At 66.3% G+C, this 56,592-nt stretch carries 47 protein-coding genes, 3 tRNA genes and 1 pseudogene (2 of these 51 cut by a window edge); 24 read left to right on the forward strand and 27 right to left on the reverse strand.

The genetic code is table 11. The annotated features are described in order from the left end of the window. The 4 genes in view from ACOEQ1_RS04020 to ACOEQ1_RS04035 are tightly spaced (at most 16 nt apart) and all read right to left on the reverse strand, a layout consistent with a single transcriptional unit that may run on beyond the window. Positions 1 to 400, reverse strand: partial view of an ABC transporter ATP-binding protein gene (locus ACOEQ1_RS04020; RefSeq protein WP_419757935.1) — the start only. 1,640 nt of this gene lie to the left of the window's left edge; the window shows 400 of its 2,040 coding nt (coding positions 1–400); it begins with the start codon at positions 398 to 400; its stop codon lies beyond the left edge, outside the window. After that, on the reverse strand, positions 393 to 1,313 hold the full coding sequence (locus tag ACOEQ1_RS04025; RefSeq protein WP_419757936.1) for an ABC transporter permease: 921 nt from the start codon (positions 1,311 to 1,313) through the stop codon (positions 393 to 395). The genes ACOEQ1_RS04020 and ACOEQ1_RS04025 overlap by 8 nt, the downstream gene beginning before the upstream one ends. Next, entirely contained in the window at positions 1,310 to 2,269 is a 960-nt protein-coding gene (locus tag ACOEQ1_RS04030; RefSeq protein WP_419757937.1) for an ABC transporter permease, read from the reverse strand. The genes ACOEQ1_RS04025 and ACOEQ1_RS04030 overlap by 4 nt, the downstream gene beginning before the upstream one ends. Before the next feature lie 16 nt (positions 2,270 to 2,285). Further along, positions 2,286 to 3,950 (reverse strand): ABC transporter substrate-binding protein, encoded by a 1,665-nt coding sequence (locus tag ACOEQ1_RS04035; protein WP_419757938.1) that lies wholly within the window; start codon positions 3,948 to 3,950, stop codon positions 2,286 to 2,288. A 391-nt stretch (positions 3,951 to 4,341) separates the two neighbouring features. On the opposite strand from ACOEQ1_RS04035, the gene ACOEQ1_RS04040 reads away from it, so the two are divergent. Together ACOEQ1_RS04040 and ACOEQ1_RS04045 are read left to right on the forward strand one after the other, a co-directional pair. Continuing rightward, positions 4,342 to 5,262, forward strand: a complete 921-nt coding sequence (locus tag ACOEQ1_RS04040) for a LysR substrate-binding domain-containing protein (protein WP_419757939.1) — start codon at positions 4,342 to 4,344, stop codon at positions 5,260 to 5,262. 139 nt (positions 5,263 to 5,401) lie between these two features. After that, complete coding sequence (locus ACOEQ1_RS04045) at positions 5,402 to 6,232, forward strand: sulfotransferase domain-containing protein (protein WP_419757940.1); 831 nt, start codon at positions 5,402 to 5,404, stop codon at positions 6,230 to 6,232. A 9-nt stretch (positions 6,233 to 6,241) separates the two neighbouring features. On the opposite strand, the gene ACOEQ1_RS04050 is transcribed toward ACOEQ1_RS04045, so the two are convergent. Then, the gene (locus ACOEQ1_RS04050; RefSeq protein WP_419757941.1) at positions 6,242 to 6,907 is read right to left on the reverse strand and encodes an alpha/beta hydrolase; all 666 of its coding nucleotides are present in this window, start codon (positions 6,905 to 6,907) and stop codon (positions 6,242 to 6,244) included. A gap of 362 nt (positions 6,908 to 7,269) precedes the next feature. Here ACOEQ1_RS04050 and cysE point away from each other — a divergent pair, with 362 nt between their 5' ends. Genes cysE through ACOEQ1_RS04070 form a run of 4 tightly spaced genes read left to right on the forward strand, consistent with a single transcriptional unit; the run spans position 7,270 to position 10,613 of the window. After that, entirely contained in the window at positions 7,270 to 7,965 is a 696-nt protein-coding gene (gene cysE, locus ACOEQ1_RS04055) for a serine O-acetyltransferase (protein WP_419757942.1), read from the forward strand. Further along, complete coding sequence (locus ACOEQ1_RS04060) at positions 7,965 to 9,077, forward strand: cysteine desulfurase family protein (protein WP_419757943.1); 1,113 nt, start codon at positions 7,965 to 7,967, stop codon at positions 9,075 to 9,077. Before cysE ends, ACOEQ1_RS04060 begins: the two co-directional genes overlap by 1 nt. Beyond that, a complete protein-coding gene (locus ACOEQ1_RS04065; RefSeq protein WP_419757944.1) occupies positions 9,074 to 10,252 on the forward strand; it encodes a cysteine desulfurase family protein in 1,179 nt (392 codons plus the stop codon). Before ACOEQ1_RS04060 ends, ACOEQ1_RS04065 begins: the two co-directional genes overlap by 4 nt. Before the next feature lie 31 nt (positions 10,253 to 10,283). After that, positions 10,284 to 10,613 (forward strand): ferredoxin family 2Fe-2S iron-sulfur cluster binding protein, encoded by a 330-nt coding sequence (locus tag ACOEQ1_RS04070; protein ID WP_419757945.1) that lies wholly within the window; start codon positions 10,284 to 10,286, stop codon positions 10,611 to 10,613. 19 nt (positions 10,614 to 10,632) lie between these two features. Here ACOEQ1_RS04070 and ACOEQ1_RS04075 read toward each other — a convergent pair whose 3' ends face one another. Beyond that, positions 10,633 to 13,371, reverse strand: coding sequence for a phosphoenolpyruvate carboxylase (locus ACOEQ1_RS04075; RefSeq protein WP_419758635.1), 2,739 nt, complete (start codon positions 13,369 to 13,371; stop codon positions 10,633 to 10,635). A 251-nt stretch (positions 13,372 to 13,622) separates the two neighbouring features. Here ACOEQ1_RS04075 and ACOEQ1_RS04080 point away from each other — a divergent pair. After that, positions 13,623 to 13,698: transfer RNA gene (locus tag ACOEQ1_RS04080), tRNA-Glu, on the forward strand. A gap of 34 nt (positions 13,699 to 13,732) precedes the next feature. On the opposite strand, the gene ACOEQ1_RS04085 is transcribed toward ACOEQ1_RS04080, so the two are convergent. Further along, on the reverse strand, positions 13,733 to 14,473 hold the full coding sequence (locus ACOEQ1_RS04085; RefSeq protein WP_419757946.1) for an SOS response-associated peptidase: 741 nt from the start codon (positions 14,471 to 14,473) through the stop codon (positions 13,733 to 13,735). Between the two features lie 124 nt (positions 14,474 to 14,597). Next, positions 14,598 to 15,278, reverse strand: coding sequence for a PAS domain-containing protein (locus ACOEQ1_RS04090; RefSeq protein WP_419757947.1), 681 nt, complete (start codon positions 15,276 to 15,278; stop codon positions 14,598 to 14,600). Between the two features lie 608 nt (positions 15,279 to 15,886). Between ACOEQ1_RS04090 and ACOEQ1_RS04095 the strand changes: the two genes are divergently transcribed. Further along, positions 15,887 to 17,230 (forward strand): ammonium transporter, encoded by a 1,344-nt coding sequence (locus ACOEQ1_RS04095; RefSeq protein ID WP_419757948.1) that lies wholly within the window; start codon positions 15,887 to 15,889, stop codon positions 17,228 to 17,230. Positions 17,231 to 17,347: 117 nt separating this feature from the next. Here the strand turns inward: ACOEQ1_RS04095 and ACOEQ1_RS04100 are convergent, their stop codons facing one another. Together ACOEQ1_RS04100 and ACOEQ1_RS04105 are read right to left on the reverse strand one after the other, a co-directional pair. Next, the gene (locus tag ACOEQ1_RS04100; RefSeq protein ID WP_419757949.1) at positions 17,348 to 19,456 is read right to left on the reverse strand and encodes a beta strand repeat-containing protein; all 2,109 of its coding nucleotides are present in this window, start codon (positions 19,454 to 19,456) and stop codon (positions 17,348 to 17,350) included. A 138-nt stretch (positions 19,457 to 19,594) separates the two neighbouring features. Continuing rightward, positions 19,595 to 21,304, reverse strand: a complete 1,710-nt coding sequence (locus ACOEQ1_RS04105) for a bifunctional protein-serine/threonine kinase/phosphatase (protein ID WP_419758636.1) — start codon at positions 21,302 to 21,304, stop codon at positions 19,595 to 19,597. Positions 21,305 to 21,461: 157 nt separating this feature from the next. On the opposite strand from ACOEQ1_RS04105, the gene ACOEQ1_RS04110 reads away from it, so the two are divergent. After that, the gene (locus ACOEQ1_RS04110; RefSeq protein WP_419757950.1) at positions 21,462 to 21,803 is read left to right on the forward strand and encodes a hypothetical protein; all 342 of its coding nucleotides are present in this window, start codon (positions 21,462 to 21,464) and stop codon (positions 21,801 to 21,803) included. Further along, positions 21,804 to 22,334: a transcription elongation factor GreB gene (gene greB, locus ACOEQ1_RS04115; protein ID WP_419757951.1), complete on the forward strand. Its 531-nt coding sequence runs from the start codon at positions 21,804 to 21,806 to the stop codon at positions 22,332 to 22,334. Here greB and ACOEQ1_RS04120 read toward each other — a convergent pair. Next, the gene (locus ACOEQ1_RS04120) at positions 22,316 to 23,266 is read right to left on the reverse strand and encodes an isoaspartyl peptidase/L-asparaginase family protein (RefSeq protein ID WP_419757952.1); all 951 of its coding nucleotides are present in this window, start codon (positions 23,264 to 23,266) and stop codon (positions 22,316 to 22,318) included. The two genes, greB and ACOEQ1_RS04120, sit on opposite strands and share 19 nt — an antisense overlap. Before the next feature lie 91 nt (positions 23,267 to 23,357). Here ACOEQ1_RS04120 and ACOEQ1_RS04125 point away from each other — a divergent pair, with 91 nt between their 5' ends. Beyond that, positions 23,358 to 23,738: a VOC family protein gene (locus tag ACOEQ1_RS04125; RefSeq protein ID WP_419757953.1), complete on the forward strand. Its 381-nt coding sequence runs from the start codon at positions 23,358 to 23,360 to the stop codon at positions 23,736 to 23,738. A 2-nt stretch (positions 23,739 to 23,740) separates the two neighbouring features. On the opposite strand, the gene ACOEQ1_RS04130 is transcribed toward ACOEQ1_RS04125, so the two are convergent. Further along, positions 23,741 to 24,817 (reverse strand): acyltransferase family protein, encoded by a 1,077-nt coding sequence (locus tag ACOEQ1_RS04130; RefSeq protein WP_419757954.1) that lies wholly within the window; start codon positions 24,815 to 24,817, stop codon positions 23,741 to 23,743. Positions 24,818 to 25,265: 448 nt separating this feature from the next. On the opposite strand from ACOEQ1_RS04130, the gene ACOEQ1_RS04135 reads away from it, so the two are divergent. Further along, complete coding sequence (locus ACOEQ1_RS04135; protein ID WP_419757955.1) at positions 25,266 to 26,600, forward strand: hypothetical protein; 1,335 nt, start codon at positions 25,266 to 25,268, stop codon at positions 26,598 to 26,600. A 121-nt stretch (positions 26,601 to 26,721) separates the two neighbouring features. Here the strand turns inward: ACOEQ1_RS04135 and ACOEQ1_RS04140 are convergent. Next, positions 26,722 to 26,796, reverse strand: a tRNA-Thr gene (locus ACOEQ1_RS04140). A gap of 284 nt (positions 26,797 to 27,080) precedes the next feature. Here ACOEQ1_RS04140 and ACOEQ1_RS04145 point away from each other — a divergent pair. Both ACOEQ1_RS04145 and ACOEQ1_RS04150 read left to right on the forward strand, forming a co-directional pair. Then, positions 27,081 to 28,052, forward strand: coding sequence for a S1C family serine protease (locus tag ACOEQ1_RS04145; RefSeq protein ID WP_419757956.1), 972 nt, complete (start codon positions 27,081 to 27,083; stop codon positions 28,050 to 28,052). Between the two features lie 99 nt (positions 28,053 to 28,151). Further along, positions 28,152 to 28,319 (forward strand): hypothetical protein, encoded by a 168-nt coding sequence (locus ACOEQ1_RS04150; RefSeq protein WP_419757957.1) that lies wholly within the window; start codon positions 28,152 to 28,154, stop codon positions 28,317 to 28,319. Between the two features lie 61 nt (positions 28,320 to 28,380). On the opposite strand, the gene glnA is transcribed toward ACOEQ1_RS04150, so the two are convergent. After that, entirely contained in the window at positions 28,381 to 29,805 is a 1,425-nt protein-coding gene (gene glnA / locus ACOEQ1_RS04155) for a type I glutamate--ammonia ligase (RefSeq protein WP_419757958.1), read from the reverse strand. 143 nt (positions 29,806 to 29,948) lie between these two features. After that, positions 29,949 to 30,287, reverse strand: coding sequence for a P-II family nitrogen regulator (locus ACOEQ1_RS04160; RefSeq protein WP_227306787.1), 339 nt, complete (start codon positions 30,285 to 30,287; stop codon positions 29,949 to 29,951). 321 nt (positions 30,288 to 30,608) lie between these two features. Here ACOEQ1_RS04160 and ACOEQ1_RS04165 point away from each other — a divergent pair, with 321 nt between their 5' ends. Further along, positions 30,609 to 31,808, forward strand: coding sequence for an aminotransferase (locus ACOEQ1_RS04165; RefSeq protein WP_419757959.1), 1,200 nt, complete (start codon positions 30,609 to 30,611; stop codon positions 31,806 to 31,808). Positions 31,809 to 31,848: 40 nt separating this feature from the next. Then, positions 31,849 to 31,924: transfer RNA gene (locus ACOEQ1_RS04170), tRNA-His, on the forward strand. A gap of 60 nt (positions 31,925 to 31,984) precedes the next feature. On the opposite strand, the gene ACOEQ1_RS04175 is transcribed toward ACOEQ1_RS04170, so the two are convergent. Beyond that, positions 31,985 to 32,551, reverse strand: coding sequence for a biotin transporter BioY (locus tag ACOEQ1_RS04175; protein WP_419757960.1), 567 nt, complete (start codon positions 32,549 to 32,551; stop codon positions 31,985 to 31,987). A gap of 248 nt (positions 32,552 to 32,799) precedes the next feature. On the opposite strand from ACOEQ1_RS04175, the gene hemA reads away from it, so the two are divergent. The 3 genes from hemA (at position 32,800) to ACOEQ1_RS04190 (ending at position 37,721) form a co-directional block, all read left to right on the forward strand. Further along, positions 32,800 to 34,011 (forward strand): 5-aminolevulinate synthase, encoded by a 1,212-nt coding sequence (hemA, locus tag ACOEQ1_RS04180; protein WP_419757961.1) that lies wholly within the window; start codon positions 32,800 to 32,802, stop codon positions 34,009 to 34,011. 85 nt (positions 34,012 to 34,096) lie between these two features. Further along, positions 34,097 to 34,561, forward strand: coding sequence for a CHRD domain-containing protein (locus ACOEQ1_RS04185; RefSeq protein ID WP_419757962.1), 465 nt, complete (start codon positions 34,097 to 34,099; stop codon positions 34,559 to 34,561). Between the two features lie 226 nt (positions 34,562 to 34,787). Next, positions 34,788 to 37,721, forward strand: a complete 2,934-nt coding sequence (locus ACOEQ1_RS04190) for a Hint domain-containing protein (RefSeq protein WP_419757963.1) — start codon at positions 34,788 to 34,790, stop codon at positions 37,719 to 37,721. A gap of 47 nt (positions 37,722 to 37,768) precedes the next feature. Here ACOEQ1_RS04190 and ACOEQ1_RS04195 read toward each other — a convergent pair whose 3' ends face one another. The 6 genes from ACOEQ1_RS04195 to ACOEQ1_RS04220 form a co-directional block, all read right to left on the reverse strand. Next, positions 37,769 to 38,728, reverse strand: a complete 960-nt coding sequence (locus ACOEQ1_RS04195; protein ID WP_419757964.1) for an ABC transporter permease — start codon at positions 38,726 to 38,728, stop codon at positions 37,769 to 37,771. Then, a complete protein-coding gene (locus ACOEQ1_RS04200; protein ID WP_419757965.1) occupies positions 38,725 to 39,729 on the reverse strand; it encodes an ABC transporter permease in 1,005 nt (334 codons plus the stop codon). The genes ACOEQ1_RS04195 and ACOEQ1_RS04200 overlap by 4 nt, the downstream gene beginning before the upstream one ends. A gap of 9 nt (positions 39,730 to 39,738) precedes the next feature. Next, complete coding sequence (locus ACOEQ1_RS04205; protein WP_419757966.1) at positions 39,739 to 41,238, reverse strand: sugar ABC transporter ATP-binding protein; 1,500 nt, start codon at positions 41,236 to 41,238, stop codon at positions 39,739 to 39,741. Between the two features lie 8 nt (positions 41,239 to 41,246). Then, entirely contained in the window at positions 41,247 to 42,341 is a 1,095-nt protein-coding gene (locus ACOEQ1_RS04210; protein WP_419757967.1) for a sugar ABC transporter substrate-binding protein, read from the reverse strand. 146 nt (positions 42,342 to 42,487) lie between these two features. Further along, positions 42,488 to 46,147 carry a glycoside hydrolase family 99-like domain-containing protein gene (locus tag ACOEQ1_RS04215; protein ID WP_419757968.1) on the reverse strand — a complete coding sequence of 1,220 codons (3,660 nt, stop codon included), beginning with the start codon at positions 46,145 to 46,147 and terminating at the stop codon, positions 42,488 to 42,490. Positions 46,148 to 46,558: 411 nt separating this feature from the next. Further along, positions 46,559 to 47,530 carry an L-threonylcarbamoyladenylate synthase gene (locus ACOEQ1_RS04220; RefSeq protein ID WP_419757969.1) on the reverse strand — a complete coding sequence of 324 codons (972 nt, stop codon included), beginning with the start codon at positions 47,528 to 47,530 and terminating at the stop codon, positions 46,559 to 46,561. Positions 47,531 to 47,783: 253 nt separating this feature from the next. Here ACOEQ1_RS04220 and ACOEQ1_RS04225 point away from each other — a divergent pair, with 253 nt between their 5' ends. Genes ACOEQ1_RS04225 through ACOEQ1_RS04240 form a run of 4 tightly spaced genes read left to right on the forward strand, consistent with a single transcriptional unit; the run spans position 47,784 to position 52,051 of the window. Continuing rightward, entirely contained in the window at positions 47,784 to 49,256 is a 1,473-nt protein-coding gene (locus tag ACOEQ1_RS04225; RefSeq protein WP_419757970.1) for a leucyl aminopeptidase, read from the forward strand. A 51-nt stretch (positions 49,257 to 49,307) separates the two neighbouring features. Continuing rightward, positions 49,308 to 50,768: a leucyl aminopeptidase family protein gene (locus tag ACOEQ1_RS04230; RefSeq protein ID WP_419757971.1), complete on the forward strand. Its 1,461-nt coding sequence runs from the start codon at positions 49,308 to 49,310 to the stop codon at positions 50,766 to 50,768. Between the two features lie 12 nt (positions 50,769 to 50,780). Further along, entirely contained in the window at positions 50,781 to 51,227 is a 447-nt protein-coding gene (locus ACOEQ1_RS04235) for a DNA polymerase III subunit chi (RefSeq protein ID WP_419757972.1), read from the forward strand. Next, a complete protein-coding gene (locus tag ACOEQ1_RS04240) occupies positions 51,224 to 52,051 on the forward strand; it encodes a YgfZ/GcvT domain-containing protein (protein WP_419757973.1) in 828 nt (275 codons plus the stop codon). Before ACOEQ1_RS04235 ends, ACOEQ1_RS04240 begins: the two co-directional genes overlap by 4 nt. A gap of 10 nt (positions 52,052 to 52,061) precedes the next feature. Here the strand turns inward: ACOEQ1_RS04240 and ACOEQ1_RS04245 are convergent, their stop codons facing one another. Next, the gene (locus tag ACOEQ1_RS04245; RefSeq protein WP_419757974.1) at positions 52,062 to 52,658 is read right to left on the reverse strand and encodes a hypothetical protein; all 597 of its coding nucleotides are present in this window, start codon (positions 52,656 to 52,658) and stop codon (positions 52,062 to 52,064) included. A gap of 105 nt (positions 52,659 to 52,763) precedes the next feature. On the opposite strand from ACOEQ1_RS04245, the gene ACOEQ1_RS04250 reads away from it, so the two are divergent. Continuing rightward, the gene (locus ACOEQ1_RS04250) at positions 52,764 to 53,087 is read left to right on the forward strand and encodes a hypothetical protein (protein WP_419757975.1); all 324 of its coding nucleotides are present in this window, start codon (positions 52,764 to 52,766) and stop codon (positions 53,085 to 53,087) included. Positions 53,088 to 53,161: 74 nt separating this feature from the next. Here the strand turns inward: ACOEQ1_RS04250 and lpdA are convergent, their stop codons facing one another. From lpdA to ACOEQ1_RS04270, 4 genes and pseudogenes are all read right to left on the reverse strand, one after another. Beyond that, a complete protein-coding gene (gene lpdA / locus ACOEQ1_RS04255) occupies positions 53,162 to 54,553 on the reverse strand; it encodes a dihydrolipoyl dehydrogenase (RefSeq protein ID WP_419757976.1) in 1,392 nt (463 codons plus the stop codon). A gap of 2 nt (positions 54,554 to 54,555) precedes the next feature. Then, on the reverse strand, positions 54,556 to 55,794 hold the full coding sequence (odhB, locus tag ACOEQ1_RS04260) for a 2-oxoglutarate dehydrogenase complex dihydrolipoyllysine-residue succinyltransferase (RefSeq protein ID WP_419758637.1): 1,239 nt from the start codon (positions 55,792 to 55,794) through the stop codon (positions 54,556 to 54,558). A 156-nt stretch (positions 55,795 to 55,950) separates the two neighbouring features. Then, positions 55,951 to 56,166: pseudogene (locus tag ACOEQ1_RS04265) on the reverse strand (biotin/lipoyl-containing protein); the annotation flags it as partial. Positions 56,167 to 56,203: 37 nt separating this feature from the next. After that, positions 56,204 to 56,592, reverse strand: the final stretch of a protein-coding gene (locus ACOEQ1_RS04270; RefSeq protein ID WP_419757977.1) for a 2-oxoglutarate dehydrogenase E1 component. It continues 2,545 nt past the right edge of the window; the window shows 389 of its 2,934 coding nt (coding positions 2,546–2,934); its start codon lies beyond the right edge, outside the window; its stop codon occupies positions 56,204 to 56,206.

Consider the following 56,592-nt stretch of genomic DNA (forward strand, 5'->3'; position numbering starts at 1 on the left):
GGACGCCGGCGATCTCGAAGACCTCGGCGACCTGCTGGCCGACGCGGATTGAGGGGTTCAGGGCGCGGCCGGGGTCCTGGTAGACCATCGAGATGCTGCGCGTGCGGAGGCGTCGGAGTGCGGCCGCATCCATGGCGAGCGCATCCTCGCCCGCGATGCGGATGCCGCCCGCGCGGACGCGTCCGTTGGCGGGCAGGTAGCGGGTGACGGCGAGTGCGACCGTGGATTTGCCGCAACCGGATTCGCCGACGAGGCCGAAGGTCTCGCCGCGGCCGATGCGGAAGGAGACGCCGCGGATGACCTGCCGGTCGCGCCCGCGGACGCGATAGGCGATGTCGAGGTCGTGGACGTCCAACGCGGCGGCGGTGGAGTTCTGCATCGGGCTGAGGGAATCAAGCATCGATCACCGATTGCACGCCTTCCGCGGTGAGGTTGACGCCGACGACGAGGGAGCCGATGGCGATGGCGTAAAACAGCACCGTCCACCAGAAGCCGCCGCCGATCAGCCCGTAATTCTGCGAGATCGACAGCCCCCAGTCGGGCGAGGGCGGCTGGATGCCGAGGCCCAGGAAGCTCAGGGAGGCGACGGTGAAGATCGCGTAGCCGAGCCGCACCGTGGTCTCCACCAGGATCGGCGGCATGACGTTGGGGAGGATCTCGACGAACATGATGTAGAGCGGCTTCTCGCCGCGCAGATTGGCCGCCGCGATGTAGTCGAGGTCGCGTTCGCCGAGCACGGCCGCACGCACGGTGCGGCCGACGACAAGGCCGAAGGAGAGGCCGATCACCACGATCACCGTCGTGTTCGAGATGCCGAGCGCGGTGATCACCAGCATGGCGATGATGAGCAGCGGAAGTGCCAGGAAGGCGTCGACGATGCGGCTGACGATGTCGTCGGTGAGGCCGCGCGCGTAGCCGGTGATGAGGCCGAGGATGGTGCCGACCACGGTGCCGAGCAGGGTCGCGAGCGGTGCGACGATCAGGATGTCGCGCGAGCCGACGATGACGCGGGAGAAGACGTCGCGGCCGAACTGGTCGGTGCCGAACCAATGATCGCCGGAGGGTGGCGTCAGCGTGTTGAGCAGGTCGGTGTCGTCGGCGTTGTAGGGCACGATGAGCGGCCCGAAGATCGCCATGACGACCCAGAACAGCAGGATCACCATCCCGAACATGAAGGGCGGCGATCGGAGCAGCAACCGGAGCCGGTCGCGCTGTATGCTTTTCGGCGTTTCGAGCGCTGGACGGGCGGCGGCGACTTGCTCGCTCGCCGCCGGCATGGGCGTCTCGGTTCCGGGCGTGACGCTGGCGCTCATTCCCGGCCTCCGAAAGAGATGCGTGGGTTAAGGGCCGAGTAGAGGAGATCGGCGATCAGGTTGGCGCCGACATAGACGACGCCGATGACCAGGATGCCGGCAGCCAGCATCGGGAAGTCCTTGGCCTTGGCGGACGCAAAGATCAGGCTGCCGATGCCGTGATAGTTGAACAGCGTCTCCACCACGACGAGGCCGCCGATGAGGTAGCCGCACTGCGTCGCGATGACGGTGATCGTCGGCAGCAGCGCGTTGCGCAGCACGTGTCGCCAGATCACCTGACGGTAGGAGAGACCCTTGAGCACGGCGGTGCGCGTGTAGTCCGATGTCAACGCCTCGATCATGCCGGCGCGCGCCATGCGGGCGATGTAGCCGAACAGGATCATGAACAGCGGCACCGATGGCATCAGCAGAAAGTAGATCTGCGTCAGCGCGCCAGCGTTGTGAGGCGGCGTCGCCGTCAGTGGAAACACCCTCAGCCAGATGCTGAAGACCATGATGAAGACGATGCCGGACACGAATTCCGGCACGACGGTCGCCGACAAGCCGGCGATGACGATGGTGCGGTCGATCCAGGTGTTGACCTTCAGCGCGGCCACCACGCCGCCGAGGATGCCGAGCGGCACCACAAGAATGAAGGCGATGCCCGCGAGCTTCAGCGACGCCACAAGAGCGTGGCCGATGAAGGGTCCGACCGGCGCGCGGTAGGTGTAGGACATACCCATGTCGCCCCGGAGCATGCCGGTGATCCAGCTCCAGTATTGCGCGAGAAGAGGCCGATCGACGCCGAGCTGATGGTTCAACGCCGCGACCGCGCGCGCGTCGGCGAAAGGCCCGAGGATGGCGCGCCCGACATCCCCGGGAAGGATCTGGCAACCCGCGAAGACGATCACGCTCAGCAGCCAGAGCGTGATGACCGCCAGCATGAGCCGGTAGAGAATGGCGCGGTAGAGGCCCATGCTGCGTCTCCTTCGTTCAGCTTTGGGTGACGCTCACGGTCTGCAGGAAGGGCCGGTCGCCGATCGCCGGCAGGCCCGAGACCGCCTTCGAGGTGGCGTAGATGTAGTTGTAGAAATAGCCGAAGATCACGGGCGTCTCGTCCAGCAGCAGTTCCTCGATCTTGCCGGAGACGGAGCGCTGGCCGGTGAGGTCGAGTGCCTTCACGTAGTCGGCGACCAGCCCGTCATAGGTCGGGTTGTGGAAGCGGGCGGCGTTCCAGGTGCCCTTGCTGGTGAGGGGCGCGTTGAGGAATACATTGGGCACGCCGCGGTTGCCGTAGTCGGTGATGCCGAGCGGTACGTCCAGCCAATCGGATTGTCCCGGCACCGCCTTGCCGTAATAGGCGGCCTGGCTCTCGATGTGCAGGTTGATCTTGATGCCGATCTTCTTGGCGAAGCTCTGGATGAGCACGGCGTAGTCCGGGATTTCGAGGAACTGCTCGGTGGTCAGGGTGACGGAGAAACCGCTGCCGACGCCCGCCTGCTCGAGCAGGTCGCGGGCCTTCTTGAGATCCTGCTCGCGCTGCGGAACGGCGGCATCGGTCGATGGGAAGGCGCGGCAGAAGGGGCTGTCGTTGCCGACATCGGCATGGCCCTGGAACAGGCCGCGCACGAGCGCCTTCCGGTTGATGGAAAGGGCCAGCGCCTGGCGGACGCGCTTGTCCTTGAACGGACCGGCGTCGCACTGCATGTGCACCTGCTCGTGCGCGCTCGACTTGCAGCTGATGATGTTGAACTGCGGGTTGTCGATGATGGCGCGGCCTTCGAAGATCGGCATCTGCGCGAGCATGTCGACCTGGCCGCCTTGAAGCGCCAGCACCTGTGGCTGCATGTCGGCGTAGAAGGTGAACTCCGTCCGGTCGAGCAGCGCCTTCGGGCCCCAGTAGTCGTCGTTCCGCACGAAGGAGGCGCCCGTCTTGGGGATGTATTTCTCGAGCTTGAACGGGCCGGTGCCGATGAAGCTCTGCTCGAACCCGCCGGTGTAGTTCGCCGGCAGGATGACGATGTTGTAGTTGTCCGACGACAGAACGTAGGGAAAGTTGCCGTTCGGAGCATCGAGGTGGAAGGCGACGGTGTAGTCGTCGACCTTCTGGGAGTGGCCGGGAGACAGCACGCCGGCGAAGGCGGACAAGGCGTTCGAGCCGTTCTTCGGGTTGACGAGCCGCTCGACGCTCGCGACGACGGCATCCGCGTTCAGGGGCTGGCCGTTGGTGAACTTCACGCCCTGCCGGATCTTGAAGGTCCAGACCGAGCCGTCCGTGTTCGGAGACCAGCTGGTGGCGAGAACGGGCTTCAGCGTGAAATCAGGGTTGAGCGTGCAGAGATATTCCGCCGTCTGCATGGCCATCATCAGGCCGCCGTCATCGGCGATGGTGACAGGGTCGATGGCGCCCGCGGGCATCGTCATGGCGATGCGGAGCGTGCCACCGGACGCTCCGGCGGCGCGGGCGGGCCGAACGCCTCCCATCCCCATCGCGCCTGCCAGCGTGCCGAGTAGCGGCAAGGAGAGGCCGAGGCGCGTGCCATGCGCCAGAAAACCACGGCGGTCGATGCGGCCAGCCAGCGCATTGTCCATGAGGTCGTTCTCGACCTCCGACAGGTTGCGGCGGATTTCGGAGATCAGTTGATCGCGCTTGGACATTGTATCCTCTGGGTTGGCCGTCACCGGTATCGGCTCTGGAACACGTCGCGGCATTGGCAATCGCGCCTCGGCTATGCGCCGCGCGAATGGGATCACGGCTTGAAATCGCGCCTTTGTCAAATGCCTGCGGTGGTGCTTATCGTTGCGGTGGTTCGTCCGACCTCATGGTTGTCGGGGCGGAACCGAGCAAGGATGATGCCAAGGATGCGGCGGAGCATTCCACGGCATTTTGCTCGGGCACCAAGGCGCGCCCGGCGCTGCTTGCACGCGGCCGAGGCAGATGCCTAGACAATCGAGCGCCATTCGGCGACGCATCCGCCCGGCATGACGGCCGGTCTGCCGATAGGGGGCGGCCTATGTTCGTGGCGATCGTGAAAGGATCCCGATGCCGGTGATCGACCGCAGATGGCTTCCGCTGAATGCATTGCGGGCTTTCGAAGCCGTCGGACGCCACCTGAGCTTCACGGGCGGCGCGCAGGCGCTGCACGTGTCGCAAAGCGCGTTGAGCCGGCATGTCGCGAGCCTCGAGGATCTGCTCGGTCGTCCCCTGCTTGAGCGCCGCCCCAACGGGCTTGCCCTGACACCGGCGGGTGCCGCCCTTTTGCCGGTGGTGCGGACTGCCTTCGACCGCATGGAAGTCGTGATGAACGGCATCCTGCGCGAGGAGGCGGGGCATCAGCGCCGCCTCAGGGTGCATGTGCCGCCATCGTTCCTGCAGCAGGTGGCGCTGCCGATCCTCGGCGACTTCCGCCGCGAATTCCCCGATATCCTCGTCGACGTGTCGAGCAGCTTCGGCACCGGCCTGCCGCCGACCGAGGTCGATGTGGCAATCGTCTACGATCGTCCGCAGGCTGGCGACACGGTGCGCGATCTGCTTTGGCTCGTGCGGGTGACGCCGCTCTGCGCGCCGTCGGTGGCGGCGAGAAGCGCCGGGCTCGACCTGCCGGACTTCCTGGCAGGCCAGGAACTTCTCCATGTGAAGCTGCAGGGCGAGGCGATCGGCGCCCACTGGTCGCACTTCGCGCGGGCACGGGGCGTGGCGCTGAACACTCAGCGCGGCACCGCCTTCGATACGGTCGCGGTCGCGGTGCAGTATGCGATGGCGGGACAGGGCGTCGTGCTCGCGGATATCGACATGTTCGCCGAGGAGATCGCCAAGGGGCGGCTCGTCGCACCCTATGACGCGGTCATCGAGGACGGCTTCGGCTATTACCTGGCTTTCCATCCGGAGGATCTCGGTGACCCCGCAATCAGTCTTTTCCGCAGCTGGATGATCTCACGTCTTGGCCGCACAGTGAGAACTGCGGCTTGAACTTGAAATGCGCCAGTAAGGAAGTAAGTCAATCGGATGATGCGTGGTCCAAGACTACGTCTTTTTGTGGTGTCTTCATTCTCCAGGAGCGCCAAATCGACATGTGGTTTTGTTGTCTCGCACAGCCCGGAACCTGACCATGGGCCAAATCATCTGGATCGCCTCCTATCCCAAGTCGGGCAGCACCTGGCTGCGCGCCTTCCTGCATAACTATGCGCGGAACACCGAGGCGCCGCACGACATCAACAGCCTGATGGACCTGACCACAGGCGAAAGCAGCGCCGCCCGCTACCGCCGGCATGATCCTCGTCCGCCAGTGGAATACAGCATCGCCGACGTGCAGCGGATGCGCCCGCTGGTCCACCACGCGCTCGCCGACGCGCATCCCGGCCTCGTCTTCGTCAAGACCCATAGCGCGCTGCTGGTGGTGGCCGGTGTGCAGACCATCACCAAGGCGGTCACCTCAGGCGCCATCTACATCCTGCGCGACCCGCGCGACGTGGCGATCTCCTACAGTCGTCACCTCGACCGCTCGATCGACGACACCATCGCCGTCATGGCCGATGTGGAGGCGGCGACCGGCGGCACGAACGAGAAGGTCTACGAGCGGCTGAGTTCCTGGTCCGCTCATGTCCATTTCTGGACGCGCCGTCCCCATGCGGACCTTCACGTGATGCGATACGAGGACATGGTGGAAGCGCCGGTCCAAGCGTTCGGCAGCCTGATCCGGTTCCTCGGGGATGATCCGCCGCAGGACCGCCTCGAGCGAGCCGTCGCCTTCAGCGACTTCTCGGTCCTGGCAGAACAGGAGCGTTCGCGAGGGTTTATCGAGCAGCCTGCCCGGTCGGCCGGCCGGTTCTTCCGCTCAGGCAAGGTTGGTCAGTGGCGGGAAGTTCTCACCCGGGCGCAAGCGGCCCGGATCGAGCAACATCACGGCGAGGTCATGCGCCGCTTCGGCTATCTCCCGTAGCCGGGTCGATCAGTCCGCCGCCAGCGGCATCTGCCGGCGCGCCATCGTCTTGCGCACGTAATCCTCGGTTTCCTGGCCGATGCGGTCCGCGAAGTTGGCCATGACATGGTCCGCGCCCTCATAGACGCGGTAGTCGATCGTCACGCCCTTCTGCGTGTTGAGCTTGTCGACAAGCTTACGCACGCCGGGCTCGGCCACCATCTCGTCGGCATCGCCGTGGATGAGAAGCCCGCCGGTGGGGCAGGGCGCCAGGAAGCCGAAATCATAATGGGTGGCGGGCGGCGATACGCTGATCCAGCCTGAGATCTCAGGACGGCGCATCAGGAGTTGCATGCCGACGAAGGCGCCGAACGAATAGCCCGCGATCCAGAGGCCGCCGGAGTTCGGGTTCACCGACTGCATCCAGTCGAGCGCGCCCGCCGCATCGCTGATCTCGCCAATCCCACCGTCATACCGGCCCTGGCTGCGGCCGACGCCGCGGAAGTTGAACCGCATGACCGAGAACCCCAGGCGCTGAAACGCCTGAAACATCACGTAGGTGATCCGGTTGTTCATCGTCCCCCCGTGCAGCGGGTGGGGATGGAGCACGAGCGCGAGCGGCGCCCCCGTCTCCTTGCTGTGGTGGTAGCGGCCTTCCAAACGACCATCGGGGCCGGCGAACATCACTTCAGGCATGGCGCGATAAACCTATTTTTGATAGCGATTGGGCCGCTCGGCAAGCCGGGCGACCGTCCGAGGCGAAGTCCCTTCGTTAACCCTCGCCGTGCGAAACTGCATCCGCTTTCGCTCAATCAACATTCAACTCCTAGGGACCGGTGCCGCGAGGCTACCCCGCGGGCAAGGGTCCGGAGGTGGCGTCGACAACTGGCAATCAGTGGCCTGCCTGGCACGGGATGATCGGGAGCCGCGCTGGCATGAGGGAGCGGAGAGGCGAAAGGCGGATCATGGGATAGCAGCCGACCGGCAAAGCCGTTCTTGAGTCCAGGACCGATGTGATATTAGGGCGGTAAGCGGTCAGTTTCATACGGAAATGTCGCATGGCCTTCATGTTTCTACGCGAAAGCATCCAAGCCTACCGGGAGCGGGATCCCGCCGCCCGTTCCTCGGCTGAGGTGTTCTTCTGCTATCCGGGACTGCATGCGGTGTTGTGGCACAGGATCACGAGCCGCCTCTGGCATGCCGGGGCGCCGTCGTTCGGCCGCTTCGTGGCGCACATCGGGCGGTGGCTGACCGGGATTGAGATCCATCCCGCCGCCAAGCTTGGGCGCCGCCTGGTCATCGACCACGGAATGGGTGTCGTCATCGGCGAGACCGCGGAAGTCGGGGACGATGTAACCCTCTACCATCAGGTGACGCTGGGCGGCACCAGCCTCGCCCACGGCAAGCGCCATCCCACGATCGGAGACGGCGTCATCATCGGCGCGGGCGCGAAAATCCTGGGTGCCATCACCATCGGCGCTGGCGCACGAATCGGGGCCAACGCCCTCATCGTCCGCTCGGTGCCACCGGGCACGACCATGGTCGGCGCCCCGGCCCGGCCGCTCGACCGGCAGCGGCGCGAGCCCTGCTTCGACGCCTATGGCACGCCATGCGCCGAAATGTCGGTCGATCCGCTGCTGCGCGAGATCGAGAGCCTGCGGCTCACGCTGGCACAGCTGGAGGCGCGGGTCGCGCTGTTGGGGGAGGCGCAAGGGACGGAGGCGCCCCACCTGCGACGGGCCGCCGCCGAGTGATGGCGGGCGAGGCACGGTTCTACCTCGACGCGAACGCGACCGAGCCCCTGCGGCCGGAAGCCACGGCGGCCGCAATGGCGGCCTTCGCCGTCGTAGGTAATCCGTCCTCGATCCATGGCGAGGGGCGGGCGGCGCGCCGCTTGCTGGAGGATGCGCGGGAAGCAATCGCCGGCCGCTTCGGCGCCATGGCGCGCGAGGTGATCTTCACCTCGGGTGGGACCGAGGCGAACGCCCTCGCGATCCATGGATTGTCCGCAGGCGGAACTATGCTGAGGGGAGCGACGGAGCACGCAGCGGTCATCGCGGCGGCCGGAGAGGGTGCCGGCGTCGTTCCTGTGGCACCCGATGGTCGCCTCCGGCTCGATGCGCTGGAGGAGATGCTGGCCGCGGCACGGCCGGCGCTCGTCTGCCTGATGCTTGCCAACAACGAGACGGGCACCATTCAGCCTGTCTCGGAGGCTGCGGTGCTGTGCCATGCGGCGGGCGCGCTGCTCCATGTGGATGCGGTGCAGGCGGCCGGGCGCATCCCGCTCGATCTGGCCGCACTCGGCGCGGACAGCCTCGCGATTTCAGCACACAAGCTCGGCGGACTGACCGGTGCCGGCGCCCTGATGCTGTCTCCGGCTGCCGCCACCCGGCTGATGCCCCTTCACCTCGGCGGCGGGCAGGAGCGTGGCCGGCGCGGAGGCACCCCTGCACTGCCGGCCATCACCGCTTTCGCGGCGGCCGCTGTCGCTGCGACCCCGGGGGATGCTTCGCACCTCGCCCCGTTGCGCGACGCGATCGAGGCAGCGGCGGTCGCCGCGGGCGGCCTCGTCATCGGTCTTGGCGCTGCACGCCTGCCCAACACCACATGCCTCGCGCTTCCGGGTGTGCGTTCGGAAAGCCAGGTGATGGCGCTGGACCTCGCAGGGCTGGCGGTGTCGGCGGGCGCCGCCTGCTCATCCGGCAAGATCGCCCGTAGCCATGTGCTGGAGGCGATGGGTCTGGGCGCGCTCGCGGGCGAGGCTATTCGCGTCTCGCTGCCCTGGAACGCCGGACCGGACCATGTCTCGGCCTTCGCCGACGCCTATCTCGCGATGGCACAGCGGATGAGGCGGCGCGCGGCATGATCTACCTCGACAACCATGCGACGACACCCTGCGATCCCCGGGTCGTGCAGGCGATGCTGCCCTGGTTCACCACCCGGTTCGGCAATGCCGGCAGCGTGGAGCATGCGTTGGGCAGGGAAGCCGCCGAGGCGGTGGACGAGGCGCGCGGCCATGTCGCCCGGCTGATCGGTGCGGCGGAATCGGAGATCATCTTCACCTCGGGCGCCACGGAATCCAACAATCTGGCCATCAAGGGCGCGGCTCGTTTCGCGCAAGCGCTTGGCAACGGTCGCCGGCGGATCGTGGCGCTCGCCACCGAACATCACGCGGTGCTCGACTGCGTGACCGATCTCGCAGGTGAAGGCTTCGAGCCGGTGATCCTGCCGGTGGGGCGCGATGGGCTACTCGATCCCGCCACGCTCGCCGAGGCGCTGCAAGTGCCGACGCTGCTCGTCAGCGTCATGGCGGTGAACAACGAAATCGGCGTCATCCAGGACCTGCCGGCGCTCGGCGCGCTGGTGAAGGAGGCCGGCGCGGTCTTCCACGTCGATGCCGCTCAGGCGGCGGGGCGCGTCCCGCTCGACGTGGCTGCCGCGCGGGCCGATCTGGTCTCGCTTTCCGCACATAAGATGTACGGGCCGAAGGGGATCGGAGCACTCTATGTGCGGCGGCGGCCGCGCACGCGCCTTCTACCCCTGATGTCGGGCGGCGGGCAGGAGCGGGGCCTGCGTCCCGGCACGCTGCCCGTGCCGATGATCGTCGCCATGGGTGAGGCGGCCCGTCTGGCCGCCTCCGACGGCGCCGCGGACGCCGAACGGCTGCGACGGCTGGCTGGGCAACTGCTGGAGCGGCTGCGGGCGGCGGTTCCCGGCCTCGTCCTCAACGGACACGCCGACCTGCGGGTAGCGGGCAACCTCAACCTGACCTTCCCGGACCGGGCCGCTGCCGACATCCTGCTGGCGGCGCCGGAACTGTGCCTTTCGACCAGTTCCGCCTGCACCACCGCGGCTGACGGCGCTGTGGGGCCGAGCCATGTGCTGACCGCCATCGGGCTCTCGCCCGCTGAGGCGCGCCGTAGCTTGCGCATTGGAATGGGACGTTTTACCTCCGATCAGGACGTGGAGGCTGCGGCTGCGTTGCTAGCGACCGCGGCCCAGCCGCTGGCCGGCATGGCGGCGCGGTCGGCCGCGGAGTGATGACCAGAGACACCGAGGGATACGAGAGCCGATGCCCAAGATGACCTTCGTCGAGCGCGACGGAACGCACCGCGAAGTGGACGCGCCCCTCGGGCTCTCCGTGCTGGAGGTCGCGCATAAGCATGGCGTCGACCTGGAAGGTGCGTGCGAAGGCTCGCTGGCCTGCTCGACCTGCCACGTCGTGATCGACCCTGAATGGTTCGACAAGCTTACTCCACCCACCGAGGACGAGGAGGATATGCTCGATCTGGCATTCGGCCTGGAACAGACCTCGCGGCTGGGCTGCCAGATCGTGATCGACGAGGCGCTGGACGGGCTCGTGGTCAAGCTGCCCGCCGGAACCCGTAACGCCCAGGGCTGAGGGCAGGAACCTTCATCGGCTAGCCGAAGGCGCCCACCTCATGCGACACGGCGGCGCTGATCTCTCTCACTAAAGCGAAGTAGCGCCCGAGAGGCGTGAAAATCTCCGCGTGCTCACGTCCGTAACCGAGCACGTTGGGTGAGGTGCCGGGCTCGCCGAAGTCGGTGCCCGACGTGTCGTCCGGCGCGCTCGGGAAGATGCGGCCGAGGGTCGTCAGCGCCGCCGGCACGTCGAGCCGCAACAGACGCTGCTGAAGCCCCGTGCGCATGACGCCGAGGCGAGGCGCGAAATCCGGGATCATCGCCGTCAGGATCCAGATGCGGTGGATGCAGGCGAGCCGCAGCGCGTGCAGCAGCAGTTCCCGCTCCGGCATCGTCGGCGCATCCGGCCAGGCCGCCCGCAGCGCCAGATGATCCGCATGAACCCGGCGGAACATCGCCAGCACCTCCGACCAGATGCCGAGCTGCTCCAGCCCGGTGGCGACCGCCGTCAGCGCCTCTCGCCGGCCAGGAATGCGGCTGTGCCCGGCGCGATCCAGCCAGGTGCCCGGGTCGAGCGTCTCCACCACCGCGCGCAGCACGTCGAGGTGCGAATGCCGCAGCGCGTGGGAGGCAAAATCCATCGAGCGCCGGAAACGAGGGCTGGTGCGGCGAAGTTCCGACACCGCGTCGGGGTTGCGGCTGGCGGCGAGGCCCAGCCCCTGCAGCGTGTTGGCGCACCAGCCGAGTTGCTGGAGGATCGCGTTGTTCGGAATTGCCCTCAACTCGCGCGGGTGGCCGATGATGGCAGGGCCGCCCGAGCTGTCGCTTTGGCGCGCGGCGGGGCGAGAGCCGGTGCGGTCGATCAGCGCCGGGCCGAACGTCCCGAGCATGGCGGCGTAGCCCGGATCCTCGACCAGCTCCTCCATGCTCGACCGGATGGTGGCGAAGAAGTCCGCCGCGAAATCCGGGTCCTGGTAGATCGGATCGTCGGCCTCGTCGGTCCCGGTGAGGGCGAACTCGGCTATCCGCAGGATCACGGCCGAAGCGAGCGCCGGCGTCCCGAACAGAAGATACCCGTCGCCGCCCTGGAAGGCAGACTCCTCGCGATAGGCGATGCCCGCGGCATCGAAGGCCCGGCGGCCGGCGGCGGGGGAGAGATAGGCCAGACGGTCCTGCAGCGAGCCCGGATGCGCGCCGCGCCCGATGCTCTCGCCATGGGTGTCGAAGAGGACGATCTCCACGTCGCGGAGACCGTGCTTGACCATGGCCTCGCAGAGCTTCATCCGCAGCCGCTCGATGAGGTAGGTGGCGGCGATCTGGCCGACATAGCGACCGGAATCCGAGTAGCCGAACTGGACGCAGAGCTTGCCCGTCCGTTTCAGATAGGCGCGGTAATGCGGGCTGCGCAGCGCCTCCTCGATGATGCGGCCGCCCTGGCTAAGCGCCTCCGCCGTTTCGAAGAGCGGGCTGATCTCGATCCTGTCCTCGATCCCGAAGAGCTTCGCGAAATAGAGGGCCGTGAGCAGAGTGTAGCCGGTCTCGGTCTCGGCGATGAGGAAGCGCACGGGGCTCGCCGCGTCGATGTGCTTGACCATCTGGGCGACGGTCATCATCAGCCGCGCGGCCGAGGCCTGCTCGGCCATCAGCGTGCCGAAGTTGACGGGCTCGGGCTTCACCTCGTCGAGCGCGGTGTTGATCGCGCCGAGCAGCACGCGGCGGCGGGAGGGATCGGCCGGCGGGTCGGCCAGCCCCAGGCGCTGGCGGACGCCGTTGTGCAACTGGGACGAGTTCAGCCGGACATGGGTATGGGCGAGGCCGAGATTGTGCGAGACGAGCCCAGCCTTGACCACCAGCAGGGCGCGCTTTTCGGTGTCGGAGGCCGCGGCGAGAGCCGCCGGGAACAATGCGAGAAGAGGTTCCGGCGTGACGAGCGATTCCTCGCGCCGCCCGACCAGCGCCTGCGCAAACAGGCCGACCGCTGCGGCATCGACCCCGTTTGGGCTTACGGCGATCTGGTCGCGCACCGCGGCGATCGCGGCCTGCGTGAGGGCAAGGATCGGCGCGCCGCTCGGCAGGCAGGCCAGCTGCGCCTCGACCCGCTCCAGCTGGTAGAGCTTCATGCGCAGCCGCAGCCGCAGCGTGTCCCACCAGCCGATGTCTGTGCGTCCGTCGGTATCGTAGCCGACCCAGGTGGTCAGCGTGACCGGACGCGGCGCAAGGTCGAGCCAGCGCCCCGCCCAGGTCTCGCGTGCAGCATCCAGGATGGCGCCGGTCAGCAGGTCGATCGCGTCGCGCCCGCGGGCGATAGCGGCGTGCGCCTGGTCGAACTCGTCCTCGAGGGTCACCGGCAGCGGGCGATGGGATGTGAAGCACTCCGCGCCGCTTTCACCCGAAGCGGCGCGGGCAAGCGCATCCCCGACTGGATAGGGTAGTGAGAAGGTCGGGTGGGCGGTGAACACCGCCGAGAAGCGGGTTCGGTCCACGGCTCGGCGGAACTGGGCGAAGGGGATCGCGCTGTCATTCGGGTCCGGCCGCACGAGACGCCGGGCGAGTTCCGCCATGCCCGCCTCCAGCGTCTGGCTGCTATCGAGCCCGACATAGGCGGCGATACGCTCGGCACGTGCCTGGAAGGCTTCGTCCCGCAGCCAGCAGACGAGACCGTTGAGGTCGCCATCCGTCAGTGTGCCCTGGTCGATCCGGCGGGAGATGGTCAAAGCCATCGTCATGACCGGGTTGCTGAACGGATCATCCGCGGCACGCTCGAGAGCCGCACCCATGTGACCGAGCAGGTCCGCCGCAAGCGCCGCGATTTGCTCCGGCTGATCCGGTGGCTCGGACCCGTCGAAGGCCGCACTGTCGCTGGACGTGTTCTGCTGATCGGCCATGAGGCCATTGTGCATTGCAGCGCCTCCGGAGCAATCGTTCCGTGTCGGTGGCGGTCGCTTTTTTTCAGAGTGCGCCCGGACCCTTGATCCGGCGTAGAGGCTGCACTAATAGAACCGCACCGCGCGATTGGCGCGGACGCGCGGTCCCGTTCGTCTAGAGGCCTAGGACGCTGCCCTCTCACGGCGGCAACACCGGTTCGAATCCGGTACGGGATACCAGCGACTTCAATCCATCGCCCGATCGTTTTGGCAGCTAGGCGGGGTTTGGTCCTCCGCCCTCGGTCGCCAGTATCATCGGTTCGAGCAGCCCGGCATCGTTGTTCCGAGGACTGTTGACACGGGGCGAAACCGGCCAAGCCTGTAGCGTGCCGTCCGGCGCGGGCCGCAACAGCGCTCCCGCATCACCGGCGTCCTCGCCCAGCCATAGCCGCCAGTCGGCTTCCTCAAGCACCAGTGGCATCCTGTCGTGAAGCACGCTCATCTCCCGGTTGGCGCCGGTGGTGATGATCGCGAAGCTGCGGACAACCTCGCCTTCGGGCGATCGCCAGCCTTCCCAGATGCCGCCGAAGGCCAGCGGAGCCTGATCGACGCGTGCAATCGCGTAGGGCTGCTTGCCAGAGCCGACCTTCCGCCATTCATAAAACAGGCCAGCCGGCACGATGCAGCGCCGGGCGAAGAAAGCGCTGCGGAACATGCCGGAAGAGGCGACGGACTCGGCGCGCGCATTGATCGGCTTGCGCGCCTCTTTCAGGTCCTTCGTGAAATGAGGCACGAGGCCCCACTTCAGCGCATCGATCCGCCGGACGCCCGTTTCCGGATGGCGCCGGACCACAAGGGCGTCCTGGGATGGTGCAAGGTTCCAGGAAGGGCCGAGATTAGGCACGTCTCCCTCCGTGCCGAACAGCCGCCGGATGAACTCTGCTGAAAGGGTGGAGGAGAAGCGGCCACACATGAAGGACAAGGTCTCTTTGAGCGAGAAGCACGCAGCGCTCATCGGCAGAAACTGGCCCTTCGGACATATGGCGCCACCCGGCCCGGCTCCGCGATGAACTCACTTTCCTGCGAACAAAGGTGAAGCGACGGCTTTCATCCCGCCCGTGATCCGCAACCCCGGCGTCTCAATACCAGAGCGCCGCCAGCTGATCATCGAGCCGTCCACGCTCGGAGACGAGCCTGATGGTGAGGACTGCCGCGCCGGGGCTGGCCGTGCCGTCTGCCTCGGCAGGCCTGCAGGTCATGTCCACTGGTGCGACGACGGCCTCGTCGATGAGGATGCCGAGGGTGACCGCTGAGGCGCGGGCCCGGTCAGAAAACGCCGACGCTACGAGCGCGTCGAGCTTCGGAAGGTCGCCGGGCGAAAGGAAAAGCTCGAGCGAGTTGCCCAGCATGTCCTGCGGCGTCAGGCCGAACAGCCGCGCCGTGAGCGGCGTGATGTGCTCGATACGCCGCTCCGCGCTCACCACGCAGAGGTCACCGGTTGTCTCAATCGCCGGTATCTCCGGTTCGTCAGCTTCGACGCTCTGCCCACCCGGCGCATGCGTCGGCAGACGCTGCTGTTCAGTGGGATGCCGCTGCCCGAGAACGCGCGACAGCTTGCCCAAGCCATAGAAGACGGCAGCCACAGGGTAGGCGATCGCTGCCGCCCGCACGGCATCCCAGAACTCAGGCGCGTCATACCACATCGGATAGACGAGTTGCGCGCCCGTGAAGGGTGCGACGCCGCCTGTCGGCTCGCCCTGGGCGCTGAGGGCAATGACGAGTTCCAGCAGCACATAGCCAGAGGTCGCTATGCCAATCACAAGGGCGGTCGTCCAAAGCGCGCCCCGTACCCGGCGAGGCGCAACACCATCTATCGCTTCCACTTCACCCGACCTTCCAGACGCACCCAGGTTAGGACGACCGAAGACGTTTCACAAACGATAAGAAAAATGAAGTTGAAGCAGCGCCGGACCGTGAGCCTCTCCAGAACCTGCGAGCAACGTCACGCCGGATCAGCCTGACGCCGTTTTGAGTTATTTTTAGCCCGTCTGTTCATTTGTTGGGCGGAAATGTTTCGGTAATTCGTGCGTAACCTTTGCCTCTTTGGGCAGCGACGCTCCTCCGTTCCACGAACGGGCGATCATCAGCAGGTGCGCCGGGCGTTTCAATCCAAAGGCACGCCAGAAAAATGATCCGAGTCATTTCCGCAAGCCAAGCTTGGCACCGATCTTGCTCGGTCGTCTGTCAAGTCATGGGTCCGATCCCTATGGAAAGCGTTAGGTGACTGAGGGGAAAGAATATTCCCCATCGTTCACTGAAACGTGCGGGCGAAGTCGAGGACTTGGCCGCAGGTCCATCGGGGTGACCGTTTCGCCCGTCAGGGACCAGAGATGGTGTTTAGCTGGCTAACCAACCGGGGGGTATCGACGTGCTTATTCCTTCACCAAAATGGCTCGACTCAGGCGACAACGCCTGGCAGTTGGCGGCGGCAACGTTCGTCGCCCTGCAGAGCGTGCCTGGCCTCGTTATCTTCTATGGCGGTGTCGTCAAGAAGAAGTGGGCCATCAACTCGGCCTTCATGGCGATGTATGCGTTTGCGGCGGTGATGGTCGTCTGGGCTCTGTGGGGCTACAGCATGGCCTTCGGCCCGCAATGGTTCCCGTTTCTCGGCATCCCCAAATCAATCCTCTCCGCGGCCTTCGAGCAAGGCGAGGCCATCATACCGGCCGCTGCCGGGGGCATGCCGCCGCTCGCCTTCGGCATGTCGACGATGGTCTACTTCCAGTTCGTCTTCGCCGCGATCACCGTCATCATCCTTGCCGGCGCCGTCCTCGGGCGCATGAGCTTCAAGGCCTGGATGATCTTCGTGCCGCTGTGGATGACCTTCATCTACACCATCGGCGCGTTCAGCCTCTGGGGCGGCGGCTGGCTCGCCGTCCGCGGCGTGGTGGACTTCTCCGGTGGCTACGTCATCCATCTCTCGGCCGCGACCTCGGGCTTCGTGGCGGCCGCGCTTGTCGGGCCCCGGCTCGCGCGCGACCGTGACAGCTTCGAGCCGAACAGCCTGCTGATCACCCTCGCGGGCGCCGGCATCCTGTGGCTGGGCTGGAACGGCTTCAACGGCGGCGACCCCTACTTCGCGAACGCCGACGCCGGCGCCGCCATCCTCAACACCAACATCGCCTCCTGCGTCTGCCTGCTCGTCTGGACGATGATGGACTACTTCCGTTACGGCAAACCCTCCGTCATCGGCGCGGTCAACGGCCTGATCGCCGGCCTGGTCGGCATCACGCCCGCCGCCGGTTACGTGAACGGCTGGGGCGCCATCATCATCGGCATCGCCGCCGCCATCCTGCCCTGGTTCAGCATGAACATCTTCGCCAAGACGCGCCTGATGCGGCGGGTCGACGACACCCTGGGCGTGTTCCATACCCATGGCGTCGCCGCCGTGGTCGGTGGCTTGCTGACGGGCCTGCTCGCCGACCCGGCGATGATCGAATATGTCGGCACCGACAAGGACGCGCCGGGCATCAGCGTGACCGGCAGCCTCCACCAGTTCATCCTGCAGATCGAAGGCGCGCTGTTCATCATCGTGCTGAACGTGATCGGCACCTTCATCATCCTGAAGATCATATCCTTCATCACGCCGCTGCGGATGCCGGACGCGATGCTCCGGATCGGTGACGACGCCGTACATGGCGAAGAGGCCTATGCGCTCTACGGCGACGGTTCCCGCGTGCCGGTTCCTGAATCCGAAACGACGACGGTCTGAGGTCAGTCTCGTGACAGAGGGGGCGGCCGGTTGGCCGCCCCTTTCCGTTGATGGGTGTTTCCGTTTCTTCCAGCCATGACCTCCAGTAAATCAAGGCGATGCACCGTCCGCTGGCGCCTAGAAGACCTTGTGTCCGAAGCCGACCAACGTGATCGAGGTGCCGTCCGTGAGCGTAATGGTGTCGGAGCCGTTGATTACGCCCTCATCCGCGATCGGGTAGCTCGTGTAGCCGCCGAAAACGAGTATGTCGTTCGCCTTTATCCCCTCGATCGCTTCCGTGCCGCCGGCGTGCCCGTTGAGGAACCCATATACGTCCGGACCCGCACCGCCGATGACCGTGGAATGGCCGGTGCCGCCGACAACCGTGTCCGCCGCCCCGTTGAGCGCCATGAGCGCCGTTGTTGCAGGGGCCGTGAAGAAGGTCTCGACGCCTGTGCCAAACTGGCCCGCCATCGTTGTGTTGCCGTTCGCGCCCGCCACGAACTCCACCGGACCGCTGCCCTTGCCGAATTCGGTCGTGGTGCCGGAACCGCCGATGAGGGTCGAGGCTCCGCTGCCTGACCCCGCCACCAGGATGTTGGTGCCGGAGCCGCCGGTGAGGACGCTGTTGGCGTCGCCTGTGGAGCCGAACAGTGTGGTGTTACCGGCGCCGCCCATGACCGTCGCCGCGCCGGTGCCCCCGATAAAGTTGAGCGAGCCCGTGCTGCCGGCAACGGTGACGTTGCCCGATGCCCCCGTGACCGTAGCAGGTGGTGTCGCCGTGTCGACGGTCGTCCCGCTTCCCGCACCGGACACGGTGGGAGCGGCTGTGACTGGCGGCAGAGTGACCACGATGCTGAGGCTGGGCGGCGAGGTGGAGAGCGCCTGCGGACCCGCGGCCAGGGCGAAGCTTGCCAGGGTCAGGTTGCTGCCCGTGAAGTTTAAGACCTGCTGCGCGGCACCTTCCTGGATCGTCAGAGCGCCCCCGGTCGCCGAAGCGGTGAAGCTGGTCGCGGTCACCGACGGGAAAGCGATGCCGGTCAGGATCACCGTGTCGTTGTAGGACGCCGTCGTACTGTGAAAAGGGGCTATCCCTTCGGTAACGGTGGTTGTGGGCATTACCGCGATGGTTCCATCGAACGCCCCAGGGTTGTTGAGAACGAGCGTGCCTGTGCCGTCGCTAAAGCTAACGTCCTCGGTATCCGGCCCGGCCAGTTCGAGCGTCGACTGGGCGTTGGTGGCAAAGACATAGAGGTCGCTCGCATAGGGAGCGACGACGAGGGTCCCAGTCCCGGTTACGGCGCCGCTGAGCACGAGCGTCGAAGGTCCCGTCTGCGCGACCGTCGTAGGGCCAGCCTCGATCATGCCGTTGTTCTGGATCGGACCGCCCACGGACCCGGTGCCGGTAACCTTCCCCGATGCCGTGATCGTCAGATCGGGGGTCGAAAGCGTGCCGGTCTGGAGCAAAACAGATCCCGCGTCGGTCAGGGCTTGGCTGGTCGTGTAGTCACCGCCCTGGACGACGAGTTGGCCGGACGGCAACACAGAGTGCAGCGTCTGGCGGAGCGGCAGCGTGCTGGCCGTCGTGGGGTCGTAGCTTTGGATGTCACCGTAACCCGAAGTCGTAGAATCGCCGGCCACCTCAACCGTCGCGCCAATCGAGGTGATAGGGGCGCCGGTATCCAGGATCAACGCGCCGGATTGGACCACCTCGTAGACGCCGCCGGTAAGTACGCCGCCGACAAAATCGGAGTTCGCATTGCTGCCGGTCAGCGTGATCGTCATGATGCCTTCGGCGATCAGCGTGCCCGGGTTGAGCAGGCTGGCCGCGGTGATCGTCAGGCCCGAGCCGATGATGCTCTGCGTGTTGGTGAGCGTGCCCGTGGTGGTCACCTCGCCCGACCCTTGGATATCGTAGCCGGCGCTGGTCAGGGACCCGAAGGACAGGCTTCCACCGCCGAGGTCGATCTCGGATTCTGCGCCCAAGCTGACCGCGCCGGAGACGGACAGGGTGCCGTTGATCTCCAAATAGGCGTCCATATCCGTGATGGAACGCGTCATGTAGGATTCGGTCGTACTGATTGTGACAAAGGAGGTGTAGACGGACCCGGTCGATGGCACGGTTGTCAGCGGGAAGACCACGTCCGCATCGGCCGCATTCGGAACGACCATACCGGACCAGGCAGTAGGGTCGTCCCAGTTCGCGAACTGCGTGGTCGCGTTTGGGACGAAGGTATAAGTGGTCACGACGGTTCTCCTGAGGTGGCCTTGACCCCTCGGCGCCTCTTGACGGGCCGCTGCCGGTCAGGCTGGCAGCTTATGTTAAGCCAAGCCGAGGAAGCCAGCGCCGTGGATCAAAGTTCCCGCAGACTGGCCCGGCTCATTCTAAATCCGGAACACCAGCAGCCCGATGACCGCGAGTGCCAGGGCAGCGCTCACGATCTTCCAGAACAGCAGCGGGTTGCGGTCGTAGAACGAGCGTCTGGCCCGCACCGGGCGGAAACTCTCGCCCGTCTCGAGCGCCAGCACGAGATCGATCGCGTCGGGAAAACGGTCCTCCCGCGCCAGCGCCGCCCCGCGTAGGATGACCCCATCGAGCCAGGCTGGCAGGTCCGAACGGTGCCGGGTGAGCGGCGTCGGCGTTGTCTGGCGTGGCGGCGAGAAGCTTTTGTTTTCTCCGTAGGGGAACGCGTCCCCGCTGAACATGCGGTAGAGCGTGACGCCCAGCGCATAGACATCCGTTTCGGCGTCGCCGCGATTGAGGCCGGTGAAGAGCTCTGGCGCCATGTAGCTTGGCGTGCCCGGCACGCCGGCGGGGTCGATCGGCTCGTCCTCCTCGATGCCTGGCACCCGCGCCAGGCCGAAATCGATCAGCCGCACGACCCCGTCGGGCTGCAGCATCACGTTGCTGGGCTTGATGTCGCGATGGATGATCCCCGATCGATGCAGCGAGGCTGTGGCCTTGGCGAGCGTCACGGCGATGGCGAGACCTTCGTCGAGTGCGATCCGGGGCTTGCGGCCAAGGCGGTGTTCCAGCGTCTCGCCTGGATAGTAGGTCATCACCGAGTAGAGCCGCGTCTGGCGGGCGGGTTCCGGCTCGGGCGCCTGGCCAAGCCAGGGTCCTCGCAGACGCGTCGTGATCCAGGCCTCGCGGAGGAAGGCTGCGCGGACAAGCGGCGCGCGGGCAAGGTCGGGGTCCGGAAACTTGACCACCACGGTCCGGCCCGTGGCGCGGTCGGTCGCGCGGAACAGCCGGCTCATCGGCCCATCCGACAGGATGGCGTCGAGTTCGTACTGATCGACGAGCGAGCCCGGTTCCGGCAGCGGTCCTATCGGCAATCCGGCCATCCCGGCCGCGAGATCGGCCCTGTTCGCCGCCGGGATTTCAAGCACGTCGACGATGAGGGCGGTTGCGTTGTCGCGTCCTCCGGCTTCGAGCGCGGCGGTGACGAGGGATTGGGCAGTCTCGTCCGGCGCTTCCCGCAGCCGGAGGATCTGAGCGATGCGTCTTGCCGACAGCGGACCGTGGATGCCGTCGCTGGTCAGCAGGAAGCGATCGCCGGGGGCCGCGGGCTCGTCGCAATAATCCGCACGGGTTCCCCCGGCGAGGCCGATGGCCCGGCTGAGCACCTTCGGATTGAGGTGATGGTCGGTCGTCATCTGTGTGAGCTGGCCACCGGAGAGGCGGTAGAGGCGCGAATCGCCGATATGGATGCCGTAGGCGCGACGCCCGCGGAGGACGAGCGCCGTGAAGGTGGTGGCCATCTGCGAGAGCTTGTCATCCGTCCGGCCCTGGGCCTCGATCCAGTCCGAGATGGCCTTGAGCGCGGCGGCAGCCGCCTGCGGGACGGCGAGCGTCGGTCTCTGGGCAAGAAATCCGTCGATGAAGCCGCGGACGGCGAGTTCCGCGGCCACGCGTCCGCCCGAGGTGCCGGAGACGCCGTCGGCGATGGCGGCGATCACGCCCTCGCTGTGCCGGCTTTCGCGCGTGCCGAGGTAGGCCAGGGCGAAATCCTGGTTGTCGGCGCGGGGGCCGCGGTCGCTCGCAAGGCCCACGCGCACGTCGAGCCGGCCGGGATCGAAACGGACGGCCATGCTGTCCAAGCCTGCACTCTCCTTTCTGACGACGGCGGACCATGCCTGCGCGGGGCCGCCGCGTCCAATCTCTCCCCGTGGATGGACCTCTCGGCCGGAGGCATTATGCTCGGTCGGCGAGGCGCTTGAAGCAGGCGCCGCAAGAGGCGGGTGAGGCATGGCTAGGTCTGGCGGGCGCGCGGCTTGGGTATTGTGCAGTGTGGTGTTCGGCTTCCGGCTGGCCGGTGTGGCGGACGCCGCACCATCGTCGCCACCCGGTGCCGCTCCGGCGGCGCTTCAGTGCACGAACACGACGAGCGGCGCGACGTGGGACATCCCGGTCGACCTCGCCCACGGGACGGTCGATCAGGTTCCGGCGCAAGTCACCGACGAGCGCATTCTATGGGAAGACAAGACACTGCACTACTATGACTTCGACCGCCGGACCGGCAGGCTCGACATGCATGTCGCATCGAGTACCGGCGGCTTCTACCTCACGGACCGTTGTGTGCTCAAATAGATGGCGCTCGACCCGGATGACGAGGAGGACGACGGGCCGCCGAAGCTTCCTGGCGGCAAATTCTACATGACGCCGGAAGGGCATGCCCGCCTGGAGGCGGAACTGGCGGAGCGTCGCACCGAACGGCACCGCGTTGTGGAGATCGTCTCCTGGGCAGCGGGCAACGGCGACCGCAGCGAGAACGCCGATTACAAGGAGGGCAAGCGCCGCCTGCGGGAGATCGACCGCCGGCTGCGGTTCCTCACCCGGCGGCTGGCCCACGCCGAGGTCGTCGACCCCGCGGCGCAGACCAAACGCGACCGCGTCTTCTTCGGGGCAACGGTGACGTTCGCCAACGAGCGGGACGAAACGCTGAGCGTGACGATCGTCGGCGTCGATGAGGCGAACATGACGGAGAGCAAGATCAGCATCGCCTCGCCGATGGCGCTCGCACTGCTGCGGGCCACCCGCGGCGATGAGGTAACGGTGCGAACGCCGCACGGCCCGGAGCGGATCGAGGTGCTGGAAATCCGCTACCCGTTCAGCACGTAAATCTCATCATGGGTGCCGACGTGGAAGGTTCCGTCGGGCGTCACCCAGCCGCGGAACATCCCCTGCGTGTTGTAAGGTGTCACCACGCGGCCCAGGCTGTCGATGGCGACGAGCCCCGCGCCGATGCCGTATGGGGCGAGATCATCCATCACCACGCGGTTCGCGGCGGCGGCGATGTCCTCGCCGAGATAGCGCATCCGGCTGGCAATCTCATGCCCCACCACATGACGGATGAAGAACTCCCCCGCGCCGGTGCCGGAAACGGCGCAGGCGCCATCCCGCGCGTAGGTGCCGGCACCGATGATCGGGGAGTCGCCGATGCGGCCTACGGGCTTGTTGGTGAAGCCGCCGGTGGATGTCGCGGCGGCAAGGTGGCCGGCCGCGTCCAGCGCGACCGCGCCGACGGTTCCGTGCTTTTCGGCTTCGCTGGCGAGGCGGTCGGTGCCCGCCGCACGATGCGCCTGCATCCGGGCGAGCGCTTGCCGCTGCCGGTCGGTCACGAAATACCCAGGGTCCATCACGGCCAAGCCGTTGGTCTCGGCGAAACGGTCGGCGGCGGAGCCGGTGAGCATGACGCTCTCACCCGCCTCCATGAGCGCGCGCGCGACGCGCACGGGGTTGCGGCTGCAAGGCACCGCGCTGACGGCGCCGGCCGCGAGTGTCGCCCCATCCATGATGGCGGCATCGAGCAGGGCCTGGCCATCGGCATTGAGCGCGGCCCCGAAGCCCGCGTTGAAATGAGGACTGTCCTCCATCACGACGACCGCGGCTTCGACGGCGGCGACAGCGCTGCCGTCCGCCCGCAGCACGTCCCACCCGGCTTGCAGCGCGCGGCCGAGTTCGGCGCGGGCATCGGCCCAGCCGGCTTCGTCGAGATCGCTGCGCGCCATGACGCCGCAGCCGCCGTGAATGCCAAGAGCGATGGTTTGCATCCGGAACTCCTTTTCCGGGCACAGGCTAGCCGGGCTTGAGGCCGAGGACCACCGCACCACGTAGACGCGGTCCGCGGGAGGCCCTGACGCCATGATCGATCGACTGGACCATCTCGTGCTCACGGTTGCCGATCTCGGCCGGACGTTGGATTTCTACGTCCGCGGCCTTGGCCTGACGGAGCAGCGGTTTGAGAACGGGCGCGTCGCGCTGCTGTTCGGGCAGCACAAGCTGAACCTGCACGAGGCAGGCGGGGAACCGATCTTGCCGCGTGCGGCGCGCCCGACATCCGGCAGCGCCGACTTCTGCCTTATTGCCGATCGGCCCATGGATCGGGTCATCGAGCTGTTGCGGGAGCGGGCCATCCCGATCGAACTCGGTCCGGTGGCCCGCACCGGCGCCAGCGGACCAATCCGGTCGGTCTATCTTCGCGACCCGGATGACAACCTGGTCGAGATCGCGGAATACGTCTGAGCCTAAACGCTGCCCACCAGGGCGGGCTTGCGCTGTGTCGTACGGCCCCGGATGAGACGCCGCAGCGGCACGTCGTAATACGTCAGTGCCAGATAGGTGATGGCCAGCACGATCGTGGCCTCGATGAGCGCGAAGACGATCGAGCCTTCCAGGCCGAAGTGGCGGCGCTTCAGCACTTCCTGGCCGGCGCGCAGGATGGGGCTCTGCAGGATGTAGAGCGGGTAGGAGAGTGTCCCGAGGAAGCGGAATGCGTTCGAAAGCTTGGGACCCACGTCGACCGCCGCGCCGAGGAAGATGACGGCGGGGAACAGCAGGATGATGTAGGGCAGCGTCAGCAAGCCGGCATGCGATGCCGGGACCATGATGAAGGCGACCAGGGCGATCATGAGGCCGATGGCGATGAGTGGCGCATGCCGCGGACGGCGCCGGAACCGGAAGACGAGAACGCCGGCGAAGAAGGGAAACATGACGCGCGCGAAGCCGAAGACGAAGTTGTTCTGGTTGAACCCTGCGTAGGTGTCGCCGTTCTTGAGTGCCAGCGCAATCAGCAGAGCGGCGCTCGCCGCGACCAGCCCGATGAGAAGGCGCGTCGTGAGCCTCGGCGCGATGACGGCGAAGATGGCATTCGCGAAGACCTCGAAGGTGAGCGACCACTGCGCCATGTTGAACGGGAAAGCGGTGCCCCATTGTCTGAACACATAGGATGGAAGCAGAAGCAGACCGAGGACGCCGCTGATGGCGATCTGCTGGAAGGTCACGTCGTGCTTGACCGATGCGGCAAGGAAACCAAACAGGATGCCGGTCGAGGTGCCGACGAACAGCAACGGATAGAGACGCACAAACCGGATCCAGGCAAAGGACTTCAGATCCATGGTGCCGGTGCGCAACCTCTGCTCATAGGCGAAGGCCATGACGAAGCCGCTCAGCATGTAGAAGAAGTCGACGGCGAGGCCCGCGAACGGCAGCGCCCCCTCGACATGCTGCTGAAGGAGATGAAAGCCGAGGACGGTAAGGGCTCCGAAGCCACGCAGGCCGTCCAGGACGGCAAACTGATGTTTCGTCGAGGCAGGGGCGAGCATCCATGGGACCTTTACTGAAGCATCGCTTTCCTAGAGGTCGCGACGGAAACGCTGTACCCCGTAAAAAGAATGATGACGTACAACGATTGACGGGGATGCGTTTGGAAAAATCCGCGTTTTCCAATGCGGGCGCCGTCGCTTCGAAGCGAACGGAGGCTGCGGATGCGAAATTGGCCGTTCAAGCGGCCCTATGGTTCAGGTCCAAGGGGCGCGATCGCTTGAAGAAGCAGCGGGCCCCGGGCTCGTGGCGGTACGTCCCGAAAGCTTAATCCCGCCGACGGCCGTCATTGATGGCTTGTCGGAAATCCGGCTTGTGATCAAAAATTGGCAAGGCCTGAAGGGTGCCATTGTGGACCAATTTCAAACGCCGGCTTCAGGGTTATCGTCGCCTCCAGGACGCGCAACTCCGAGACAGGATGAGCGCCAGTTATACACTCGCCTGACACTTATGGACCGCCGGCTGAACTTCGTGGTGTCGGTAGACCCCAGAACAGCGGCAGACCTCAGGAAGATCAAGCGGCTTCGTCATCATCCCAGGCTTCTCCTCGCACTGGGCGCGTGCATCATCATATTTCTGATATGGCAACGGTGCCCAACCGTTATCTCTCGGGCCGAATTCTGGGCCGAGGACGGCTGGGTCTGGTATCCGCAGTGCTACGCCCATGGCTGGCATTGCCTCTTCCTCGACCATTCCTCCTATCTGCAGACGATCTCGATGCTGGTCGCGTTGCTCAGCCTGTTGAGACCGCTCACGGACGCGCCGAAAATCTTTGCTTTCGCGGCTTTGCTGCTCCAGGCGGCACCCGCCATTTTCCTGTTGTCGTCACGCATGTCCGCGGCGATCCCATTGCTTGCGATCCGACTGGCGCTCGCCCTGCTGCTGGTTGCGATCCCCGGCATGAAGGAGGTCTACGTCAACGTCACCAATTCGCAGTGGCATCTTTCGCTGCTCGCGTTCCTCATTCTCTGCGCCGCGCGCGCCGAGACTTGGCCGGCCAGAATTTTCGACACGCTCGCTCTTGTCGTCTGCGGTCTAAGTGGACCGTTCGCGCCACTCCTGGTGCCGGTCGCCTTGCTGTGGTGGTGGCTGCGTCACGAGCGCTGGCGGCTTTGGCGGCTGGCAGTTGTTTTGGCCACGGCAGCGGTTCAGATCAGCCTTATCGTCGCGCATCATGCGAGCCGGGATGTTGCGGGCCCCGGAATCGGCTGGAGCCTTGGAAGACTCATCAACATTGTCGTCGTCAACGTTCTTGGCGTTGCCGCTTTTGGGCGCACAACCCTGATCGACGACTACTGGTCGGTGGGGCAGGGGTGGCTGTCCAACGGCAGCCTGCCGGCCAGCCTCGTGGGCGGGAGCATCATGGCGGCGGCCCTCACGCTCGCGATCATCGCCTTCCTACGCGGCCCCTGGATTCTCCGGAGTTTTCTCATTTTCGCCGGGCTTGAATTCGGCACCAGCCTGGTCGACGGCCTGACGACGGTGCAGCCACTCTGGGTCGCATTGGAGGGCTGGATCGGCATGCGGTATTACTTCCACCCCATCGCGGCCTGGCTCGCTGTCCTGGTGAGCCTCGTCTGTGATCGCAGCCTGCCCTTGCGCGGGATCGGTATAGCGCTCCTAGCGCTCACCGTTGTCTTCGCGATACCTGCGGACTGGCGGTTGCCGAGACATCAGCCGACAAATTTCCGCACGGAGGCCAAGGCCTTTGCCAAGGCGCCCACAGGAACCGTAATGGCGTTTCCGGAGGCGCCAAGTAGAGATATGGTGCTCATCAAGCATTGAGCTGCGCCGTCGCTCGGCCCGGACAAGCGCCTCCGGAGCGTTAAGCGCCGCGCCGGTGTCCAGATTGGGATCGAGCCGCCGGCATCCCTCCGTTCCGATCCCGCCCATGCCGCATGGACTGTGGTGCCGGGTGAGGGATTTGAACCCCCGACCTTCGGTTTACAAAACCGCTGCACTACCACTGTGCTAACCCGGCCTGCCGGCGCGCATGATTACGTGCCTCGGCTGACAGCCGCAACCCTCAACTCCGCTTCGGAACAGGCACGCAACCGCCCCGGTGCAGCGGTCCGTCATCACGAAGGCCGAACCGCCGGTTTGCCCCGACAGGGCTTTCCCATATCATCTATCGCCTTGGGCCAAAGTTAGGACGTAACCATCTAAGCTGCGGCAGAGGGGACGGCAGAGCCGTTCCGTCGACCGCCGGCCAGCATGAACCAAACCGAAACGCGACCGGCGTCGCGCCCAGGCGGAGGACCGACTATGCCAAAGGACTGGAACATCCCGGCCGAACTTCAGCCGGACCCTGCGAATTACGTCTTCAACCTCGATGCCGTCCTCGGGGCGGTGGTGGCCCTGCGTGCGACCGCGCCTGCGGATGCCTTCACTGCTTCCGCTCTTGGCACTGAACGCGAGGGGTCCGGGGTCGTCATTGGCGATGACGGCCTCATCCTCACCATCGGCTATCTCATCACCGAAGCCGAGGAGGTCTGGATCACGACCGTCGACGGCCGCTCCGTGCCCGGCCACGCCCTTGCTTTCGATGCCGAAAGCGGCTTCGGCCTCGTCCAGCCGCTCGGCAAGCTCGCCGCCGCCAAACTCGAACTCGGCGATAGCGAGGGCGCGGCCCTGGGCGAGCCGGTCCTCTTCGCCTCCGCAGGCGGCCGCCGCCGAGCGATTGAAAGCCGCGTCGTCGGGCGGCAGGAGTTCGCGGGATACTGGGAGTATCTGCTCGAAGACGCGATCTTCATCGCCCCCGCGCATCCGTTCTGGGGCGGCGGCGCGCTCATCGACAAACGTGGCAAGCTCGTCGGCATTGGGTCCCTGAGCCTTCAGCAGGGCGATGCCCGCGGCAACCGCCTCGACATGAACATGGTGGTGCCGATCGACCTGCTGCGGCCCATCCTCGGTGACCTGCGCCTCTATGGTCAGGTCAACCGGCCGCCGCAGCCCTGGCTTGGGGTTTATGCGATGGAGGATGACGAGCGGGTGGTCATCGGCGGCGTCGCCGAGGGCGGCCCGGCCGACCACGCAGGGCTCCGGCAGGGCGATCAGGTGCTCGCGATCGACGACGACGACGTGACCGATCTTGCCGGCTTCTGGCGCTCGGTGCGGGAGCGCGGTCCTGCGGGCGCGCGGGTGACGCTGTCAGTCCAGAGAGACCACCGCCGTATCCGCGTGCCCATCGCGACTGTGGATCGTCGCCGGCTGCTCAAGGGCCCGCGCATGCACTGAGGCTCGCTCTCGACCTCGGGCAGATGGTGTCTTCAAGCGCGTTGTGACAAGCTGTTTCGCAGGCGTGTCGGGCACCATACGCTGGACGCGATTCGCCGCGTGTTCGACAACAAACGAGCGATGGAGGCGGAATTGGCAAAAGGTCGGGACAAGGGTGGCCGAGAGGCAAAGAAGCCGAAGGCCAACAAGAAGGCGGCGCCTGCGGAGTCATCTCCGTTCAAGCAACCGCCCGCACCGCCAGTAAAAGGGGCGGGCAAGAAGGCCTGAAATCGAACGGGGAGCCGCAAGGCTCCCCGTTTTACGTGTACGGCCGGAAGGTTCCGGACTGTCAGGCCGAGTAATACATGTCGAACTCGACCGGGTGCGGCGTGTGCTCGAAGCGGTACACGTCCTTCCACTTCAGCTCGATGTAGGCCTCGATCATATCCTTCGAGAACACATCGCCCTGCAGCAGGAACTCGTGGTCGGCGGTGAGGGAGGTCAGCGCTTCGCGGAGGCTGCCGCAGACCGTCGGGATTTCCTTGAGCTCCTCCGGCGGCAGATCGTAGAGATCCTTGTCCATGGCGTCGCCGGGATGGATCTTGTTCTTGATGCCGTCGAGCCCGGCCATGGCGAGCGCCGAGTAGGCGAGGTAGGGGTTCGCCGTCGGGTCGGGGAAGCGGACTTCGACGCGCTTCGCCTTCGGGTTGGTGGTGTAGGGGATGCGGCAGGACGCCGAGCGGTTGCGCGCCGAGTAGGCCAGCAGCACCGGCGCCTCGAAGCCCGGGATCAGGCGCTTGTAGCTGTTGGTCGACGGGTTGGTGAAGGCGTTGCAGGCCTTGGCGTGCTTGATGATGCCGCCGATGAAATACAGACAGAGCTCGGAGAGGTCGGCGTAGCCGTTGCCGGCGAAGAGCGGCTTGCCCTCTTTCCAGATGGACAGATGCGTGTGCATGCCCGAGCCGTTGTCGCCATAGACCGGCTTCGGCATGAACGTCGCCGTCTTGCCGTAGCTGTGGGCGACGTTGTGGACGCAGTATTTGTAGATCTGCATCTCGTCGGCCATCTTGGTGAGCGTCGTGAAGCGCGTGCCGAGTTCGTGCTGGCTCTGCGCCACCTCGTGATGGTGCTTCTCGATGACGAGGCCCATCTCGCCCATCGTCGAGAGCATTTCGGCGCGGAGATCGACATCGCCGTCGACGGGCGCCACCGGAAAGTAGCCGCCCTTGACGGAGGGGCGATGCCCCATGTTGCCCTCGGGAAATTCCTTCATCGACGAGCCGGGCCCCTCGATGCTGTCGACCTGATACATGGCGTAGTTGCCGCCGAGGCCCCAGCGCACGCTGTCGAAGATGAAGAACTCAGCCTCGGCGCCGCAGACGATGCTGTCGCCGACGCCGGACGCCTTCACGTAGTCTTCCAGGCGCTTGGCGGTGCTGCGCGGGTCGCGGCTATAGCCCTGACCGGTCGACGGCTCGACGATGTCGCAGAACAGGATCAGCTGCGGCTTGGCGGTGAACGGGTCCATGACCGCGGTATCGGCGTCCGGCATCAGGATCATGTCGCTCTCGTTGATCGCCTTCCAGCCGGCAATCGAGGAGCCGTCGAACATAATCCCATCGGCGAAGGAATCCTCGCCGATCGTGGAGACGTGCTGGGCGGTATGCTGCCACTTGCCACGCATGTCGGTGAAACGCAGATCCACATATTCGACGGAGTGCTCCTTGATCATTTCCATGACCTTCTGCACGCCCGTCAGGGATTCGCTCGCCATCCTGAAATCCTCGTTCCTGTTGAAGCTAGCTTGACTTTAACGTGGGGCTCGCGAGATCGCGGGCCGGTTCGGCCACGGCCGCGTGTCGCCGCCGGGTAGGCACGTTGTCCCATGATCAGGGGGCCATGATCATGGGGCCGCGATCAGACGGCGTCCGCGCCGCGCTCCCCCGTCCTGATCCGGATCACCTCTTCGACCGTGCTGATGAAGATTTTTCCGTCGCCGATGCGGCCCGTGCGGGCGGCGTTCATGATCGCCTCCACGGCGCGCTCGGCGACGCTATCTTCGCAGACCAGCTCGATCTTCACCTTGGGCAGGAAATCGACCACGTATTCGGCGCCGCGATAGAGCTCGGTATGGCCCTTCTGCCGGCCGAAACCCTTGGCCTCGACCACGGTGATCCCTTGCAGGCCAACCTCGTGCAGCGCCTCTTTCACCTCGTCCAGCTTGAACGGTTTGATCACGGCCTCGATTTTCTTCATCGCATCCTCGTCGCGGGTCCGGTGGGCCCCGACCCCTTCCCATGCAAGCGGGCGGCCAGTGCAGCCGCCGGCACCTTCATGCGGTGGCAACCTCGCACGCCCGCTAACGCCCTGCAATCCGTGGGTTTCGGCCTCAGGCCAGATTTCAGGCCAGGCAGATCGGAACGCTTCCGCTTTGAGCGGCGCGGCGCTTCGGCTGCCTGCTTTGCGGGCAGAGCGTGTGCCCGGCCTTCCGCCTGAAGCCATTGTTCCCGGCGGAGGCCATTGTTCCCGGTGATGGTTACCGCCAAATTGAGGGTGTTCTGAGGAGTTACACGAACCGTGAAAGCCGCCAACACGCTGCTTGCCAACACCGGAACCACCATCTTCACGGTGATGTCGGCGCTTGCCACCCATCATCAGGCCATCAACCTCGGCCAGGGCTTCCCGGACACCGACGGGCCTGCGGACGTGGTCGCCGCCGCCGCCGCCGCGTTGCAGGACGGGCGCAACCAGTACCCGCCGCTCACCGGCGTGCCCGAACTGCGTGCGGCCGTGGCCGCCGCCAACAGCCGCTTCTACGGCCTCGCCATCGATCCGAACACGGAGGTGGTGGTGACCTCCGGCGCCACCGAGGCGATCACGGCGAGCCTGATGGCGCTCATCGATCCGGGCGACGAGGTCGTGCTCATCGAGCCGCTTTACGACACCTACCTGCCGGTGGTGACGATGCTCGGCGGCGTCGGGAAGCTGGTGCGTCTGGAACCGCCGCACTGGACCCTGCCGCGTGCGGCGCTGGAGGCCGCGTTCGGGCCTCGCACGAAGGCCATCGTGCTCAACAGCCCGATGAACCCGATCGGCAAGGTGTTCACCCCGGAGGAGCTGGGCTTCATCGCGGGGCTCATGCAGAAGCACGACACGTATGCCGTCTGCGATGAGGTTTACGAGCATCTCGTTTTCGACGGCGTGAGGCACCGGCCGTTGATGACGCTGCCGGGCATGCGCGAGCGCACCCTGCGCATCGGCAGCGCCGGCAAGACGTTCAGCCTGACCGGCTGGAAGGTCGGCTACATCTCGGGCCCCGCGGCGCTGATGAGCGTGGTCGCGAAGGCGCATCAGAACCTGACCTTCACGACGGCCCCGAACCTGCAGCGCGCGGTCGCCTTGGGTCTGGCGAAAGACGACGCCTACTTCGCGGGCCTCGCCGACGATCTGCAGGCGAAACGGGACCATCTGGTCGCCGGGCTGCAGGGCGCCGGCTTCCGGACCCTGCCCAGCGGCGGCAGCTATTTCGTTCTCGCGGACTACTCGGCGCTGGACCCTGACGGCGATGACGCCAGCTTCTGCATACGCTTGGCGGAGGCGGCAGGCGTGGCCGCCATTCCGCTGTCGGCCTTCTATGTCGCGGAGAAGCCTCGCCACCATGTCCGCTTCGCCTTCTGCAAGCGGATCAGCGTGCTGGATGAGGCCATCGGCCGCCTGACCCGCTATTTCGCCGCGCATCAGGCGTCTGACAGGGCGGCGTTGACTGCGGCGGAGTGATCGTTCTAAACGGCGCGTCTCGGCACGGAAGTGCTCGGTGGCGGACGTAGCTCAGTTGGTAGAGCGCCAGGTTGTGGTCTTGGATGTCGTGGGTTCGAGCCCCATCGTTCGCCCCAAACCCATCAGCAGGACAGCGGTTCCTTTCCGAGGAAAAGAACCGGGTAGCTTTCGGACTGCTAGCGGCTGCGGATCATGTGGCCGGCGCGGAACAGCAGAATGGCCATCGCGATCTTCGTGGCCTCGGCGGGCAGGAACGGCACCAGACCGAGCGCAACCGCCTTGTGGGTGCCGAGAAGCACGCTCAGCCAGGCGAGACCCAGCGCATAGAGGATCACGGTCCCGCCGAAGAAGGCAGCGATCGTGCCGGCTACGCTGCGCATCCAGCCACGCGATGCGCAGAAGCCCATGAACGAGGCGGCAAGCAGGTAGCCGAGCAGGTATCCGCCCGTCGGACCGGCAACATAGGCGAGGCCGGCGCCTGTCGCGAAGACCGGCAGGCCCAGCGCACCCGCGGCGAGATAGGCGAGCAACGTGGCTTCAGCCAAACCGCTGCCATAGGCGGCGCCGATCAGAAGCACCGTGCCGCTCTGCATGGTCATCGGCACTGGCCAGAAGGGAATGGCGACATGCGCGGAAGCCGCAAGCACGCCGACGCCTGCAAGCACCAGCAAAGCCTGGACCGGACGTGAAAGCGCGTTACTGCGGGCGCGGGCCGCCAGGATCGTTTTCCCGTGAACGGGCATGATAAAGTCTCCGAGAAGAAGCGACGGTGCCGCGCGACGTTTTCGCCCGCAGCCCTTAATCAAAGCCACATGCTGCCCGTCATCACCGGGGCGTGCAAGCGAACTTTCTTGCAAATCCAAGGCGGACCGCTGCCCCGACGCGTGAAAGGCGAGACCGGATGCGGGGGCGGATGGGCGGCTGACATTCGCGATCCGGCGATGTCCGGGTAATGGAGTGAAGCGTATCTTCTCCCGCAGGAGAACTGGGAATGCATGCCTTCCTCGATCACTGCCGGTCGCAGCTTGCCGAAATTCGCCTTCAGGGGCGCTATCGCCACTTCACGCCGCTGCGCCGGGAGGCGACTCGTTTCCCAGTCTACACGATCCTTCGAAACGGCGAGCCGCGGGACATCACCGTCTGGTCCTCCAACGATTATCTGGCGATGGGCGTTGATCCGGTGACGATCGGCGGCGCCCGGGATGCCCTGGAGAACCTTGGCGCCGGCGCCGGCGGCACGCGCAATATCGGCGGCACTTCGCCTCTCCATGACGCTCTCGAGGCGGAACTCGCTGGGCTGCATGGCAAGGACGCGGCGCTGCTGTTCAGCTCCGGCTTCGTCTCAAATCAGGCGAGCCTCACCGCCATCCTTCGCAGCCTGCCCGACTGGCATGTCTTCTCGGATGCAAAAAACCATGCCTCCATGATCGCCGGCATCAAGGGCAGTCCGGCGACCGTCCATATCTTCCGCCACAACGATCTGGCGCATCTGGCCGCGTTGCTGGCGGCAGCCCCTGGCGATGCGCCGAAGCTCATCGCGTTCGAGTCGGTGTATTCGATGGATGCGGACATCGCCCCGATCGGCGCAATCTGCGACCTCGCCGATCGCCATGGCGCGCTCACCTATCTCGACGAGGTCCACGCGGTCGGCATGTACGGCGCCCATGGCGGCGGCGTCTCGGAGCGCGATGGCGTGGCACACCGGCTGACCGTGATCGAGGGGACGCTCGCCAAGGCCTTCGGCTGCCATGGCGGCTACATCGCCGCCGAGGCAACCATCATCGATTACATCCGCTCGACCGCTCCCGGCTTCATCTTTACCACCGCGCTGCCGCCGGCCGTTGTGGGCGGCGCGCTGGCGAGTGTCCGCCATCTGACGCGGGACACCGGGCGGCGCGAAGCGCTGTTCCGCCAGGTGGGACTGCTTAAGCGCAAGCTGGACGCCGCCGGACTGCCGCGCCTGCCGTCCGAGAGCCACATCGTGCCGGTGATGATCCGCGACGCCGACCTCTGCCGGGAGGTGAGCCGCCTGCTGCTTGAGCGCCACGGGCATTACGCGACGCCGATCAACTATCCGACCGTGCCGCGTGGCACGGAGCGCCTGCGGCTGACCCCGACGCCCCTTCATACAGAGGCGATGATGGACGATCTCGTGGCGGCGCTCGTCGATATCTTTGCCTCCATGGAGGAGCGCGCGGCGTAACCGGGATGTCACGCTGCGGCCTCGGAGGTTAAAGAATACTACCTTGCCGGCGAGGTGCGTCCGGCCGCCAATAAAGGAAGCTTTCATGATGCAGTCGATCGTATCGCCGGGCCGCCGCGGCCTGGTATCTCTGGTGGCCGCTGCCGCATTCGCGGTTGCGGGCTTTACCGGCATCGCAGTCGCCCATGCCGATCCTGTCACGCTGACGGCCAAGCTGGTGCCCGTGCCCGGTGCGCCGCCGACGGGCCTCGGCCACGTGGTGGCGACCTATGATCCGTCGACGCTGATGCTGTCTTGGCACGTGACATACGCTGGGCTCTCGGGTCCGGTTGTGGCCGGTCACTTTCACGGTCCGGCGACGCCCGGCAGGGATGCCCCGCCAATCATCTTCTTCCAGCCGCCGCTGACGAGCCCGATCGACGGATCTCAGAAGTTGACGCTGGATCAGGTGTCGCAACTACTCGGCGGCCTCTACTACGTGAACCTGCACACCAAGGCCTTCCCGATGGGCGAGATCCGCGGGCAGGTGAACGTCCAGCCGACCAACTGAGATCCGGCCGGGCTGTCCAGCTACCCTTGCCTGTCGAGCGGGCGGTTCCTGGATCGGATCAGGGACCGCCCGTTGTCGTTTCAAGGGCGAAATCTCCAGTTTTGTCTCCGGTTCTTATCGACTGGTTAAAAACGCGCGGTAGTGGCGGCGGCCAATTCATTTATTAAACAGAACGAAACCTGTTTTGGTGCCATACTTAATCCTCGGCTGCTGATGAGGGTTCTTCATGTCCGGCACACCTGTTTCGTCCGGCGTCACGAGCCATGGGCTCGTTCTTGGCAACGGCGGCGTGCTCGACATTCTGTCGGGCGGGACGGCGGTTTCGACCACGGTAAGCGCCGGCGGCCTCGCCGAAATATCGCGCGGCGGCTCAGCCCTCGGCACGGTCGTCACCTCTCGCGGCTTGGTCGAAATCCTGAGCGGCGGCGTCGCCAGCGCAACGGTCCTGAGCGGCTATGGCAGCGAGGAGATTTACGGCGCCTCCGTCAGTGCCACCGTGGGCTACGCCGCGTCGCAGTCCGTGTTCGCAGGCGGCACGGCGCTCGGGAGCGTTGTTGCGGGCGCCGAGGTTGTCGCCTCGGGTGGGATTACCATCGGCGTTCAGTTGATCGACGGCTATGAGACGGTCTCCTCGGGGGGGCTGGCGAGCGGCACCGTCGTGGCCGCTTTCAGCGGCGCCTTCCCGGGCAACGGGCAAATCTACGTTTCCTCCGGCGGAACGATGCTGGGCGGCGTTGTCAACCACAATGGCTATGCCGGGCTCTCGGCGGGCGCGGTCGCCATCGGTACGACCCTGAGCGGCGGCGGCGAGGGGGTCGCGGGCGGTACGGCGATCGGCACCACCATCGGCGCAGGCGGCATCGAGACGGTCTCCGTCGTCTATATCTTCTCGACCGGCGACTACCTCTCGGGTGTCGTCAGCGCGACCACGATCGCGGGCGGCACGCTCGACCTCGCGGGCGGCTCTGCCACCGGCGGCATCCTGTTCGCCGGCAGCGGCCCGGGCTTGCTGGAGATCAGCGGCACGGTGATGCCGGCCACGCCCATCGGCGGCTTCGCATCGACCGACGCGATAGATCTGCAAAGCATCGCCGATACGGGCTCTGGCACGGTCTCGCTCAACCCGGCGACCGACGTGCTGACGGTCACGGAGGGCGGGTCGAGCGTTGCCCTGCAACTCGCGGGATCGTACGTCGGCACCACCTTCAGCCTTGGCCCCGATAGCGGTTCGGGGACGATCGTCGCCATCGACCACGGCAGCGCGATAGCTGTGCCGTCCGGGGTCACGAGCCACGGGCTCACCCTCAGCAACGGCGACGTGCTGGACGTTCTGCCGGGTGGGACTGCGGTTTCCACCCTGGTCAGCGCCGGCGGCGTTGTCGAGGTATCGCGCGGCGGCTCAGCCCTCGGCACGGTCGTCACCTCTCGCGGCCTGGTCGAGGTTCTGAGCGGCGGCGAGGTCGTTGCCTCGGGTGGTGTCGCCAGCGGGAGCAACGGTCCTGAGCGGCTATGGCAGCGAGGAGGTCTACGGCGCCTCCGTCAGTGCCACCGTGGGTTACGCCGCATCGCAGTTCGTCTTCGCAGGCGGCACCGCGACCGGCAGCGTCGTCGCAACGGCTCCGAGGTCGTTGCCTCGGGTGGTGTCACCAACGGCGTCCAGTTGATCGACGGGAGCGAAACCGTCGCCTCGGGTTCGGGCACCATCGATCGCGGGCGGAACGATGCAGGGCGCTGTCGTCGACCTGACGGCTTTGGCGGGCTCTCTGCCACCGGCGGCATCCTGTCGCCATCGGCACGCCCGCGGCGACATGGGCGTGGCGGTTTGGCGATCAGCGGCACGGCTGATCCGGCACGGCCACCGTGGGTTACGCCGCATCGCAGTTCGTCTTCGCAGGCGGCACCGCGACCGGCACGTCATCGGCGTCCAGTTGCACGGGGCGAAACCGTCGCGTCGACCGTCGCGGCTGCAGGCTCCGGACGGCCAAATCTACGTCACCTCGGGCGGAACGATGCAGGGCGCTGTCGTCGCTCTGCCGGGCTCTCGGCGGGCGCGGTCGCCATCGGCACGACCCTGAGCGGCGGCGACATGGGCGTCGCCGGCGGCACGGCGATCGGCACCATCATCGGCGCTGGCGGCGTCGAGACGGCCTCCGTCGTCTATGTCTTCTCGGTCAGCGCTTATGAAACGGGTGTCGCCAGCGCGACCACGATCGCGGGCGGCACGCTCGACCTCGCGGGCGGCTCTGCCACCGGCGGCATCCTGTTCGCCGGCAGCGGCCCGGGCTTGCTGGAGATCAGCGGCACGGTGATGCCGGCCACGCCCATCGGCGGCTTCGCATCGACCGACGCGATAGATCTGCAAGGCGTCGCCGATACGGGCTCTGGCACGGTCTCGCTCAACCCGGCGACCGACGTGCTGACGGTCACGGAGGGCGGGTCGAGCGTTGCCCTGCAACTCGCGGGATCGTACGTCGGCACTACCTTCAGCCTTGGCCCCGATAGCGGTCCGGGGACGCTGATAACCGCCTCCACTTCAGGGACCGTGGTCGGCACGTCCGGCGTGCCATGTTTCGCCGCCGGAACGCGCATCGCGGGGGAGCGGGGTTTGACCGAGGTCGAGCATCTCGCGATCGGCGACCGCCTCATGACGGTGGAGGGGGAGTTGAAGGCGATCACCTGGATCGGGTCTCGGCGTGTCGATTGCCGTCGTCATCCCGAACCGATGAAGGTTTGGCCGGTCCACGTTGCGGTAAATGCCTTCGGTCCTGGAGCGCCCCGTCGCGAGCTGCTGCTATCTCCTGACCATGCGGTCTTCGCGGAAGGGGTGCTCATCCCTGTGAAGCACCTGATCAACGGCAGCACCGTGCGCCAGATCGCAACACTCGCGGTCACCTACTACCATGTTGAGCTCAGCCTGCATTCCGTCATCCTGGCGGAAGGACTGCCGGTCGAGAGCTATCTCGACAGCGGCGATCGCACATCGTTCGAAACGGCGGATGGCGTCATCACCTTGCATCCCGCCTTCGCGTCCGAACGCGCCGACATAGCGATCTTCATGGAGGCGCTGGGTTATGCACCGTTGCGCGTGACCGGACCGGAAGTGGCGGCGGTGCAGGCACGGCTTGCGGAACATGTGCCTCGCGGCTTCGGGCGGATCTAAAATGAAGGTTTTGCCTCTTTTTCCAGTGAGAAGCGCGTGCCCGCTCGCTAGAGACTGTCTTCCTCACGCCCGTAGAGCAACAGCAGCGCCAGGATGACCACGCCGTAGATGATGCTGCGGCCGTAATCCGGCATGTTGAAGGCCAGCAGCACGCTCACCAGCACCGTGAGGCTGATGGCGCCCGCGACCGAACCGAGGTAGTGGCCGCGACCGCCGAGGATATAGACGCCGCCGATGACGACGGCGGCGATCGACTGGAACAGGTACGGATCGCCCATGCTGAGCGCCGCCTGTCCGCCGAAGCCCACCAGCATGATCCCGGCCATGGACGCGAAGAACCCGCTCAGCGCGTAGAGCACGATGGTGACCGCGGAGACGTTCACCCCCGCGAGGTGGCTTGCCCGCGCGTTATTGCCGACCGTGTAGGTCGCCCGCCCGAAGCGCGTCATCCCCAGCACGAAGGAGACCGCGATGATGATGACAAGCCAGATCCACAGCACGATCGGCACCCCGAGCATGCGCAGATGCACCGCCGCCTGCACCACGGGGGGCGCATAGGCGCCGCAGTTGGTGCAGGTCATGCCGCCGCTCAGGCCGAGCGTCAGCCCTTGCATGATGCCGTTCATGGCGAGCGTCATCACCACCGCCGGAATGCCGAGCAGCGCAATGCCCGCGCCGTTGCAGGCGCCGACCAGCGCGCCCATCCCGAGCGTCAGCGCGAGCGCCGGGATCGCCCGCGCGTCGCTGCCGAGCGAACTCGTGACCATGAGGATCGCGCCCGCGTTGAGCACCCAGGGCACCGAGAGATCGATGCCGCCGATGAGGATGACGAAGGTCTGGCCCGCCGCCACGAGCCCCACGAAGGAGGCGACGATGAGGATGGAGCGGATGCCGTCGAGGCTCGCAAAGCCCGGCCGCACCGCCTGACCGATCGCGAACAGGATGATGCCGGCGACGAAGGCGTAGAGGATGCGGCGTCGTTCCTGGGTGAAGAGGGATCGCATCATCGCCGGCGCCTCACGGCTCGCCCGATCATGTTGGCTGAGATGACCGCCGCGAGCAGGAACACGCCCTCGTAGAAGGTTTGATAGAGCGGATCGATGTGGGCGAAGAACAGGATGTTCACGACCATTACGGTGACGAAAGCGCCGAACAGCGCCCCCAGCCCGCTGCCGCGTCCGCCGAACAGGCTGACGCCGCCCAGCACCGCCGCCACGATCGAGGTCAACGTATAGGTGTCGCCAGTGGTCGCGTCGCCCGCCGTGGCATTGGCGGCGAGGAACAGCCCGCCGCAGGCCGAGGCCACGCCGCCCAGCATGTAGGCGAGGATCACCGTGCGCTTGACCGAGATGCCGTGGCTGCTCGCCGCCGTCGCGTCGTTGCCGACGGCGTAGACCGCGACACCGAGCCGGGTGCGGCGGAAGATGGCCCACAGCCCGCCGATAATCGGGATGTAGAGCAGCGAGATCGGGTAGTTCGGGTTGGCGAGCACGTTGGTGAAGCCTGGCGGTATGGCGCCCCCCGGTTGCGGGAGGATGCGGATCGCCAGCCCCTGGAAGATCGAGAGCGTCGCCAGCGTCACCAGGATGGGCTGCAACCGTCCGACCGCCACCAGCACGCCGTTGAGCAGCCCGCAGGCCGCCCCGATGAGCAGGATCGCGACCGTCCAGAGCGTGGTCGATACCGGCCCGCCCATGAGCGTCTGCGCGGCGACGGCGTTGGTGAGGTCGATGACGCCGCCAACAGAGAGATCGATGCCTCTGGTCAGCACCACGAGCGTTTGGGCAAGAGCGGCGAAGGCAAGCGGCATCGTGTTGTCGAGCGTCGACGTGAGCTCGAACCCGCCGGGGAAGCGGTGCTGGGCGATGACGAAGAGCGCGCAGTAGCCGATGACGCAGGCGGCGAGCAGGCCGATGACCAGCACCAGCCCGACATTCTGGACCAGTGCGTGGGACGCGCGGCCGCGGCGGGCGCCGCTCGCCATGAGAACAGTCTGGGGAAGAGACATGACTGGCGCTCAGGCGGCGAGATGATCGCGGACGGCGGCGGAGACGATGTCCTCCGCGGTGATGCCGGGCGCCTGCAGCTCGGCGGCCACGACGCCCTCGCGCATCACCAGCACCCGGTGGCAGAGATGCGCCAGTTCCTCCGCATCGCTGGAATAGAAAACGATGGCGTGTCCCTCCGTCGCGAGCTTGAGCACAAGCTCGTAGATTTCATGCTTGGTGGCAACGTCGACGCCGCGGGTCACGTCGTAGAGCAGCAGGATCTGGCACTCGGCAAGAAGCCAGCGCCCCAGCAGCACCTTCTGCTGGTTGCCGCCGGAGAGCGCGCCGACGGGCTGGTTGATGCCCGATGTGCGCACGCGCAGGCTGTCGACGACACTCTGCGCCGCTTGCCGCTCCTCGGCCGGTTTGAGCACGCCGAAGCGCGTCAGCCGCTTGAGGATGACGAGCGTCGCGTTGTCACGGATGCTCATCCGCAGCAGCAGGCCCTCGGTCTTGCGGTCCTCGGGCACGAGCGCCACCCCCGCGGCAATCGCGGCCCGCGGCGAACGGAACGTCCGCGGCTTGCCGTGAACGACCAACTGGCCGCTGCTCGCATGCGCGTCGCCGAACAACATGCGGAACAGCTCGCGATGGCCGTGGCCCGCGAGGCCGCCGACGCCGAGCACCTCGCCCGCGTGAAGGCTGAAGGAAACGCCGCGTACGTTCGGCCCGCCGAGCGCCTGGGCGTCGAGCGCCACCTTCGGCGCATTCGGGAGCGGGGGCAGCGGCGGATAAAGCGCCTCCACGCGCCGGCCGGTCATCAGCCGCACGGCTTCGTCCTCATCGATGTCGGTAAACGTGCCGACATCCTTGCCGCCGCGAAAGATCGTGATGCGGTCGGCAATGCTGCGGATCTCCGCCCAGCGGTGCGAGGTGAAGACGACGCAGGCGCCGCGTGCCCGCAAGGCGCGGATCTGGCCGAACAGCCACTCCACCTCCCGCTCGACCAGCGAAGAGGTGGGCTCGTCGAGAAACAGGATCTGCGGATCGTTGCTGATGGCGCGCACAATCTCGATTGTCTGGCGCTCGGCGAGCGAGATGTCCTCGACCAGTGCGCGCGGATCGATGTGCATCACGCCGAACTGCGCGAGCAACGCGTCCGCGTCACGGATTGTCGCCGAGCGGCTGATGAGGCCGGAGCCGCCCTTAGGCTCGCGCAGCAGCAGCAGGTTCTCGGCGACCGTCATCCACGGCAGGAGCGTGAGTTCCTGGAACACTGTCCAGGCGCCGAGGTCGTGCGCCGCCTGGGGACCCGACAGCGACACCTCCTGGCCGCGAATGCGTACCGTGCCGGTGTCCGGACGCACACGCCCGCCGAGGATTTTGATGAGCGTCGACTTCCCGGCTCCGTTCTCGCCGACGAGGGCATGCACCTCGCCGGCGGTGGCGGTGAAGGAGGCGGCCGTCAGGGCCGCCACACCGCCATAGGATTTCCCGACCTCGACCGCGTCGACCGCGGACGCCGCCATGCTCACACTCAGACCGGCGGCAGGTTGATGTACAGCTTGTCGGGGCATGCGCTGGCGCTGACTGCCGCGGCGGCGCAGATGTCGACGGGGGAGGTGGGTCCGCCGGCGGTGAAGTCGTCGAAGAAGCTGTCGGGCTGGTCGGTGAAGACGTTGACGCCGAGCTTGAGGTCCGCGTTGCTCAGGAAGACGTTCGGCACGTTGATGTCCCTCTTGGGATAGCTGCCCTCGAGGATGCGGCGCGCGAGTTCCAGGGCCATCAACGACAGATAGGGAGGGCTGCCGGAGGAGTAGCCGGTCACCTGATGGCCGCCGATACCGAGCATCATCTTGCGGAACCCATTCTCGCATTCGCCGGCGGTCGGCGGGAGCGGGCGATTGGCGGAAATGAACGCCTTGAGCGCGCCATCCGTGCCGCCCTGGCACCATATCGCGTCGATCTTGGGCAGCGAGGGAAGCACGGCCGCCGTGTTGCGCTCGGCGGTGGAGCTATCCCACATGCCGGTGAAGCGGTTGACGACCTTGATGCCGGGGTGCTGCGCCCAGACGCTGTCGGCGCCCTTGTTGCGGTCGAGGTCGACCTGGGTGCCGGCGACGCCCGTCACCATGATGACGTTGCCCTGGCCGTTGATCTGCTTGACGATCCACTCGGCCCAGCCTTTGCCGAGATCGAACTGGCTGATGTTGACCTTGATGGCGGAGGGGGCCGTCACGCCGCTGTCGAAGCAGATGACGAGGATGCCGCGCGACGTCGCCTGGTGGATGATGCCATTCAACGCGGTCGGCGAGGCGGCATCGATGCAGATGGCATCGACTTCCTCGGCGATGAGGTTGGAGAACTGCTGGGACTGCTTGCTCACGTCATTGCCGGAGTTGAACACCGAGCCCTGAACCTGGGATTTGAACGGTTCCATCAGCAGCGCGGCCTTGAAGACGTTCTCCATCTCCAGACGCCACTTGTTGCCGATGTAGGAGTTGGAGAGCGCGATCTTGTGGACCTTGCCGGAGGACTGAGCCCAGCTTGGTCGCGCTGCCAACAGTGGCAGCCCCGCCACCCCAAGGCCGGCCGTTCGTAGCAGAGCGCGTCGTGTGGCTTGGTACGTCATGGTGTTCCCCCAGAATCGAGCCGCGGTTGTCTTGCCGCCAGCGCTCTTATGTCGCTGGCGAACCAACCTAAATTGGTCGGGGGCACCATTAAGCGACCGTCGGGGTTTGTCCAGAGCATCCTGCGCGAAACAGCGATTTCCGGCGCTCACGCGGCGCCCAGATACCCTGTCACTTCAGCGATATACGCGGCCTGCCGGCGCCGCAGCTTCTGGTCCGCCTTGAGCAGGGTCGCGACCACCTTCTGCACGGAGGCGATCTCCTTCACATGGCGCTTGGCATCCAGCGCGTGCGTGAGGCTCTTGCCATGACGACGGTGGCGGTTGAGGGGCTCCGCCACGTAGCAGATGCGGGCGCCCGGCTGATTCAGGATATCGGTATAGAGAAGCCAGTCGCCGGCCATGCGGTATTCCGCGAGCGCGTTGCCGCAGCGGTCGAGCGCCGCGAGCAAAGCCTCCCGGCGCCACAGCACGCCGCTGACGTTGAGGATGATGTTCCGTTCCGCCATGCAGCGGGCGAGAAACTCCTGGCCGCCGAAAAGCCCGTCGGCGGCGAGCAGGCCCGGCGCCACGCGGTTGTAGTAGCTTTTGTAGCTGTCGCTGAGCACGGTGCCGCTCTCGTCGATTGCGGTGCTGTCGCAGAAGGCCATCACGGCATCCGGCTGCGCTTCCAGCGCTCCCAGCAGGCGCGTGAGGAACCGCGGATCGCTCTCGTCGTCGGCCTCGGCGATCCAGAGGAACTCACCCGTGGCGGCCTCGGCGGCCCGCCGCCACTGCCGGAAAACGGAGCCTGAGTTCTGCTCGTTCACCATGATGCGGAGGTCCCGCCCGGCCGCCTCCGCCGCTTTGCGGGCGACCGCGATGCTCTCATCCGTCGAGGCGTCGTCGAGCAGGATCACGTCGCGCAGTGGCATCCATTGCCGGAACACCGACTGCAGACGGCTCTCGAGGTGATGGGCGTAGTTGTAGTTCGGGATAACCGCCGAGACAGTGAGCAGGTTGCACTCGGTAAGGTCGGCGAGGTCCCGGGCATAGGTTGCGAAGTTGAAGTGCTCATGAGCGACTGCGGCAAGGCGGGCGCGGCGGGCATCGAGCGCCTCGGCGTCCAGGCTGCAGACGGCGCCTACGGCCTCTGCCATGGCAGCCACGTCGCCACGCCGCACCACCTGTCCGGCGTCGTGGTCGATGAGCATGTCGGGAATGCCGCCGGAACTCGCAAAGGCAATCGTCGGCAGGCCCGCGCTCATCGCTTCGAGGACGGAGGAGGGGAACGGGTCCTCCCGCGAGGTGAGGATGAAGGCATCGGCGGCCGAGAGCAGGGCATCCAGATCACGCCTGAAGCCGAGTAGATGGAAGGTGCCGCTTTCCTCGGCCGCCTGGATCTCGGGCGCCATGTAGCTCGTGATCTCCCGGTCCATGTTGCCGGCCCAGGCGAGATGCACTCCAGGCCCGCTGCTCTGCAACGCGCGCCAAAGCTGCAGGAAGAGATCGAAGCCTTTCCGCATATCGGCAAAACCGACGCCGATGATGAGCCGGTTCTGTGCGGACAGGCCAAGCTCGCGCCGCACGCGGGCCCGCTTCGAGTGATCGAACCGCATGGGCTGGTAGACGCCCTGCGGCAGGATATGTGCTTCGGCGCGGCCGTGCTCGCCCTCGCCGATCAGATCGAGAATGCCGTCCCGCACCGCCGCCGCCGGATATACCGTGCGGGCGGCGCCGGCGAGCCCGCGCCGCGTCGCCTGGGTAAGGCTTTTCTCGCGGATCAGGCTGGGCAGTTCGTGGACCAGCAGCGTCGTGGCGATCCCGGCCTGGGTCAGGACAGGGCACGCGCCGCCGGCCGCGACCGTGTTGACGATCGCGCAGCGGAAGCCACGCTCTGCAAGCTTCGCTGCCTGTGGCGGCAGATCCGAGATGCGCCCGGTGATCGTGACCGGGGCCGCCTCGGCGTAGTCCTGCACCATCGGGCCGCCTTCGAGCAGGAGGAACTCGACTGACAGCCCATGCGCCCGGCGGAGTTGCCGGCCAAGCGCGAGCAGCAGCGTCTGCGCCCCATGCCGGTGCGCGTCGTGCCCGACGAGCAGTATCTTGCCGCGATCGGCGGCCGTGGTATCGAGGCTGACGGCACGGGACAGCGCATTGAGATAGGCCGCGCCGTAGTAGATGTCGGGCTCCAGATAGGCGCCCTCCGCCCACTCGTTCCACGCATTGATGCAGACGATGGGCTGGCCGAAGACGGGTGCCGCCTGAGCCTGCTCGATCAACGCCGAAACCCAATGGCCGAAGGCCGCCGGCGTGCTGCCGTGCAGCACCAGGCCGCGGCCTTCGCGGCGCGCATCGTTGTCCCAGCTCGGCACCGCGGTCTTGATCAGCGGATAAGCAGGCCGCGGCTCGCTCAGCGAGACCTCCACTGTCTCCTGGTAGCTGATGACGTGGGTCTTCGCCTCCATGTCCAGCCATTCGAGACTGTCGTTGATCTTGGACAGGTTGGCGGTCAGCTTGTGGGGCGGGAACTCGATCGCGCCGTCGAGGCCGAACTCGCGCGGATCGGTGGCGTCGAAACCCTGGCCCATCATCATGATGGGGTTTTCGCCGCAGAGGGTACGGAACAGCCCGCGCCAGCGCTCGATGGTTTCGGGCGCGTTAGGGATCAGGCCCGGCCGGTAGATCATCAGCACCGGCCGACCTTCAAGCCGGATGTAGCGCGGATCGGCGAAGTGGCGGCCGAAGGTGAGGACAAGGTCTTCGTCCTCTGCCGGGCGGTAGTCCTGGCTGATCAGCACCTCGTCGTCGAAGCCGTCCCAGCGGCGGGTCCAGTTCTCGTTCGCCCACATCAGGCAGAAGGGCATGTCGAGCGTGGGGTCCGCGAGGAACCGGTCGAGCGGAGACTCCAGCAGGCGGTGGCCGTTGAACCAATAGAAATAGAAGACGAAGCCGTGCAGCCCTGAGGCTTTCGCCATCTTGATCTGCCGGCGCATGGTCTTCGGGTCATCGAGGCTGTAGTGCCCGAGGTCGCGCGGTGTGCGCGGCTGGTAATGCCCGACGAAGCGCGGCATGCCGCGGCCGAGGTTGGTCCACTCCGTAAAGCCACGACCCCACCAGGCATCGTTCTCCGGAATGCTGTGATACTGCGGCAGGTAGTAGGCCAGCACCCAGGCCTTCAGCCCGGCGGCGGCCGGCAGCGGCTCCCAAGCTTCGAACGCGCCGCCGGGCCGGGAAAAGCGCGCGATCTCGCCGTGGATCGTCGCTTCCTGGAGCGGGCGTTTGGCGTAGATGCCGACCTCGCCGCGCCGGCGCTGATAATCCAGCAACGGATTGGCTTCCGGCTGATGCCGCAAATAGCGCCGACGGTAGAAGGCGGTGTCGAAATCGGCCGAGGGGGAGCGATCCTCGCGGAACCCGCGCTCCATGAAATGGGCGAAGGCATCCATCCTGGCGGCGGCTACATCAGCGTAGGTCGTCAGGTAGAACCCCGTGTCGAAATCGGGGTTGGGGCTGAAGGCGCCGGTCAGCCGCTCGCGCAGGTAATGCGCCAGGCATACCTCGCTCTCCGGCAGGCCGTAGGTTTCCCGGTACCAGAGCGGATCGAAGAGCAGCGAGGGACGCCGACCCTCCTGTTCGCCGTGGAGGATGTAGTGGACAAGTGGATTGACCCCCTCGGACGCCACATCCCTGTAGTAGGTCAGATACCAGTTGGTGTCGAAGTAGAGGTTGGGCTGCTGGCCCTGTTTCCAGCCCTCGTTGCACCACTCGACGAGGGCGACGCCGGCATCGACGCCATACGCGCCGCAGAACCAGTCGAGGTCGAACAAACCGCTCCGGAGTATGAGTTCAGATGTTTCGGTTGTGACACTAGCAGTCTTCAAGTCGATCCTATCAATGTCGCCATCGTCCAAAAGGATCATCCGTTGGTAACCTGCACCCAAAAGAGGCAAAACTTCCTAACTAGCCACGTCGTATGGGCAGGGCTTGGCGCGCGTTGAACATGCCAAATACCTGGATCGTTACAAAAATTAAACCGGAATGAGTAGGAAGGGATGTTACCCGCACCTTTGGGTAGCCACCGCCTCACCTTAAGACGGGAGACAGATTTGATTTTCTACCCGGAACAACCCCGGCGTGGCAATCACGAAATGAAAAGCCGGAGGGAGTTTCCGGCCGCGGACCGGGTGACGCTCATCAAACAGATGGACGCGCGGATAGCACCCTGGCGCACGCCGGCTTCAGCGGTGGGCGGCTCTGCTAAGTCGGTCGTTGATGGCGGCGCCCAGGCCTTCCCTGGGAACCGGCATGACTGCGATCCCTCGACACCCAAGGGCGCGGCCCTGGCTGTCGAGCCAGCGGAGACCGGCGAACAGTCGCGCTGCCGCCTCAGCGAGATTGCCGACCTCACTGAGGTTGAAGGAAAGCACCGCACCGGGGATCGCCGGCCCGAAGGCAAGCAGCGCCTCGTTCTCGGCGACCTCCGTCGCGTTCAGCCGCAAGGGCAGGTCTGGGGAGTAGTGGGAGAGCGATTGTCCGGGCGATCGTGGCGCCGCTGCGTCATGGTCTTCCGCGGCGGCCATCGCCGGCGCGACCTCCCGCAGCGCTTCGAGGGTGACGCCGCCGGCGCGCAGCAGGTTGGGCCGCGAACCGCTGAGGTCGACCACTGTGGACTCGAGGCCGACGGCGCAGGCACCGCCATCGATCACCGCGGCGATGCGGCCGTCGAGCCCCTCCAGCACGTGCTGCGCCGTCGTCGGGCTGACGCGGCCCGAAAGGTTGGCCGAGGGCGCGGCGACCGCTCGCCCGACCGCCGCCAGAAGCCGTTGCGCGACAGGATGGGCAGGGACGCGCACCGCCTGCGTGTCGAGGCCCGCGCCCGCCAGCCGGGCGACGGTGCAGAGCGGACGCCGGGGCAGGACGAGGGTGAGGGGGCCGGGCCAGAAGGCCTCGGCAAGTCGCTCGGCAAGCGCTGACGGCTCCACGTCGCCGAATGCGGCGGCGGCCGTCGCGTAATGGGCGATGAGCGGGTTGAAGCTCGGCCGGTTCTTGGCGCCGTAGATGGCGGCCACGGCGGCCTCATCCGTTGCATCGGCGCCGAGGCCGTAGACCGTCTCGGTTGGAAAGGCGACCAGTTGCCCCGCTCTCAGCAGAGCCGCGGCCTGTGCGATGCCGGCAGCGTCGGGAACGAGCCGCAACGTGGCAACGCTCATGCGCCGCCGCCTACCGGTGGAGAAGCTCCCCGGTACTCGAAAAGACACGTCCGGCAATACTCCTCGCGCGAAATCAAAACCTTCCTAACCTATTGTTGCGTGTCGGCGACGGCCACCACCCGAAGCGGGTGATAGTCGGGACTGGCACGAGTGGCAAAGCGTGCGACAACTGTTAGTGTCGCACGTCGAATGTCATGACACGTCCGCGGCGGCTGCCGATGCGCGGCAGGCGCCGCACCTAAAGGATCATTCCATGCTTGATGTCGCTTTCTCGAAGCCAGTCCCGCCCAAGGCGGGTGCGGTCGCATTGCTGTTGGCCGAGGAGGAGGCTCTCTCAGGCGCCGGACTGGCGCTGAACGAAGCGTCGGGCGGTGCGATATCCCGCGCGATCGAGGTCGCCGGCTTCAAGGGCCAGAAGGGGAAGACCGTGCTGCTCTTCGCGCCCGTCGAGGGGCTGACGCGACTGCTCGTCGTGGGCCTGGGCAAGCGGGCTGACCTGACGGCGTTGACGGTCGAGGAGGCCGGTGGCGGAATCGCCGCCGCTCTCTCGCAGGAGGCGCAGGTGACTGTTCTCGCCGAAGGACTGGCAGCCTCTGAGGCCGCGCATCTGGGCCTGGGCGCGGTGCTGCGCGCCTACCGCTTCGACCTCTACCGGACCAAGGAGAAGCCCGAGGACAAGCCGAAGCTCACCGCCATCACGGTGCAGGCGGAAGACCATGCAAAGGCCAAGTCGGCATTCGCACCGCTGAAAGCGGTGGCCGAGGGCATCTACCTTGCTCGCGACCTGGTGACGGAGCCGGCGAATGTTCTGACACCACCGGAAATGGCGGAGCGCTGCCGCGCGCTGACCAAGCTCGGCGTGAAGGTCGAGATCATGGGACCGAAGGAACTCGAGAAGCTCGGCTTCGGCGCGCTCCTCGGCGTGTCGCAGGGCAGCGTGCAGGAACCGCGGATGGTGGTGATGCAGTGGAACGGCGCGGGCGGCCGCAAGCCGCGTAAGCCGCTGGTCTTCGTCGGCAAGGGCGTGACCTTCGACACCGGCGGCATCAGCATCAAGCCGGCCAGCGGCATGGAGGACATGAAGTGGGACATGGCGGGCGCCGGCGCCGTCGTCGGCCTGATGGCGGCGCTCGCGGGCCGCAAGGCGAAGGCTGACATCGTGGGGCTGGTCGGCCTCGTCGAGAATATGCCATCTGGCTCCGCGCAGCGCCCGGGCGATGTGGTGACGAGCTATTCCGGCCAGACCATCGAGGTTCTCAACACCGACGCTGAAGGCCGCCTCGTGCTCGCGGACGTGCTCTGGTACGCGCAGGAGAAGTTCGATCCGGCCCTTATGGTCAATCTGGCGACGCTGACCGGCGCGATCATCGTGGCGCTCGGCCAGGAGCACGGCGGCATGTTCAGCAATGACGAGGAACTCGCCCAGAAGCTCACCAGCGCCGGCATCGCGACCGGGGAGAAGCTTTGGCGCATGCCGCTCGGTGAGGCCTATGACAAGGCCATCAAGTCCGACATCGCGGACATGAAGAACATCGGCGGCCGGCACGGTAGCGCCATCATCGCCGCCCAGTTCATCCAGCGTTTCGTCAACAACAAGCCCTGGGCGCACCTCGACATCGCGGGCATGGCGTGGTCTTCGAAGGATGCCGCCTGCGTGCCCAAAGGGGCGACGGCCTACGGCGTGCGGCTTCTCGACCGGCTGGTCCGCGATCACTACGAGGCCTGACGCCCGGACGACGTCTCGCTCGTGAACCGCTTCGAAAAATCCCGCCGCGGGATGGCTGAGCTGCAACTGAAGCTCAGCCTGGTGGGGATCGACGATCTCGGGCCGGCGGTGCCGCTCGTGCTGCCCATACGGGATGGAGCCGTTCCCGCGGCTATGGCACCTGCCGCCCGCGTCTCCGGTTTCGTTGGCAAACCGGATGAAACGGTTCTTCTTCCAGGCGATCCCGGTTCCAGCAACGCCCACCGCGAGCTTCTCCTGCTGGGCCTCGGCGCACCGAGAGCCGCCGAGGCAGCCGGTGCCCGTGCGGCAGTCGTGCTCTCGGCCTGCCGTGAGATCGCCATCGACGGGCGCGGTCTGCCGCGCGCAGTCGCGGTGGCCCTGGCGTTCGGCGCTGCCAGGCGTGCCTGGCGCTTCCCGAACTACCGGCAGGGGCCGACCGACGCCGGCGGCAGCGCCATGCAGATCGAGCATATTGCACTTGTGGTGGATAATCCGGCGCATGTCGGCGTGCGTTGGCGGGAGGCTGTGGGGTCGCTGGAGGCGACGATCCTCGCCCGTAACTTGATTGCGGAGCCCGCCAATCTGCTGACGCCGCAGACCTTCGTTCAGCAGCTCAGTCTCCTCGAGGCCGCCGGGGTCTTGGTGGAGGTCATCCCCGCCGACGCGCTGAGCGGCAAGGGGCTGCATCTCCTCGCCGCTGTCGGCCGCGGATCCGCCAATCCGCCTGCGCTGGCGCTGCTCCATTGGCAAGGACGGCTGGAGCTGCCGCCCGTGGTGTTCGTAGGCAAGGGAATGACCTTCGACACCGGCGGCATCTCGATCAAAGGGGCGGACCGGATGTGGGATATGCGTGGCGACATGGCGGGCGCCGCCGTCTGCGCCGGTGCGATGCTGGCGCTGGCCCGCCGCGATTCCCCGGCCTCGGTCATCGCCGTTCTCCCGCTCGCGGAGAACATGGCGGGCGCGGACGCCTATCGCCCGGGCGACGTGATCGGCAGCCATCACGGCCTGACGGTCGAGATCGTCGATACGGACGCCGAAGGGCGGCTGATCCTCGCCGATGCGCTCTCCTATGCCATCGCCCGCTTCCGCCCGCGCGCCATCGTCGACATCGCGACGCTGACCTACAGCGTCGTCGTCGCGCTCGGGCAGGAGATGGCGGGCTGCTACGCGAACGACACCGTTCTGGCAGCGAACCTCGCCGCGGCCGGGGTGGCATCCGGAGAGCCGGTCTGGCGCCTGCCCTTCACCGGCGAACAGCGGGAGCAGCTCGCCTCCGACATCGCCGACATCAAGCAGTGCGTGAACGGGCGGCTCCTGCCTGACGCCGGGCTCGCCGCGGCCTTCCTGAGCCGGTTCGTGGACGAGACACCCTGGGCTCATATCGATATCGGCGGCACCGACCTGCGCGACGAGGCGGATGATGGGCATGCGGCCGGTCCCACCGGGTTCGGCGTGCGGCTTTTGGACCGGCTGATCGCGCTGCGCTACGAAGACCCGGATCATCCATAGGCGCGGTGCCTGATGGCGGAAATCGGCTTCTACCATCTCATGCGGACGAGCATCGATCAGGCGCTGCCGCCGTTGCTGGGGCGCACGCTGGCGGCCGGGCAGCGCGCCGTCATCCGCTGTGGGAGCATGGAGCGGCTGGCGGCCCTGGACAACGCACTTTGGCTTTGTGCCGACCCGGACTGGCTTCCCCATGGCACGGCCGCCACAGGCCGCGCCGGCGAGCAGCCGATCTGGCTTACCGAACTCGACGAGGCTCCCAATGGTGCCCGGTTTCTTTTTCTTGTCGACGGGTCGTCGAGTGAGCGGCTGGGCGTCTTCGACCGCGTCTTCGACCTGTTCGACGGCAATGACGAAGCAGCCGTTGCCGCCGCGCGCCGCCGCTGGATTGCCGCGAAAGCCGAGGGGCACCAATTGAGCTATTGGCAGCAGGCTGCCCGGGGATGGGAACGCAAGTTATGACCAAAGTCGCGAGTCTGGCGCATCGGTCGGTGATTGCAGTGGAGGGCGAGGACCGTGTCACCTTCCTGCAAGGCCTCGTCTCGCAGGACATCGAGCTCGCCGCCCCCGGCGCTGCCCTGTGGTCGGCGCTGCTGACCCCGCAGGGCAAATGGCTTGCCGAGTTCTTCGTGTTCTCCGACGGCTCTTGCCTGCTGCTGGATGTGGAGGCGGCGCAGCAGGAGATGATCGTGACGCGGCTCTCGCGCTTCCGTCTGCGGGCGAAGGTGGCGATTGTCGCCACGCCGTACGTCGTGCAGACCGCTTGGGGTGGTCCTGTGACGCTGCCCGATCAGGGGGTGTTCCTGATCGCTCCCGATCCTCGGCTGGAGGCCGCTGGATGGCGGATCATAGCCGATGCTCCTCTGGCCGAGACTGCGACAATCGCCGAATGGGACGAGCATCGCATCAAGCTCGGTCTGCCGGACGGTTCGCGCGATCTCGAAGCCGAGAAAACGGTGCTCCTCGAGGCGGGTTTCGACGAACTGAACGGTATCTCCTGGACCAAGGGGTGCTACATGGGCCAGGAGTTGACTGCGCGGACGCGCTATCGCGGGCTCCTCAAACGTCGCTTGGTGCCGGTCGTGATCGATGGCCCCGCGCCGGAGCCCGGTACGCCCGTATTGAATGACGACCGCGAAGTCGGGACGATGCGATCCGTGATCGGCGGACACGGCTTGGCGCTGCTCCGGCTCGACGCTCTCGGCGCGAGGGGACTTACCTGCGGTGAGGCCGCTTTGACGCCGCTTGTGCCATCTTGGATGCGGCTGCCTGTTCCAACCACCTGAATCGGCGCCGTCAGCTTGGCGTTCCGAGGTCGGGGAACAAGGTGTCGGCGCGGGTTGTCACGTTGTTAACGGCCGGCATCAACGGGATATGGGACAGATGCGCCTGCACTTCGGCGGGAGGCACAATGAAGATCGGGCTGGCCAACAAGCGTTGCACAGCGGCCGTGTCTCCGGTGCCATAGGCCTGCGCTAGCGCCAGCATCGTATCGACCACTGCCTGCGAGGGCGCTGCCTGGCTGATGCCGACGTAGGAGCGCACTGTCTCTCGGGCTTCCAGCATCTGCGCGCGCGTGAGTGGGTCCATGTCGATCCACCGCGGGCTCGTGTTGAGTTCGCCGCCCATGTAATCGAGCGCCGCAATAGCAGTCGCAGCGTCTGCCGGCTTCCGAATCACCTGGCCAAAGTAGTATGCGGCGATATCCAGCGATCGGACGTCGACATCGCCATTGGTGCCAAGCGCGCCTGGCGGCATCACCGCTGTGCTCGGCGCCGGGTCTTCGGCGGCACAAGCGGCTAGAGTTGCCAGAACAGTCGACACAACAAGGAAGCGGGCGATTTTCATGCCGGTGTATTGGGGAGCGGCTGCAGCCGCGACAAGCGCCGCCAATCGTTGCGCTCATCATCTTTTGCTGAGGCGTCCGGAGCGATCACGGCTTGGCGAGCAAGCCCGTCGCGCCTCCAACACCGTTAGGATCTCGCGAGGCGTAACTATATGTTTCTCGATGTTGAATCCGGATGTGAGAGGAAACCCCCCATGCGCATTTCGAGAGACAAGTCGTTGTCGGACCCGATCCGGCTATCTTCCGCAAACACTCCAACGGCTATTGAGAGCCGCAAAAAAGAGTTGGGCCTGCTGATCCAGGCAGCGTTGAAGGTCGGCGCCGATCTCGCCGCACGTGAAGCGGGACGCCGGGCTTTCGCGGAGTTCGTCAAGCTCGACCGGGATCTGCAGCCCGCTCCCGCCGTGACAGTTGCAAGTTCGGGTCAGCTGTTGTTCGCGGAAATCAAGCGCCGCCGCCCTCGGGCGACGTTGTAGCCGCTGTCCCAGGAGACTGACGGCACACCGCTGAGCCGAAGGAGCGGCCGCTCCGACGCATGAGGAACGGTAGGTCAGATGTGGATTGCATGACCTTCGACCGCAAATGCCGCTTCGCGCACCGCTTCGCTGAGCGTCGGATGGGCATGACTGATCCGTGCGACATCCTCTGCCGACGCTCCGAATTCAATCGCGGTCACTAGCTCTGCAATCAGCGTTCCGGCATCCGGCCCGATGATCTGCGCCCCGAGCAGCCTGTCTGTCGCCTTGTCCGCCATCAGCTTCACGTAGCCGTCCGTGTTGCCGATAGCGCGCGCGCGGCCATTGGCGGTGAACGGAAACTTGCCGACGCTGTAGGCGACCCCTTCGGCCTTCAATTCGTCCTCGGATTTGCCGACAGTCGCCACCTCCGGCCAAGTGTAGATGACACTCGGAATCGCGTCGTAGTTCACGTGACCAGCCTGACCGGCGAGGATCTCGGCGATTGCGACCCCCTCGTCCTCGGCTTTGTGCGCCAGCATGGGGCCAACCCGAACATCGCCGATGGCATAGATGCCCGGCACATTCGTGGCGTAGTGCTCATCGGTCTGCACACGTCCGCGCTCGTCACGCGCGATCCCCGCATCCTCGAGGCCAAGCCCGTCGGAGAAGGAACGTCGCCCGATCGCGAGCAGCACGATGTCCGCCGTCAATGTCTCGGCGTCGCCGCCCTTCGCGGGCTCGAAGGTGAGGTTGACGCCGCTGTTGGTCGTCTCGGCCTTCGTCACCTTCATCCCCAGGCGGAACTTGAGGCCCTGCTTCTCGAGGATGCGCTGAAAGTCCCGAGCCACGTCCGTGTCGAGTGTCGGCACGATGCGGTCGAGGAACTCGATCACCGTCACCTCGGCACCGAGCCGGCGCCACACGCTGCCAAGCTCCAAACCGATCACGCCGGCGCCGATCACCACCAGGTGCTTCGGCACTTCGGACAGTTCGAGAGCGCCAGTCGATGTCACGATCCGCTGCTCGTCGACGGCGACGCCGGGCAGGGGCGTGCTCTCGCTGCCGGAGGCGATGACGATCGCCTTCGTCTCATAGTCCGTGCCCGCGACGGACACGCGACCCGCACCGACGATGCGGCCCTCGCCCTTCAGCCAGGTCACCTTGTTCTTGCGGAATAGAAACTCGACGCCCTTGGTATTGGCCTGGACGACCTCACGCTTGCGCGCGTGCATCTGGTCGAGGTCGAGTTTGACGCTATCGACTATGATGCCGTGCGCGGCGAAACCATGCTGCACTTCGTTGAAGTTCTCCGACGACTGCAGCAGCGCCTTGGAGGGAATGCAGCCGATGTTCAGGCACGTCCCGCCGAGCGTCTCGCGCTTCTCCACGCAGGCGACACGAAGGCCTAGCTGGGCCGCGCGGATCGCGCAGACATACCCGCCAGGGCCGGAGCCGATGACGATCAGATCGAAGGCGTCGCTCATAATCAAAGTCCCAGCAGAAGACGGCGCGGATCCTCGATCGATTCCTTGACCCGGACAAGAAACGAAACAGCTTCCTTGCCGTCGATGATCCGGTGATCGTAGGTCAGGGCCAGGTACATCATCGGCCGGATCTCGACCTTGCCCGCTATCGCAATCGGCCGCTCCTGGATCTTGTGCATGCCGAGGATGGCCGACTGTGGCGGGTTAAGGATCGGGGTCGACATCAGCGAGCCGTAGACGCCGCCATTGGTGATGCTGAAGGTGCCGCCCGTCAGCTCGTCGAGCTTCAGCTGCCCGTCGCGAGCGCGCTTGCCGAAACTCGCGATGGCGCCTTCGATCTGCGCGAAGTTCATCTTGTCCGCATCGCGCAGCACAGGCACCACGAGCCCATTCGCTCCGCCGACGGCGATTCCCATGTGCACGTAATTCTTGTAGACGATCTCGTCGCCGTCGATCTCGGCGTTGACCGCCGGGAACTCCTTCAGGCCGGCGATGCACGCAGTGACGAAGAACGACATGAAGCCGAGCCGCACGCCGTTGTTTTTCTTTTCGAAAGCGTCCTTGTAGGACGAGCGCAGCGCCATCGCGGCCGACATGTCCACCTCGTTGAAGGTGGTCAGCATGGCGGCGGTGTTCTGCGCCTCCTTCAGGCGGTTGGCGATCGTCTTGCGGAGGCGCGTCATCTTCACACGCTCGTCGCGCGGCTCATCGGTGCGTGCGGCCTTAGGCGCAGGCACGGGCGCCGCCGCGGCGGCGGGCGCAGGCTTGGCGAGGAATTCGATGACATCGCCCTTGGTGATGCGTCCGTCCTTGCCGCTGCCGGCCCCGATGCTGGCGGCCGAGACGCCGGCTTCCGTCATGCGCTTGGTGGCGCTGGGGAAAGCCTCCTGAGCCGCTGCCCGATCGGCAGGCGGGGTCGCCGGCCGCGCGACCGGACCACCGGCGCGGGGCGGAGGATTGACGCCTGCATCGGGCTTCGCCGCCGGCTTGCTCGAGGGTGCAACCGCAGACCCCGCACCGGCGCCGATGGCGCCCAGCACGGAACCGACCTCGACCTCGGCGCCATCCGCAGCATGGATCACGGATAGCGTGCCGCCGACCGGCGCATTGACCTCGACGGACACCTTGTCGGTTTCAAGCTCGACCAGCGGCTCATCGGCTTTGACCGTGTCGCCCTGCTTCTTGAGCCAACGCGAAACGGTCGCCGTCGTGACGCTTTCGCCGAGCGTCGGCACCACGATGTCGGTGCCGCCAGCTGCCGAGGGAGGCGCCGGGGGTTCCGGCGTCGCGGGCTCAGGGGCCGCGGGCGGGGGTGCCGCGGACTTTGCCGGAGCAGGTTTGCTCTCCGTAGGCTTTTTCTTGGACGGAACGCCTCCCGCCTCACCGATCTCGCCGAGCACGGCGCCCACTTCGACCTCGGCGCCATCCTTTTGCAGGATGGCCCCAAGCACGCCGGCGGCAGGTGCGTTGACCTCGACCGTGACCTTGTCGGTCTCGAGCTCGACCAGGGGCTCATCCGCCGCGACGGCATCGCCCTCGTTCTTCAGCCATCGGGCAATAGTGGCGGAAGTCACGCTCTCACCAAGCGTGGGAACCAATATCTCGGTCGGCATCGTCGCTCCTGATCGGATCTGACTGATCTAGTCTAGACTATTGCAGAGCGGCGGCAACGAGTGCCGCCTGTTCCTGGGCATGGACCTTGGCAGAGCCGGTGGCGGGACTCGCCGCCTCGGTCCGGCCAACGTAGCGAGGCCGCTTCGACGCGGCATCGATCGCCACCAGAACCCGCTCCAGCCGGCGGTCGACGAAGGTCCAGGCGCCCATGTTCTCGGGCTCCTCCTGGCACCACACCACCTCGGCGTTGCGGTAGGGCGTCAGCGCCGTGCGAAGCCCCATCGCCGGGAATGGGTAAATCTGCTCAAGCCGGACCAGCGCCACGTCGCGAATGTCCTGCTCCCGGCGCGCCGCGATCAGATCGTAGTAGACCTTGCCGGTGGATATCACCACGCGGCGGACCTGTTCGGGCGCGACCAGAGACT

This window comes from Acidisoma sp. (assembly GCF_965199065.1).
GTDB lineage: Bacteria > Pseudomonadota > Alphaproteobacteria > Acetobacterales > Acetobacteraceae > Acidisoma.

Excerpts from the sequence above, each read along its gene's own strand:
- ACOEQ1_RS04030 (WP_419757937.1), bottom strand. The coding sequence starts at position 2,269 with ATGGGCCTCTACCGCGCCATTCTCTACCGGCTCATGCTGGCGGTCATC.
- ACOEQ1_RS04105 (WP_419758636.1), bottom strand. The coding sequence starts at position 21,304 with ATGGCCGTCCGTTTCGATCCCGGCCGGCTCGACGTGCGCGTGGGCCTT.
- ACOEQ1_RS04185 (WP_419757962.1), top strand. The coding sequence starts at position 34,097 with ATGATGCAGTCGATCGTATCGCCGGGCCGCCGCGGCCTGGTATCTCTG.
- ACOEQ1_RS04070 (WP_419757945.1), top strand. The coding sequence starts at position 10,284 with ATGCCCAAGATGACCTTCGTCGAGCGCGACGGAACGCACCGCGAAGTG.
- ACOEQ1_RS04235 (WP_419757972.1), top strand. The coding sequence starts at position 50,781 with ATGGCGGAAATCGGCTTCTACCATCTCATGCGGACGAGCATCGATCAG.
- ACOEQ1_RS04120 (WP_419757952.1), bottom strand. The coding sequence starts at position 23,266 with ATGCAAACCATCGCTCTTGGCATTCACGGCGGCTGCGGCGTCATGGCG.
- ACOEQ1_RS04025 (WP_419757936.1), bottom strand. The coding sequence starts at position 1,313 with ATGAGCGCCAGCGTCACGCCCGGAACCGAGACGCCCATGCCGGCGGCG.
- ACOEQ1_RS04220 (WP_419757969.1), bottom strand. The coding sequence starts at position 47,530 with ATGAGCGTTGCCACGTTGCGGCTCGTTCCCGACGCTGCCGGCATCGCA.
- ACOEQ1_RS04035 (WP_419757938.1), bottom strand. The coding sequence starts at position 3,950 with ATGTCCAAGCGCGATCAACTGATCTCCGAAATCCGCCGCAACCTGTCG.
- ACOEQ1_RS04205 (WP_419757966.1), bottom strand. The coding sequence starts at position 41,238 with ATGGCGGCGTCCGCGGTCGACGCGGTCGAGGTCGGGAAATCCTATGGC.
- ACOEQ1_RS04250 (WP_419757975.1), top strand. The coding sequence starts at position 52,764 with ATGTTTCTCGATGTTGAATCCGGATGTGAGAGGAAACCCCCCATGCGC.
- ACOEQ1_RS04125 (WP_419757953.1), top strand. The coding sequence starts at position 23,358 with ATGATCGATCGACTGGACCATCTCGTGCTCACGGTTGCCGATCTCGGC.
- ACOEQ1_RS04230 (WP_419757971.1), top strand. The coding sequence starts at position 49,308 with ATGGCTGAGCTGCAACTGAAGCTCAGCCTGGTGGGGATCGACGATCTC.
- ACOEQ1_RS04075 (WP_419758635.1), bottom strand. The coding sequence starts at position 13,371 with ATGGGTGCGGCTCTCGAGCGTGCCGCGGATGATCCGTTCAGCAACCCG.
- ACOEQ1_RS04065 (WP_419757944.1), top strand. The coding sequence starts at position 9,074 with ATGATCTACCTCGACAACCATGCGACGACACCCTGCGATCCCCGGGTC.
- ACOEQ1_RS04130 (WP_419757954.1), bottom strand. The coding sequence starts at position 24,817 with ATGCTCGCCCCTGCCTCGACGAAACATCAGTTTGCCGTCCTGGACGGC.
- cysE (WP_419757942.1), top strand. The coding sequence starts at position 7,270 with ATGGCCTTCATGTTTCTACGCGAAAGCATCCAAGCCTACCGGGAGCGG.
- ACOEQ1_RS04145 (WP_419757956.1), top strand. The coding sequence starts at position 27,081 with ATGCCAAAGGACTGGAACATCCCGGCCGAACTTCAGCCGGACCCTGCG.
- ACOEQ1_RS04110 (WP_419757950.1), top strand. The coding sequence starts at position 21,462 with ATGGCTAGGTCTGGCGGGCGCGCGGCTTGGGTATTGTGCAGTGTGGTG.
- lpdA (WP_419757976.1), bottom strand. The coding sequence starts at position 54,553 with ATGAGCGACGCCTTCGATCTGATCGTCATCGGCTCCGGCCCTGGCGGG.
- ACOEQ1_RS04190 (WP_419757963.1), top strand. The coding sequence starts at position 34,788 with ATGTCCGGCACACCTGTTTCGTCCGGCGTCACGAGCCATGGGCTCGTT.
- ACOEQ1_RS04160 (WP_227306787.1), bottom strand. The coding sequence starts at position 30,287 with ATGAAGAAAATCGAGGCCGTGATCAAACCGTTCAAGCTGGACGAGGTG.
- ACOEQ1_RS04225 (WP_419757970.1), top strand. The coding sequence starts at position 47,784 with ATGCTTGATGTCGCTTTCTCGAAGCCAGTCCCGCCCAAGGCGGGTGCG.
- ACOEQ1_RS04200 (WP_419757965.1), bottom strand. The coding sequence starts at position 39,729 with ATGTCTCTTCCCCAGACTGTTCTCATGGCGAGCGGCGCCCGCCGCGGC.
- greB (WP_419757951.1), top strand. The coding sequence starts at position 21,804 with ATGGCGCTCGACCCGGATGACGAGGAGGACGACGGGCCGCCGAAGCTT.
- ACOEQ1_RS04175 (WP_419757960.1), bottom strand. The coding sequence starts at position 32,551 with ATGCCCGTTCACGGGAAAACGATCCTGGCGGCCCGCGCCCGCAGTAAC.
- ACOEQ1_RS04195 (WP_419757964.1), bottom strand. The coding sequence starts at position 38,728 with ATGATGCGATCCCTCTTCACCCAGGAACGACGCCGCATCCTCTACGCC.
- ACOEQ1_RS04135 (WP_419757955.1), top strand. The coding sequence starts at position 25,266 with ATGGACCGCCGGCTGAACTTCGTGGTGTCGGTAGACCCCAGAACAGCG.
- ACOEQ1_RS04085 (WP_419757946.1), bottom strand. The coding sequence starts at position 14,473 with ATGAGCGCTGCGTGCTTCTCGCTCAAAGAGACCTTGTCCTTCATGTGT.
- ACOEQ1_RS04050 (WP_419757941.1), bottom strand. The coding sequence starts at position 6,907 with ATGCCTGAAGTGATGTTCGCCGGCCCCGATGGTCGTTTGGAAGGCCGC.
- ACOEQ1_RS04060 (WP_419757943.1), top strand. The coding sequence starts at position 7,965 with ATGGCGGGCGAGGCACGGTTCTACCTCGACGCGAACGCGACCGAGCCC.
- ACOEQ1_RS04045 (WP_419757940.1), top strand. The coding sequence starts at position 5,402 with ATGGGCCAAATCATCTGGATCGCCTCCTATCCCAAGTCGGGCAGCACC.
- ACOEQ1_RS04240 (WP_419757973.1), top strand. The coding sequence starts at position 51,224 with ATGACCAAAGTCGCGAGTCTGGCGCATCGGTCGGTGATTGCAGTGGAG.
- hemA (WP_419757961.1), top strand. The coding sequence starts at position 32,800 with ATGCATGCCTTCCTCGATCACTGCCGGTCGCAGCTTGCCGAAATTCGC.
- ACOEQ1_RS04210 (WP_419757967.1), bottom strand. The coding sequence starts at position 42,341 with ATGACGTACCAAGCCACACGACGCGCTCTGCTACGAACGGCCGGCCTT.
- glnA (WP_419757958.1), bottom strand. The coding sequence starts at position 29,805 with ATGGCGAGCGAATCCCTGACGGGCGTGCAGAAGGTCATGGAAATGATC.